44 protein-coding genes and 1 pseudogene (1 of these 45 only partly in view) are annotated in these 57,671 nt (G+C 59.7%); 20 read left to right on the forward strand and 25 right to left on the reverse strand.

The features are described from left to right. The first annotated feature begins 446 nt into the window (after positions 1-446). Positions 447-5,924, forward strand: coding sequence for a S8 family serine peptidase (locus FYJ43_RS12510; RefSeq protein ID WP_407643711.1), 5,478 nt, complete (start codon positions 447-449; stop codon positions 5,922-5,924). Positions 5,925-6,136: 212 nt separating this feature from the next. Here FYJ43_RS12510 and FYJ43_RS00290 read toward each other — a convergent pair whose 3' ends face one another. The 9 genes from FYJ43_RS00290 to FYJ43_RS00330 all read right to left on the reverse strand — a co-directional run bounded on the left by FYJ43_RS00290 (position 6,137) and on the right by FYJ43_RS00330 (position 17,934). Beyond that, positions 6,137-6,520 (reverse strand): rhodanese-like domain-containing protein, encoded by a 384-nt coding sequence (locus FYJ43_RS00290; RefSeq protein ID WP_154560969.1) that lies wholly within the window; start codon positions 6,518-6,520, stop codon positions 6,137-6,139. A gap of 184 nt (positions 6,521-6,704) precedes the next feature. Continuing rightward, a complete protein-coding gene (locus tag FYJ43_RS00295; RefSeq protein WP_154560971.1) occupies positions 6,705-7,166 on the reverse strand; it encodes a PTS sugar transporter subunit IIA in 462 nt (153 codons plus the stop codon). A gap of 23 nt (positions 7,167-7,189) precedes the next feature. Beyond that, positions 7,190-8,665, reverse strand: coding sequence for a PTS fructose transporter subunit IIC (locus FYJ43_RS00300; protein ID WP_154560973.1), 1,476 nt, complete (start codon positions 8,663-8,665; stop codon positions 7,190-7,192). A gap of 431 nt (positions 8,666-9,096) precedes the next feature. Beyond that, the gene (locus FYJ43_RS00305) at positions 9,097-10,200 is read right to left on the reverse strand and encodes an ROK family protein (protein ID WP_154560975.1); all 1,104 of its coding nucleotides are present in this window, start codon (positions 10,198-10,200) and stop codon (positions 9,097-9,099) included. Between the two features lie 110 nt (positions 10,201-10,310). Next, a complete protein-coding gene (locus FYJ43_RS00310) occupies positions 10,311-11,849 on the reverse strand; it encodes a sulfatase-like hydrolase/transferase (RefSeq protein ID WP_154560977.1) in 1,539 nt (512 codons plus the stop codon). 42 nt (positions 11,850-11,891) lie between these two features. Continuing rightward, entirely contained in the window at positions 11,892-13,352 is a 1,461-nt protein-coding gene (locus FYJ43_RS00315) for a sugar porter family MFS transporter (protein WP_154560979.1), read from the reverse strand. Between the two features lie 398 nt (positions 13,353-13,750). Then, positions 13,751-15,043 (reverse strand): anaerobic sulfatase maturase, encoded by a 1,293-nt coding sequence (locus FYJ43_RS00320; RefSeq protein ID WP_229771540.1) that lies wholly within the window; start codon positions 15,041-15,043, stop codon positions 13,751-13,753. Positions 15,044-15,135: 92 nt separating this feature from the next. Continuing rightward, positions 15,136-17,070, reverse strand: coding sequence for an AMP-dependent synthetase/ligase (locus tag FYJ43_RS00325; RefSeq protein WP_154560981.1), 1,935 nt, complete (start codon positions 17,068-17,070; stop codon positions 15,136-15,138). A gap of 72 nt (positions 17,071-17,142) precedes the next feature. Next, on the reverse strand, positions 17,143-17,934 hold the full coding sequence (locus FYJ43_RS00330; protein WP_154560983.1) for a deoxyribonuclease IV: 792 nt from the start codon (positions 17,932-17,934) through the stop codon (positions 17,143-17,145). Between the two features lie 137 nt (positions 17,935-18,071). On the opposite strand from FYJ43_RS00330, the gene FYJ43_RS00335 reads away from it, so the two are divergent. The 3 genes from FYJ43_RS00335 to FYJ43_RS00345 are packed head-to-tail and all read left to right on the forward strand — an operon-like array spanning position 18,072 to position 20,192. After that, complete coding sequence (locus FYJ43_RS00335; RefSeq protein WP_154560985.1) at positions 18,072-18,881, forward strand: SDR family NAD(P)-dependent oxidoreductase; 810 nt, start codon at positions 18,072-18,074, stop codon at positions 18,879-18,881. Position 18,882: 1 nt separating this feature from the next. After that, positions 18,883-19,722 (forward strand): lysophospholipid acyltransferase family protein, encoded by an 840-nt coding sequence (locus FYJ43_RS00340; protein WP_154560987.1) that lies wholly within the window; start codon positions 18,883-18,885, stop codon positions 19,720-19,722. After that, positions 19,722-20,192, forward strand: coding sequence for a GyrI-like domain-containing protein (locus FYJ43_RS00345; RefSeq protein WP_154562011.1), 471 nt, complete (start codon positions 19,722-19,724; stop codon positions 20,190-20,192). The genes FYJ43_RS00340 and FYJ43_RS00345 overlap by 1 nt, the downstream gene beginning before the upstream one ends. An 86-nt stretch (positions 20,193-20,278) precedes the next feature. Here FYJ43_RS00345 and FYJ43_RS00350 read toward each other — a convergent pair whose 3' ends face one another. The 4 genes from FYJ43_RS00350 to FYJ43_RS12395 all read right to left on the reverse strand — a co-directional run bounded on the left by FYJ43_RS00350 (position 20,279) and on the right by FYJ43_RS12395 (position 24,964). Next, on the reverse strand, positions 20,279-21,481 hold the full coding sequence (locus FYJ43_RS00350) for a septal ring lytic transglycosylase RlpA family protein (protein ID WP_154560989.1): 1,203 nt from the start codon (positions 21,479-21,481) through the stop codon (positions 20,279-20,281). Between the two features lie 279 nt (positions 21,482-21,760). Further along, the gene (locus tag FYJ43_RS00355) at positions 21,761-24,019 is read right to left on the reverse strand and encodes a heavy metal translocating P-type ATPase (protein WP_154560991.1); all 2,259 of its coding nucleotides are present in this window, start codon (positions 24,017-24,019) and stop codon (positions 21,761-21,763) included. 151 nt (positions 24,020-24,170) lie between these two features. Continuing rightward, on the reverse strand, positions 24,171-24,560 hold the full coding sequence (locus tag FYJ43_RS00360; RefSeq protein WP_154560993.1) for a heavy-metal-associated domain-containing protein: 390 nt from the start codon (positions 24,558-24,560) through the stop codon (positions 24,171-24,173). A 23-nt stretch (positions 24,561-24,583) separates the two neighbouring features. Beyond that, complete coding sequence (locus FYJ43_RS12395) at positions 24,584-24,964, reverse strand: metal-sensitive transcriptional regulator (RefSeq protein WP_456064340.1); 381 nt, start codon at positions 24,962-24,964, stop codon at positions 24,584-24,586. A gap of 602 nt (positions 24,965-25,566) precedes the next feature. On the opposite strand from FYJ43_RS12395, the gene dnaB reads away from it, so the two are divergent. The 4 genes from dnaB to FYJ43_RS00385 are packed head-to-tail and all read left to right on the forward strand — an operon-like array spanning position 25,567 to position 28,904. Beyond that, entirely contained in the window at positions 25,567-26,913 is a 1,347-nt protein-coding gene (dnaB, locus tag FYJ43_RS00370; RefSeq protein ID WP_154560995.1) for a replicative DNA helicase, read from the forward strand. A 41-nt stretch (positions 26,914-26,954) separates the two neighbouring features. Then, the gene (locus tag FYJ43_RS00375) at positions 26,955-27,965 is read left to right on the forward strand and encodes a zinc-binding alcohol dehydrogenase family protein (protein WP_154560997.1); all 1,011 of its coding nucleotides are present in this window, start codon (positions 26,955-26,957) and stop codon (positions 27,963-27,965) included. 25 nt (positions 27,966-27,990) lie between these two features. Continuing rightward, complete coding sequence (locus FYJ43_RS00380; protein WP_154560999.1) at positions 27,991-28,308, forward strand: hypothetical protein; 318 nt, start codon at positions 27,991-27,993, stop codon at positions 28,306-28,308. Next, positions 28,305-28,904, forward strand: a complete 600-nt coding sequence (locus FYJ43_RS00385) for a DNA-3-methyladenine glycosylase (protein ID WP_154561001.1) — start codon at positions 28,305-28,307, stop codon at positions 28,902-28,904. Before FYJ43_RS00380 ends, FYJ43_RS00385 begins: the two co-directional genes overlap by 4 nt. Before the next feature lie 332 nt (positions 28,905-29,236). On the opposite strand, the gene FYJ43_RS00390 is transcribed toward FYJ43_RS00385, so the two are convergent. The 4 genes from FYJ43_RS00390 to FYJ43_RS00405 all read right to left on the reverse strand — a co-directional run bounded on the left by FYJ43_RS00390 (position 29,237) and on the right by FYJ43_RS00405 (position 34,845). Continuing rightward, positions 29,237-30,487, reverse strand: a complete 1,251-nt coding sequence (locus FYJ43_RS00390) for an anaerobic glycerol-3-phosphate dehydrogenase subunit C (protein ID WP_154561003.1) — start codon at positions 30,485-30,487, stop codon at positions 29,237-29,239. A 2-nt stretch (positions 30,488-30,489) separates the two neighbouring features. Beyond that, a complete protein-coding gene (glpB, locus tag FYJ43_RS00395; protein WP_326833201.1) occupies positions 30,490-31,833 on the reverse strand; it encodes a glycerol-3-phosphate dehydrogenase subunit GlpB in 1,344 nt (447 codons plus the stop codon). Beyond that, on the reverse strand, positions 31,830-33,464 hold the full coding sequence (gene glpA / locus FYJ43_RS00400) for an anaerobic glycerol-3-phosphate dehydrogenase subunit GlpA (protein WP_154561005.1): 1,635 nt from the start codon (positions 33,462-33,464) through the stop codon (positions 31,830-31,832). Before glpA ends, glpB begins: the two co-directional genes overlap by 4 nt. Before the next feature lie 415 nt (positions 33,465-33,879). Continuing rightward, entirely contained in the window at positions 33,880-34,845 is a 966-nt protein-coding gene (locus tag FYJ43_RS00405; protein ID WP_154561007.1) for a 2-hydroxyacid dehydrogenase, read from the reverse strand. 75 nt (positions 34,846-34,920) lie between these two features. On the opposite strand from FYJ43_RS00405, the gene FYJ43_RS00410 reads away from it, so the two are divergent. Continuing rightward, the gene (locus FYJ43_RS00410) at positions 34,921-35,427 is read left to right on the forward strand and encodes a MarR family winged helix-turn-helix transcriptional regulator (protein ID WP_326833202.1); all 507 of its coding nucleotides are present in this window, start codon (positions 34,921-34,923) and stop codon (positions 35,425-35,427) included. Beyond that, positions 35,424-37,100, forward strand: coding sequence for a chloride channel protein (locus FYJ43_RS00415; RefSeq protein ID WP_154561011.1), 1,677 nt, complete (start codon positions 35,424-35,426; stop codon positions 37,098-37,100). The genes FYJ43_RS00410 and FYJ43_RS00415 overlap by 4 nt, the downstream gene beginning before the upstream one ends. A gap of 2 nt (positions 37,101-37,102) precedes the next feature. Here FYJ43_RS00415 and FYJ43_RS00420 read toward each other — a convergent pair whose 3' ends face one another. Further along, positions 37,103-38,509: an amino acid permease gene (locus FYJ43_RS00420; RefSeq protein WP_154561013.1), complete on the reverse strand. Its 1,407-nt coding sequence runs from the start codon at positions 38,507-38,509 to the stop codon at positions 37,103-37,105. 92 nt (positions 38,510-38,601) lie between these two features. After that, entirely contained in the window at positions 38,602-39,093 is a 492-nt protein-coding gene (locus tag FYJ43_RS00425) for a MarR family winged helix-turn-helix transcriptional regulator (RefSeq protein WP_407643712.1), read from the reverse strand. A 139-nt stretch (positions 39,094-39,232) separates the two neighbouring features. Between FYJ43_RS00425 and FYJ43_RS00430 the strand changes: the two genes are divergently transcribed. From FYJ43_RS00430 to FYJ43_RS00440, 3 genes are all read left to right on the forward strand, one after another. After that, positions 39,233-39,778 (forward strand): YceI family protein, encoded by a 546-nt coding sequence (locus FYJ43_RS00430; RefSeq protein ID WP_154561017.1) that lies wholly within the window; start codon positions 39,233-39,235, stop codon positions 39,776-39,778. 88 nt (positions 39,779-39,866) lie between these two features. Continuing rightward, positions 39,867-41,048, forward strand: coding sequence for a metallophosphoesterase family protein (locus tag FYJ43_RS00435; protein ID WP_154561019.1), 1,182 nt, complete (start codon positions 39,867-39,869; stop codon positions 41,046-41,048). After that, positions 41,045-43,651: an AAA family ATPase gene (locus tag FYJ43_RS00440; protein ID WP_154561021.1), complete on the forward strand. Its 2,607-nt coding sequence runs from the start codon at positions 41,045-41,047 to the stop codon at positions 43,649-43,651. The genes FYJ43_RS00435 and FYJ43_RS00440 overlap by 4 nt, the downstream gene beginning before the upstream one ends. Positions 43,652-43,700: 49 nt before the next feature. Here FYJ43_RS00440 and FYJ43_RS00445 read toward each other — a convergent pair whose 3' ends face one another. Then, positions 43,701-45,023, reverse strand: a complete 1,323-nt coding sequence (locus FYJ43_RS00445) for an MATE family efflux transporter (protein WP_154561023.1) — start codon at positions 45,021-45,023, stop codon at positions 43,701-43,703. Continuing rightward, on the reverse strand, positions 45,023-45,670 hold the full coding sequence (locus tag FYJ43_RS00450; protein ID WP_154561025.1) for a TetR/AcrR family transcriptional regulator: 648 nt from the start codon (positions 45,668-45,670) through the stop codon (positions 45,023-45,025). Before FYJ43_RS00450 ends, FYJ43_RS00445 begins: the two co-directional genes overlap by 1 nt. Positions 45,671-45,809: 139 nt before the next feature. Between FYJ43_RS00450 and FYJ43_RS00455 the strand changes: the two genes are divergently transcribed. Further along, positions 45,810-46,688: an aminodeoxychorismate lyase gene (locus tag FYJ43_RS00455; protein ID WP_154561027.1), complete on the forward strand. Its 879-nt coding sequence runs from the start codon at positions 45,810-45,812 to the stop codon at positions 46,686-46,688. Beyond that, positions 46,675-47,163, forward strand: a complete 489-nt coding sequence (gene ybaK, locus FYJ43_RS00460) for a Cys-tRNA(Pro) deacylase (protein WP_154561029.1) — start codon at positions 46,675-46,677, stop codon at positions 47,161-47,163. Before FYJ43_RS00455 ends, ybaK begins: the two co-directional genes overlap by 14 nt. A gap of 12 nt (positions 47,164-47,175) precedes the next feature. On the opposite strand, the gene FYJ43_RS00465 is transcribed toward ybaK, so the two are convergent. Genes FYJ43_RS00465 through FYJ43_RS12515 form a run of 3 tightly spaced genes read right to left on the reverse strand, consistent with a single transcriptional unit; the run spans position 47,176 to position 48,922 of the window. After that, entirely contained in the window at positions 47,176-47,571 is a 396-nt protein-coding gene (locus FYJ43_RS00465) for a hypothetical protein (RefSeq protein WP_154561031.1), read from the reverse strand. A 35-nt stretch (positions 47,572-47,606) separates the two neighbouring features. Continuing rightward, the gene (locus tag FYJ43_RS00470; RefSeq protein ID WP_326833203.1) at positions 47,607-48,140 is read right to left on the reverse strand and encodes a hypothetical protein; all 534 of its coding nucleotides are present in this window, start codon (positions 48,138-48,140) and stop codon (positions 47,607-47,609) included. After that, positions 48,137-48,922 (reverse strand): L,D-transpeptidase, encoded by a 786-nt coding sequence (locus FYJ43_RS12515; protein ID WP_407643713.1) that lies wholly within the window; start codon positions 48,920-48,922, stop codon positions 48,137-48,139. Before FYJ43_RS12515 ends, FYJ43_RS00470 begins: the two co-directional genes overlap by 4 nt. 102 nt (positions 48,923-49,024) lie before the next feature. Between FYJ43_RS12515 and FYJ43_RS00480 the strand changes: the two genes are divergently transcribed. The 3 genes from FYJ43_RS00480 (at position 49,025) to FYJ43_RS00490 (ending at position 54,424) form a co-directional block, all read left to right on the forward strand. After that, positions 49,025-49,930: a carbohydrate kinase family protein gene (locus FYJ43_RS00480; protein WP_154561033.1), complete on the forward strand. Its 906-nt coding sequence runs from the start codon at positions 49,025-49,027 to the stop codon at positions 49,928-49,930. Positions 49,931-49,970: 40 nt separating this feature from the next. Then, entirely contained in the window at positions 49,971-52,040 is a 2,070-nt protein-coding gene (locus FYJ43_RS00485; protein WP_154561035.1) for an NAD(+) synthase, read from the forward strand. Positions 52,041-52,177: 137 nt separating this feature from the next. Next, entirely contained in the window at positions 52,178-54,424 is a 2,247-nt protein-coding gene (locus FYJ43_RS00490; RefSeq protein ID WP_326833294.1) for a 6-phosphofructokinase, read from the forward strand. 65 nt (positions 54,425-54,489) lie between these two features. Here the strand turns inward: FYJ43_RS00490 and ald are convergent, their stop codons facing one another. Beyond that, positions 54,490-55,602: an alanine dehydrogenase gene (gene ald, locus FYJ43_RS00495; protein WP_154561039.1), complete on the reverse strand. Its 1,113-nt coding sequence runs from the start codon at positions 55,600-55,602 to the stop codon at positions 54,490-54,492. A 274-nt stretch (positions 55,603-55,876) separates the two neighbouring features. On the opposite strand from ald, the gene FYJ43_RS00500 reads away from it, so the two are divergent. Together FYJ43_RS00500 and FYJ43_RS00505 are read left to right on the forward strand one after the other, a co-directional pair. Continuing rightward, positions 55,877-57,379 (forward strand): amino acid permease, encoded by a 1,503-nt coding sequence (locus tag FYJ43_RS00500; RefSeq protein ID WP_154561041.1) that lies wholly within the window; start codon positions 55,877-55,879, stop codon positions 57,377-57,379. 43 nt (positions 57,380-57,422) lie between these two features. Continuing rightward, positions 57,423-57,671: pseudogene (locus tag FYJ43_RS00505) on the forward strand (SOS response-associated peptidase) (it continues 401 nt past the right edge of the window).

Consider the following 57,671-nt stretch of genomic DNA (forward strand, 5'->3'; position numbering starts at 1 on the left):
GGTCAAGATCTTCCCGACCGGCCAGCCACCATGACAGGCAGCCAATTGAGTACAATACCGGGCGATCGGCCGTTCTCCGAATTCAGCTGATGCGCACACGGTTATGACGGTATAGCCACACCACCCAATCAGCTAGCGCTCAATCGTCTAGCATCATTTGACTGCGGTCGCGCCTGGAGGCTGTGAGCCACAGGAGCCATACACAGTGCTACGAGGCGCTTAGGCCACCCTAAGTCATTAGTAACAGTTTCATCACGTTTTTGCCACAGGGACTCGCGCACACGCCCACTTATCCGACAGAGTTCTCCCCAAAGTGGCATAACTGCATCCGTCGATCCGGTATGTGAACACCGCTTATTCCGTGCCGGATCTTTGGACAATCTGTGTGCTACCTATGCGAGCCCGGGAGGTCCGGCCGCAGTGTCAAGGAAAGACGGTCACAAAGTATGCACGCATTTCGAGGAGGGGGGCTACTCGCAGGAATCGTTGCGCTGGCGCTAACAGCTACCCCAGCCGCGATGGCCGCGCCGAGCCCCACCCCACCGACTCCCTCTCCCACCCCTGTGACACACAAGCAGTCCGCGAAGGTCAAGGTCATGGTGCTTCTGACCGGCCAGCCGTCGGGACGCGGAGCTGAAAAAACTAATCTCGCCGAGCTGAGCCGCACTATTAGTGCTATTCAATCCAAAGTTCCGATCAAGGTCGATCGCCGCTTCGGCATGCTCCTCAAGGGCTTTTCGGCCTGGGTCGAGACTGCCGATATTCCCACACTCCGAGCCCAGCCAGGCGTCGCATCCGTCAAGCCAGTGCGCGCTTATCAGCCAGTTGACGACGACACCAACCTCGCTACCGGAGCCACTGCTGTCGGCAAGACAGGTCTCGACGGGCGCGGCACCGTCGTCTCCATCGTTGATACCGGTATCGACATCAAGCACCAAGACATGCGTCTTGACGCCGACGGCACATCCCACGCCAAGCTCAAGGCCGTTAACGGGTTCACCGACAAGGTGCCCTACGGTTACAACTTCGCTGACCGCAACACCAACGTCAAGGACACCACCGACTCCCAGCACGGCATGCACGTGGCCGGCATTGTGGCGGCCAACGGTGGCCCCACTGCCAACGCGGCAACGAACGGGCGCGTCAACGGCGCGGCTCCCAACGCTCAGCTGCTCGCCATGAAGGTGTTCTCCAACGATCCGGAAAAATCCGCGTCTGCCTACACCGACGACATTGTCGCAGCGATTGAAGAATCAGTGCGTCACGGCGCAGACGTCATCAATATGTCGCTTGGCTCGCCCGACGGCGTCGATTCCTCAGATCAAGGCGAGGCCTTAGCCATCGCCAACGCCCAACATGCCGGAGTTCAAGTCCTTGTCGCCGCCGGCAATGAGGGGGTAGCGACGTCCGTCAACGGTGACGAATACGACACCGTCGAACGCCTCGACAACGGGTCATTGGGTAGCCCGGCTACCGCCCCTGCCGCCTGGTCTGTCGCGTCGATTAATAATTCCCACAAGGTGGTTACCGCCGCCAACGCCAGCTGGGATGGCGGCTCCGCCGTCGTCGGCTACCAGCAGCAAGCTGGCCCGGTCGACCTCAACGTCCATAAGCTGATTGTCGCCGGTACAGGTCAGCCCGACCAGGTTCCCGCCGAGGTGAAGGGCAACTGGGCACTCATTGAGCGCGGCGACATTACCTTCGCCGATAAAGTCAAGAACGCCGCCGCCAAGGGCGCGACGGGCGTCATTATCTTTAATAATGCCAATGGCGGAAACGACATTCCCGGTATGGCAGGCATCGAGGCAGCCACTATCCCCGTCTCTGGCATGGGTCACGACGATGGGCAAAAGCTCGTCGACGTCGCAAAGTCCGGCAAGGACGTGTCGATCCAGCTCACGAAGTCCAACCAGCTCGTCGACAATCCCGACCCGCTACTTGCTTCGAGCTTCACCTCATGGGGGGCTACCCCGGACCTCAATTTCAAGCCAGAGATCGCCGGCATCGGCGGATCAGTGTATTCGACGGTTAACGACAACAAGTACGACGTCAAATCTGGCACCTCCATGGCCACCCCCAATGTCGCCGGGCTCACGTCGCTCATGCTGCAATCCCTGCGGAGCAAGGAGCCCGGATTATCGCCCGTTGACGCCGATACTCGGATTCGCACCGCCTTTTCTAACACTGCCGTCAGACCGACGACCTCCGACGGTGTACCTCAGGCGCCCCGCCAAATTGGAGCTGGGCTGGCTCAAGTCGACCGCGCCGTTGCAACCAAGGTGCTTGCCACGGTGAACGGTAGCCCGAACGCAGCTCTCAAGGAGATCACCTCACCGCGGAAGGTCAACGTCACCCTTACCAACATTGGGGATAAACCACAGACGCTCACGACCGGCCAGACCTGCGTTATCAACGAGAGTCATACGCCGGGGCAGCCGCTGACTGAATGCTCAACCACGGAACATGCGACGACTGCGACGAAGACTGTCACCGTCCCGGCCCACGGCACCGTGAACGTCTCGTGGACTGTGACGCCGAATCCTGGCCAGGCCCACTGGTTGGAGGGCTGGCTCACTTTCTCATCTGCCGATCCATCCCAGCCTGACGTGGCCGTTCCTTACCTGGGATTCGTTGGCGACTGGAACGCTGAAAACATCATCGACACCCCGGTCTACGCCAATACCCCGTCGCTGATGTCACAGGTTTTCGGCAAAGACACACCGCACAAGACCGTGCTTGCCAGCGACATACTCGGGTCGACAACTATTGAGCGTGGTGTCGGCGCGAACTACTTCTCCCCCAACGGAGACGGAGTAGTCGACACCATTTTCGCCCGGACGATGCTGCTGCGCTCGGCCCAAGAACTCAAGTTCTCTGTGGCGGATGCCCACGGCAATACCGTCCGCGAACTCGGATCCGACCGCGATCTGCAGCACATTGTGCTGAACAAGCTCCCCGGAGAATTGCGGAACGCCGCTGACGAAGACATCGATCGCTCCTGGGACGGCACGGTGTGGGACGCCAAGAAGGGCACGTTCGTCACAGCTCCTGAAGGCAACTACACCTTTAAAGTACAGGCTCGGCTATCGCCGAACTTCGGCTGGCAGACCGTCACTATGCCGTTCGTCCTCGATGTGACGGCTCCGAAACTTGCTACTTCGGTGCGCAAGAACACTGACGGCACCGCGTCAGTCATCGTCAAGGCCACCGACTCCGGATCAGGCACCGCCCGTGTTGTGGCTCAGGACGGCTCCGGCGCAACGCTGACGGCCGACACGAAATCAATGCCCGGCGCCACAGTCTTCACGGTGGCCGATCCGACCGCGGCCAAGTACGTTCAGGTGACCGGCGTCGACCGGGCCCTCAACACCACTACGTCCATCGTCCTGCTCGAGGACACGGTTCTCACGACTCCCGATCGGCTCTCCACGGGAGCCGTCGTCAACGCTGAGACACCTGATTCCTCAAGCGTGTCCCAGGTCAAGGCCCAGCCCTTCCTACGCGACGACAAGACGCTGCCGATCCGCGGGGTCGCATCTGCTGATGTGGCGAGAGTCCTCGTCAACGGTGTCGAAGCCGTCATCGACGCCGACCATCACTTCACGGCGATGGTCGGATGGGACGAGGGTCACAATACGTATGAGATCGTCGCTCAGGATGCTGCCGGCAAGGTCCTCGGTCGCTCGACGTCATGGGTTGACGTCGATCTTAAGGGGCCCCAGTTGACCGCTGATGCGGCCCGTAGCTCTGCGAACCTTGCCACTATCGCCAAAGACGGCAGCGTTCAACTATCCGGGACGGTTTCCGATGATCAGGCCAAGGTCGGCGACAATCGACGCCCACTCACCGTGACCATCGGTAAGCAAAAAGTCGACGTCAACCCCGATGGGACCTTCAAAGCCACCGTCAAGCCGTCGACGTCAGCTACCCAAATCGTCGTAACGGCCACCGACGGCGTGAATATCACGACCGTCAGCCTGCCGCTGGACCGTCCGGTCAGTGCAGATAACGCACTGGAAATTACGTTCGACGACCCGGCTATAGCCGATACGTACTCCCCGTTCGGGCAGCCAAACGTCTTTCTAGACGCTAAGAATCCCCATGTCGATGCTGGGTCAAACCCTCGCACCTACACGATTTCGGGCACATTCAACCGTGCCCCGAAGTCCTTCACCATCGAAGGCAAAGAGGTCCAGCTTGACTCCGCATTGCACTTCTCCGTGAAGGTGCCGATCAACCAAGGCTTGACGAGAATCGGCTACACCGTCACTGACACGGGTACGGGGGCGCAGACCCTCGAGAGCGCATGGCGAGTGTTCTATGACAGTAAGATCCCCGGAATCCACCTTGACGAGCCACGTATCGACGAAGACGGTGCGATCTACATCACCAAACCGTCTCAGGACGTGACCTTCGCTGGCCAAGTATGGGACAACGCCTTCGGCTACAACCTGGCTGTTAACGGCAACATCATTACCAACTACACCAACATCTGGGATCCAGGGGCGAACATCAACAAGCGCGGATTCTCCGAGGATGTCAAAGCATCCGACGGCGACCGCATCCTCCTAGGCCTATATGACCTCATGGGCAATGGTCTTGAGCAAGTGATCCCTGTTGTCAGTGACACGAAGGATCCCGAGGTCGAAGTTGCTGGGGTCAAGCCCGGCGAGGTGGTTTCCACACCGACGACCATCACCGTCAAGGCTTCAGACGCTCACTTGAGGAATATGAAGGTGACGCTCGATGGCAAGCAGGTCGCTTTCAAGGCCACCACGGTGGTGCCCGCCAAGGGTGCCGAGGTGAGCCTTGACGGTGAACCGGATGACACCGCCATTACCTCTGGGTCGGCGAGCGCTTCGGCACCACCGTCATCGGCCAGTGCATCCGCCTCACCCAGCGCACTAGCCACCGAATCGGCGACGCGAAGCAATGATGCCGCTACTCAAGCAGAGCAGGCTGCCGCCAAGAAGGTTGCCGCTAAAGCCGCTGCAGCTCAAGCAGCCGTCAACAAGGAGGCCGCCGCTCCCACGCCCACGAAGACCGGTGAGGGTTATACCCAGCTAACGGTCAAGCTGCCGACCACCTCACTAGTGGCAGGACCTCATCAGCTGGCTGTGACGGCCACTGACCGTGCTGAGCGCCGTACCGACGTTGCCGTGCCATTCACGGTAGACGCCGCTCCGCGCATCGAGGGGCCGTCCGCAATCACCGTAAACCCCGACGAGAACGTGCTGGATCAGATCCGCGCCGCCTACAAGGTGGTTGATGACCTCGACGCTCACCTCGTAGTTAACGCCAACCTGACTGGCCTCGTCATGGACAAGGCTGTTCCGGTGGTCCTCACTGCGGTCGACTCCGCCGGACACGTCGTTACCAAGACGGTACAGGTCACCCTGCAACGTCCAGAGAGGACCCTCGCTGGTAAGTGCGGGACGATGAAGGGCCGATTTGCGAAGGGGGACTCGATTTCGATCACCTGCCGCACCGACGACAACGGCGACATCATCGTCACCGTGAAGAACGCCGGACCGACTGTCCTTGGAACACTGGCCCTCAATGTGCCGACCGATCGGAAGATCCTCGTCCTTGAGGACGGCAAGGTCGTCGGGACCGCGAAGGCTCGGGTAGTTAACGGCAAGGTCATGCTTGACGTCCCGTCGAAGATCACCCTCGACTTCACGAATGCCGACTCAACACAGTCCCCAGGCAAGGATCAGCCTGGACGCCACGGCTCTAAGCCGGGCAGCGGACACTCCAACGGATCAAACGGTTCCACGGGTTCGCAAGCCCCGCACCGCCACTATCAGTTGCCTTCTACTGGTGGTGACCCCGCAACCGGCGCGACTGGCCTTGTTGGGCTGGCCGGACTCGCAGCAGTCATCGCCATGGCCGCTACAGTCGTCCGCAAAGCGCGCCGTTGAGGCATAGCCACTGACGCATGACGACATGTCTCCCCTTCACCAGTCGGTGAAGGGGAGACATTGTCTGCTGTGCGCCAAGGTCGCATGGCGGAAGGTCTCTGCGCGGGAAACGTTGTTGCTGTGGGGGCATCCGCCCAAACAGCTAGGCGCGGCGTTAAGGCAAGACTGCGTAGCGGACACCGTCAGCTAGGTTTGCAAGGCGACAACAGAATTCAGCGACCGCGCGGCGGCCCGGGAATGAGGATCTCGCCTCCCGCACGCCACGCACGCAACCCCGATGCGAGAAAGTCACAGTTGTAGCCTTTTCCCCGCACCGGACCTACTAAATGACCCGACCGAAACCCCGTGTCACACACCAGGATGAAGTGGGGATCAGGTTCGGCAAGCGGATCATCGCCGTATACGGCAAAGAAGGGGTCCGCGATCAGCTCTTTAGGATTAACCAGCCGTGCCCCGGGAGCGTGCCCAGCTTCATATTCACGGGATGTCCGAACATCTACGAGTACCCCCCCTTTGGCGAGGGCATTGAGGACGTCCGGAAGATCGAGGCCGCCCTCGGCCATCCCATGATTCATCAGCAGGTCGCGCAGTCCCATGCCTGCACATTGTAGGGAACGCCGTCGATCCGTGATTCCCACCGTGTCCAACTGCTCACCCGACTCATCCGATGGAGAAAAATCCCGAATCGGCACCACCTAGGCAACGGTAATGCCCCGTCCCCAGACCAGCTGACAAAATTGGTCAACCTCGTACTGGGCGCCGCCACGCATCGCCGGATCCTCAAGCGCTGATACCGGCCAAGATCTGGCGAACCTCCTGAGGCGTTGTGGCCGCCATAAGGCGGTTGCGGAAGTCTGCCTTCACCAAGGAACGAGCTAGCGAAGCCAGAATCCGCAAGTGCTCGTTACCAGCGGCAGCTTCGGGAACAGCGATAAGGAAGACGAGGTTAGCCAATGAACCGTCTGGGGCTCCCCAGTTCACACCTTCGTCACTACGAGCGAAAGCCAATGCCGGACGGTCGACGCCGTCACATTTACCATGCGGGATAGCGATGCCGTCGCCAAGCCCGGTGGTCCCCGCATCCTCACGAGCGTGAACAGCCTTGATAAGAACGTCGCGATCAATCAAGGCACCACTGGCATCAATGAGGTCGGCCATTCTTTCAATGGCGTCGTCCTTGTTTCCTGCAACAAGGGAGAGATCAATAGATCCTTCGCTGAGTAGATCTGCGATAGTAGCCATGTCGTAACTCCTTTTCATTCGACTCACGCGGTAACCGCGCGGTCTTTTTTGCGGGCGGAAAGTCTTTTGAGGGCCAGGGACATGAAAGCTGTCACCAAAGCCCCAATGAGTATCGCTGAGAAGAATCCGAGCAGGGGCTTGCACGCCCCAAGCACGCCAACAATCGGGCCACCATGCATGACAACGTCATGGACGCCAAACACACCCGCTAACACAGCTGCGACGGCTCCACCCACCATGTTTGAGGGAATCACACGAACCGGGTCAGCAGCAGCAAAAGGAATGGCACCTTCAGTGATGCCGAACAGCCCCATAAACAGCGCTGCGATACCCGCGTCACGCTCCTGCTTGGAGAATAAGCGGCGGTCGAGAAGGGTGGCAAGGCCCATACCGAGCGGAGCGACCGGGATGGCGGCTGCGGCCAGCCCCATAACCTTGCCCTGGTCAACAGCGATCATGCCTCCGGCGAAGAGGAAAGCAACTTTATTGACAGGGCCTCCCATGTCAAAGCTGATCATGAGGCCGATGATGATGGCAAGGATCGCGATCGAGGACGTCGTCATACTGGCCAAGAAACTGGTCAATCCATTAAAAAGCGCAGCTAGCGGACGGCCAAGTACGTAGACGTACAGCAGTGAGACGATTGCAGTACCGAAAATCGGGACGATAAGGATTGGCACAATCGGTTTCACGTACTCGTGCCACGGGATCTTTCTCATCCATTTGGCGACGTAGCCAGCGATGAAGCCGATGACTATGGCACCAATAAATCCGGTGTTGAGACCCGTTTTTGTGCCGTCCGGGGCCGTCGTCGTCAGATAAGGGAACTGTGCGCCACTATTAGCAATAAACCCTGAAACCATGCCGACGACCAGACCAGGACGGTCGGCAATGGCCTGAGCGATAAATCCCGCTAGTACCGGAATCATGAGGGAGAAAGCCAGGGTGCCAATCTGCAAGATGGTCTGCCAAAAGCTGTTTTCAGGCACGGCGACGCCGCCAGCAGTAGGTTTGCCACCGATGCCTAAAGCCAACGCGATCATGATGCCGCCGCAAACTACGAATGGAATCATGTGAGACACGCCCGCCATAAGGGCCGAATAGAAGGTGTGGCCAACAGACTCCTTGCCATCATTACTGATCGCGGTGACCCCCGCTTCAGCGACAGACTCGCCGGAGGGTCCGCCGCCACGTCTCGGAGCAGCCAAGGCTTGCTCCAGTAACTCGGCTGGCCGTGAGATGCCATCCTGAACACCAGTCACTAAGACTCGTTTGCCGTCAAACCGAGACAGATCGATCTCGGTATCGGCAGCGATGATCACGGCATCAGCCTCGCGAATGTCGTCGGCAGTGAGCTCGTTCTCGACACCAATTGATCCTTGAGTCTCAACTTTGATCTGGGCACCGGCCTCTTTGGCGGTTTCTTCCAGTTTCTCGGCAGCCATATACGTATGGGCAATACCGGTCGGACATGCTGTAATTCCGACGTATTTCTTCATTGTTCTCCTTGATGGGGAGCACTCATCGTGCTGTCACCGGACACAGACGTGACGCACTGGAGCGACCTAAGATTTAGGTCCACTTGGTTGACGTGTTGACCGTGTTGTCTTGTTTCCATTATCCCGCGTATTGCCGTGGGCTGAGGTAGCCCAGGCTCTGAGGGCATAGGCGATAAATTCTGGTCCGTTATCCGGCTCACCCGCAGTCGCCCACCACACTCAAGGCACGTCGGGCATACGCTATGCATGTCAGATGCGGCGCCAACCAGGTACACACGATCTCACTCACCCCGCGCAGCACCACATTGACGAAAACTCCCGCGCTAGAGGCCCATTCAGCACTGACGGGCCGCCACTGCTTCCGAGCTGACAAAAGTACCCACCACTTTCTAGGGCTCGACATCACTCAGGTATCGGAGAGGCCGACTGCTTTAACCCTTGGCGTACGTGAGAGCCGCAATGGCAGCTCCCATCGCCCGACCATCGTCGTCAAGAATCGCCGGAACCACTTCGATATCCCACGGCACCCCTGGTATCAGCTCCGCAGTCAATGCCTCTTGAAGGTCGTCAACGATGCGGGGACATGCGTGGGTCAATTCACCCCCAACAACAATTCGCGAAGGGCTCATAAGAAGCACCGCTGCAGCACTGACACACGCAATTGATTCCGCCGCGCTTCGCAAGGCAGAGCGGGCTTTCGATTCCCCTCGTGCCAGGGCCTCAGCCAAAGCATCGAGGTCGTCCACGTCGGCGGCCCGGCATACGGCCGGTATGGAGGCCACTGTCTCAAGACAGCCCGTCTTTCCGCAGTAACAGCGTCGATCCGAGCCAGGCACCCGAGCGTGACCCAGTTCCCCTGCATACCCCGTCGCCCCGTCACGAACATGATCGGCCACAATGACTGATCCGCCAACTCCCCATCCAAGATGGACGTAGAACTGTTCCGCGGCCCCGCCACCCGCACCGTCTCGCGCCTCCCGGAGGGCTGCCATCCGAATGGTGTTATCGACGATAACTGGCGCGTTCCACCACCGTTTCGTCAGTGAGACGACCTTTGACGCATAGGCATCGCCGCGCCCAACCGGCACCGGCAATCCCACACCAATAGCCGTGACGTAATCGGTCTCGAGCCCACAATGCACCATTTCTGTAGCGAGCGACTCACCCAGACTGGCTAGGTCTTCCTCCCATTGACCTGCTGCATCGCGGTTGCGAGACACCTGAGCGACACAGCAACCCTGATGGTCGAGAGCCACCGCAAGGGCCTGAGAACGCGAGATATCGAGGCCGAGGACAGCTACCACCCCCGGCCTCAAAGCCAATTTCTCAACCGGACGACCACGGCCATGCGGGTGGGGATCAGGCAGGTAATCAACGACCGCCTGGGCCCGCAACGCGTCGAGGGCCCGCCCAAGAACCGGACGGGAAACGTCGAGAACGTCGCACAACTCCGCCCGGGTATATGACCCCGTCGATAGCGCCCCAATGATCCGCTGCTCCAACGACTCGGCCTGAGGGCGAGTGAGGTACTCCATTGCCGCCTCCCTTCCACCGACCTTTCTCACATGCTCTCAGTGTGTCACAAAATGCGCGTTTGCCCGCCTGAGTATTGACTCTCAGGCGGGCAAAAATGTAGTCGCAGCAATCAGTCCGAGATGACCTCGTCGAGGTCAGATCTGGCGGTATTCACTAGCGGCACGTCAAAGTCGACCATCGCTGCCATCCATTTGGCGAAAGAGTGGTCCCCCCTTTCCCGCAACTGGCGGTACAGCTCCTTAGCTAATTCACGCCGAATCTCGTCATAGACCGGAACCGTGTAGACGTTATTCATCTCGGCTGGGTCAACACGTAGATCGTAAAGCTCGTTAACTGACTCGTGGTTCATGACCAGTTTGAACTCGCGGGTGCGCAGCATACGTTGCTGCAGCGGGAAATGGTGGCCGTGGAACTCGCAGACGATATTCTCCCTCCACCCCGGCACCTCGTCGCCGCGCGTGAGATCGACGATGGAGCGGCCGTCAGGTACTAGAGCCGGGTCGAGGCCGGCGATGTCCATGACGGTGGCGGTGAGGTCAATAAGGGACACGAAAGCGTCAGAACGCCCCACTGTTGAGACTCCCGGAATGTGAGCAATGAATGGGACATTGTAAATGTCGTCATACATAGCCGGTCCCTTGTCATTCATCCGGTGTGACCCCGTGAATTCACCGTGATCTGCGGTGAAAAACACTGCGGTGTCGTCGAGCACCCCGAGTTCCCGCGCGGCATCCATGATCCGGCCAATTTCGAAGTCGATCATGGCTACATAACCCCAGTACACCGCTATAAGCTTGCGCCACTGGTCGTTGCTAAAACTCGACGTTGACCAGTAGGTCGCGTAATTTTGCTGAACCGGGGGCTTGCCGATAAGGGAATCGCCAAAGTTCTCTGGGAGAGTGACGTCATCGGGATCAATGAGGTCAAACCACTCGTCAGGCAGGAAGTACGGCAAGTGGGGCCCAAAGAAGTGGACGTCAAGGGAGAACGGTTTGCCACTGTCTTTCCAATCCTTGGCGTAGTGGCGCAGGCGCCCGATAGCCCGATCCGCCAGGAATCGCTCGAAAGTGGCCTCCTCAGGCTGGTCTAGTCGAGCTGCAATGATGTGACCGGGGCGCTTACCGGGCAATTCCCCACGCCACAAGTCATGGGCCTTAACCGGCGGAAGGTTATTCTCCTTGAGCCACGCAACATATTTCTCGTTGCCGACTGGATTCTCAGCACCCCAGTAGGTGTCGTCATCAGCCCCGAACGCTGACGGCAGGTTGGCACCACAGTGATACTTGCCTACGATTCCGACGTTATAGCCGTTGTCGTGGAGTTCCTGAGTGTATGTCCACGCGTCAAGGGGGATATCAGTCTGGTACGCGATATTCCACTCTGGATTCGCCAGTACTTGGTGCTTGATCGGCAGGCGTCCGGTCATGAGGGATGCACGGGCCGGGGTACAGATTGCGGTCGGGGTGAAGCAGTGAGTGAAGGCAAAGCCGTTGTTGCCCATCTCGTCGAGGACAGGCGTGTGGGCATGCGGATTCCCCAAACAACCAATGGTGTCGACGCGATGCTGGTCAGTCATGATGACCAGAACGTTGCGGACGTTATCGGGAATATCGCGCTCACGGGTCTTCCCGGTGACGTTCTCAGTCATGATCCGTTCCTTTCTGTGATGAATGTACGTGCCCTACGCCGCTCAGGCGCCCATTTCTTCGAGCTCTTTACCAGCCGTCTCATGGAGGTAACGGGCAGTAAAGATAACGGCGAGAATGCCGAAGCCGCAGTAGAGCCAGTAGGTGCCGGCGGGAGACCAAGAGACGAGGAACGGGAAGAGCAGGACCACCAGGAAGTTGACGAAGAAGTCAGCACCAGAGGCCATGGACATTGCCGCACCACGGATCTGGTTGGGGAACATCTCGCCCATGACGATCGAGAAGATCGGCCCCCAGGATGAGGTGAATCCGAGTAGGAAGCAGCACAAGGCGGCGACGGCAAGGAATCCCAGGAACGGGTTGGAGGCGACGTCCGGCCCGTTCTCTCCCATAGGCGCAATCGTGAAGACGAGGGCGACGACGCCCAGCGATATGAAGATGAGAGTACCGCCCCAGATGAGCATCCGCTTGCGACCAATGCGATCCACCAGAAGGATTCCGGAAACGACGCCGACAACCTTGAAGCAGGTGATGAGGAGGGTTTGTTGTAGAGCCATGTCCTCAGAGAAACCAACCGCTTCGAATAGCGTGTTGGAGTAGAAAAAGACGCCGTTAGTACCGGTGAGTTGCTGGAATGCTGCGATGGCCATGCCGACGAAAACGAGTCCCTTCCACTGCGAATTCATGACGGCACGCACACCCAAGGTTCGCTCCTCGGCACCCAATGTCTGACGAATCGCCTCGACGCGATCTTGAGCCTCATCGGCGGTGTCGCCGGTGACCTTGGACAGAACCGTGGCGGCCTCGTCACCACGGCCTGCAGCGACGAGCCACCTCGGGGATTCGGGAATCCGGGCCGTCATGATGGCGTAGAAAATCGCAGGAATGAGCAAGCATAGGAACATCCACTGCCACGCTTTGAGGCCGAGGGCGAGAGTCGCCGCAGTGCCGCCGGCGCTACGGGAGACGATGATATTGATTGTGCCGGCAAAGAAGAGGCCCAAGATGATTGCGAGCTGACGGAAAGCGATGAGTCTGCCGCGAATGTCGGCGGGCGCGATCTCGGCGACATAGCCGGGAGCGACTGTGGTGGCCGCGCCGAAGCCGATACCTCCAACAATCCGGCACAGCAAGAGGAAGGCGTATCCACCCAGCCAGGGAGATAAAGCCCCCAGCACAGCCTCGAATAGGAGGAATGGTGCAACCCATAGCAATGTGGTACGCCGCCCGATGCGGTCGGAAACGCGTCCGGCGAAAATAGCGCCGATGAGGCCGCCAATGATACCAGCGGAACCGGCAACACCCTGCGCAAAGGCGCCCAGATGGAACTCGGATCCCACGGCCTTAATTGCGCCGTTGAGGACCATACCTTCAAACCCGTAGAAGAACGGTCCGAGGGTGGCGATGACCGCTAGTGAGGTGGCGTAGCGCCGGGCGGCGGCGCGACGCGGTTCGAGAGGTGCGCCTCTCTTTCCTGTGGCGACGGAATTAGTCGAGGTGGACATCCACTCGCTCCTTTTGGTGCTCGATCTGATCGCAGATCGGGCGACACCGACGTCGCCCGGCGATGCATGGACGATAGGAGCGGGGGATTTTTGACCGCAGCCGCGGGCATCAAGAAGGCGCCATCTGAGAGAAATAACACATATCTAGATGCACCCCGTATCGAAAAACACCGCCACAGCAACGTCACGGGTACTGCAGTGACCGTTCCCAGGCGCAACCGATCTTTTTCGACAGTGGGAACGCAGCGACCCTGCGTAGTTTGCCACCAGCTCCGAGGGCGGGGCCACGCTGAGAGCCGACGTCAGAGATATAAGTAACGCGACCTGTAGTCACAGTACGCACGCGCACACCCGGGGTCCGGGAGCGTAGGCGGGCCTGTTGGTCACAGCGCCCGGCGTCACCGAGCCGAGGGACGCAAGCTGCGTCGCACCTGAGGATCGAGGATCTCCGCCGGTGCTCGGTTCGCGCGCACCAGTCGTGCCATGGCGACCATGTCAGGCCGGATTGACGAGTAGAAGTGGTCATACCCAGGGCACAGATAATTCTGTCCCGCTTCACCATCAACCGAGGTAGTGAAACGGTCCTTAGGGCATCCACCCTGACACATCCTCAAGTGCGGGCAGCGGCGACATTGCTGAGTCAGTTGAAGATTCTTTTTCTTTGAAAACTCACGCATAACATCGGTTGACACCAGCTCTGGGAATGTTTTCTCCCGAATTGATCCGAGACGCCAGTCTGGTTCAACCCAGTGATCACAGGCATAGACATCACCATTGAATTCCATGGCGACGTTATTTCCGCACTGTGGCGCATGAACACACACCGGGTGTATCCCAAACATGGCCGACAGTGCGGCATCAAAATCCTGGACGAACACCGTGCCAACGTCGTGGCGGACCCATTCCTCAAAAATCTCAGCAAGGAATCGCCCGTATGCCATAGGATCGACGCTCCGCGACGTCACGGCAGCACCTTCTTGACGGTAAAGAAGACGCTGGCCTGATGCCGTCCGCCACCCTGCTTCAGCTACCGCAAGGTCCTCGTCGTTAACTCTCTCGACGATGGGGATGAACTGGAGGTAGCGAGCTCCCAAATTGTCACGAAAATGCCGATAGACCTCCACTCCATGATCTTGGTTAGCAGCATTAACAGTGCACAGAATGTTAGTTCGAACCCCTGCTTTTTGAAGAAGATGATACCCGCGAAGAACCATGTCATACGTCCCGCGCCCACCGCGATTTTTTCGGTATGCGTCATGCATATCCCTAGGGCCATCAATGGATACGCCCACCAAAAAGTCGTGCTCTGCCAAGAACGTCGACCAGTCGTCATCGATAAGAGTGGCATTCGTCTGAATTGCGTGAGTAACCTTCTGACGTGGGCGTCGGTATTCTTCAGCGAGCTCAACAACCCGTCGGAAGAATGGCAAACCCCGAAGTGTCGGCTCACCACCTTGCCACAGCATCATGACCTCACCGTCATTGCTGGCAGCTAAGAATTCCGCAATGTAGCGACGCAGGGTGTCATCATCCATCCGCTGACGTGGTGCGTCATAGAGCAACTCCTTAGACAGAAAGAAGCAGTACTCGCAGTCCAGGTTGCACGCCGCACCAGTCGGCTTTGCCACTACTGACAGTGGTAAACGCTTACGCATAAGCGGCCCAGAACTCATGTCCGTCGGGGAAGCCATAATCCCTTCCGCCACCTTATTACTCGTGATAATTCTTCAGAAGAAACCTGTACCGATGCTCACGCCAATGTAACAAGCATCATCAACTGAGTTCAGCTCTTTGAGCTCCCCCTACTAGATTTCCGACGCATCGCAATCCGTGTGTACATGTCTTCCACGATTTCGGTGAATCTCTTTTCCACCTCGCGTCGGCGCACTTTGAGAGTCGGCGTGAGCAGACCATTGTCTGTGGTGAACTCGTCCCACAACACTCGCAAGTCACGAATTTGCTCCTGATGAGGCAGTTTTTCAGTGATCTCAGCGACCCGACGACGAATTTCCTCCGCCAGCTCCTCAGAACGCAGCATCTCAGAAGCCGTCATCGAGGTGATATGTAATCTCTCAGCCAACTCCTCCACCTGCGGCAATGACGGTTTGACGAGCAGAGTCAGACACGGACGATTATCACCCAGCAGCACCGCGTGTTCAAAGAGCGGATCCTTCATCAGTGAATTCTCAATCGGTTGAGGAGAGATGTTCTTGCCATTGAGGGTGACAATAATATCCTTCAGACGATCAGTGATGACAAGGAAACCATCGTCGTCTATATGACCAATGTCGCCAGTGTGCAACCAACCATCTTCAATCGCCGCTGCAGTCGCCTCAGGAGCTTTCCAATATCCCTTCATCACGTTAGGGCCGCGATAGAGAATTTCCCCTTCTTCGGTCGTAGCCATCTGACTACCGACCAACGGCTTTCCGGCCGTGCCGAATTTACACCCGCCCGGAGAGTTGAAACTTACAAGCGGCGAGGCCTCCGTCAACCCATACCCTTGGCATACCAGCAGCCCACATGCAGCGAAGAACTCCTCGACCTCCTTGCGCAGCGGCGCGCCACCAGCCGCCAACACTGTCTTCGGTCCACCGAGGGCGTCGCGAATCGCTTTGAGGACGAGCCGATCGGCGACCTCGTGACGCGCCTGCAGGGATACGCTGGGGCGCCGTCCCTCCTTGTGGGTTTGCCACCATTCACGGCCAACGTCGAGCGACCATTCAAAAATCTTGAGCTTGACCGGAGAATCGGAAACCTTCTCACGGGCCACATTCATGACCTGCTCATACAGCTTCGGCACACAGACGAAAAGGGTCGGACGAACGTCAGCCAGCATCGTCGAGATTGTCTTGGGGTTAGGCACAAAGGTATTGAGGCAGCCGTGCCGGATCACCACCATCGACCATCCCCACTCCAAGGCATGCGACAGCGGAAGGAAACTCAAGGAATGATCAGCCGGGCTGAAATCGAAGAAAGCGTCGAGGGCCTGGAGCTCGGCCAACGCGCCCCGATGGCTAATCATGACCCCCTTGGGTTCACCCGTCGTTCCTGAGGTGTAGATCAAAGCGGCGACATCGTCAGCACTTGACTGTCCCATGCGCTCGTCAACGACTGCCTGCATCTTGTCAGAAACCCCGGCCTGGCGCACCTGTTCCAGCGAGAGCACCGTCAAACCGTCATGCTCACCAACCCCATCAGCCGGGTCTATGAGAATCACCGTCTCCAAACTGGGCATTTTGTCGCGAGCCTCAAGGATACGGTTAAGCTCCTTGCGGCCAGCCGTCACGATGACGCGAACCCCAGCGTCAGTGACGATGTGAACAATCTGATCAGGAGTCGACGTCGGATAAATCGGCACCGGGACAACGCCTATCGTCATGCCCGCAAGGTCAGCCTCGATCCACTCCGGACAATTACCGGCAAACAGCGACATACGGTCCCCGCGCTGCAGACCGTCTTCGGTAAGCAACCCAGGAGTAACAAACGCCCGGGCGAGCCCGGCAACGCGGCGCCCAGTCTCGGCATACGTACGGATAATCCACTGATCGCCCTGACGGACTCGAGTCGCGGGCCTAAAACCATGCGTGGCAACCGTGGCACGGAACATGTGGGCGAGGTGACTCTCAGCGAGGTCCTCCCCAGGGACAGGTTGGCCGAGAAGCTCCCCGGCCGGGTCAAGTTCAGCCCTGCGGGACTGACGTGGGCTCATTGTCATGACCGTTCTCCCTTGCCGGTGTGGACTCGATCCCCATCGTAGTGTCCCGCGATCACCCCGTGCAGGCGCCGATCACAACCGCTCACGCAACCAGGCAATATCGCGAGCCTGACCTTCAGCGCCTCCTGGAGTCTCCACGACCACGGGTGCCTGCGCAGCACGGATGACGTCGATGAGACCGTGGCACTGCCCTTCACCGAGATTGGCGTGACGGTCCCGCCCCGATCCGGCGCCACCCTGTGAATCATTAGCATGGACAAGGTCGATCCGGCCGGTGATGGCACGGACATCGTCGACCACGCTGGTCATGTCCAAACCAGCAGCGTATGCATGGCACGTATCCAGGCAGAACCCCACGTTTTCATGACCCGACGCGGCACCAATGGCCTGCCACGTGCCCGACAACCGATCGAGGAACCGCGCCATCGCATTGTTGCCACCGGCGGTGTTTTCTACCAGCAGCGGCACCGGCATTTCGAGCCCGTCAACAGCTTTGCGCCAGTTGTCCTGTCCCTTCTCAATCGACTCTCCGTCACGCACATGGCCACCGTGGACGACAACCCCCATCGCACCGACGTCGGCAGCAGCGTCAAGGGTTTGCTGCAACAATTTGCGGCTGGGAATACGAATACGGTTATTGAGGGAAGCGACGTTAATAACGAACGCGGCATGCACGACTAACGTCAATCCAGCCTCCCCTGCCGCCTCCCGCAATGCCTGCGAGCCGCCTGGGTAGTCGCAGACCGGCTTCTTCCACGACTTTGGGTCTCCCAAACTAATCTGAGCGACGTTGGCCTGACGTGCCGCCGCCTGTGCCACGGCGTCGGCGGCGTCGACATGACCGCCAATAGTCCACTTGGTCATGCCCACACTGTGCCATCAAACGATGCACGCTCAAAGCTCCGGCGGTGGTTGCTGACTGGTCGCGCGTTATCGCGGAACGCTGACGAAAGTCGCTCCGATGATGGTGACTATCCTCGCAGTGCCGTAGATTGGGCAGTATGGCAACGAGCATGGTCACGGGCGGAACATCAGGTATTGGCCGCGAATTCGTCACCCAACTGGCTGCCCGCGGCGACGACATCGTCATCGTCGCCCGCGATTCCGAGCGGATGGCCGCGATTAAGGCCGACATTGAAGCCCGTTACGGCGTTTCCGTCGAGACCATTGCGGCAGACCTGTCACGTCGCGAGGACGTCGACCGGATCGCCGCCCGAGTGGAAGATCCCAACCACCCCATTGACCTGCTGGTCAACAACGCCGGGTTCGCGGTGCATGCGAAGATTCTTGACCCTGACGCCCTCGAATTGCAGGACCGTGCCTTCGAGGTCATGATGCGGGCAGTTTTGGTGCTCTCGGCAGCCGCCGGACGCGCGATGAAGGCCCGCGGTCATGGGGGCATTCTCAACCTGTCGTCGTCAAGCGCGTGGATCAACACCGGCAACTACTCGGCCGTGAAAGCGTGGGTACTTACCTTTACCGAAGGGCTGTCTAACGAACTAGCCGGCACCGGCGTCACGGCGATGGCGCTGTGTCCCGGATGGGTCCACACCGAATTCCATTCCCGCGCCAACGTCACAGCCAACCATCTGCCGGACTTCTTCTGGATCGACGTCAAGCTCCTCGTCCGAGAGGCCCTCAATGACCTTGATCATGGCAAAGTAGTGTCCATTCCCACTCCGCTCTGGAAGTTCTTCATCGCAGTAGCCACGCACACCCCACGTTCCGCTATGAGATTCTTGTCGCGAACCCTGTCCTCGTCACGAGACAAAGACGATCATCCTCGACACACTCCGGGAGGCGAGGCCTGAGATGGCCAGCGTCAAACCCAATAAGGACCGAGGCCGGTACACCAATGACCTGTCCGCCGTGACACGGCAAGCGGCGAATATGCTGCTGCTACGCCCTTTGGTGTGGAGGGTCGTCAAAGTTAGCGTCCACGGTGTCGACAACCTCGACGGGCTCGACGGCGCATACGTCGCCGTCGCCAACCATTCCTCTCACCTCGACGCCCCGCTCGTTTTCGGGGCACTGCCCAAGCGGCTGTCCAAGTACCTAGCCACAGGCGCCGCCGCAGACTATTTCTTCACCACATGGTGGAAAGCCATAACTCCGGTTCTCTTCTTCAACGCTTTCCCGGTTGATCGGGGGAAAGGTAAAAGTAAACAGGGCGCGCGTAGTCCCCGTTCTCACCGCGGCATGGCTGGGTCCCTATTGACAGACGGCGTCCCCCTACTCATCTTCCCAGAAGGCACCCGGTCCCGCACCGGTGCCATGGGAACCTTCAAGCCGGGCGCTGCCGCGCTAGCTATCTCGCGCGGTGTTCCGGTTATTCCCATTGCGTTGGTTGGGGCATGGGCGGCCATGCCGTCGGAGCAAGCCGGATTGCCAAAGGGACGGCCACCAGTCCACGTAGCTATTGGGCATCCTATGGACCCCGTTCCCGGTGAGATCGCCCACGAGTTTTCCGAACGGATTCGTCGCCAAGTCATCGAGCTGCACGACCAAACCGCCCGCGCCTACGGTATGCCAACCCTTGACGAGTACGGACGCCACCGCGCATTGAGCCAGTCCTCTGAAACCAGCCGCACAGCGTCTACCGGCAAAAAATCGACGCCCACCAACCCTCATAGGCCGAGCGGAGGCTCATGATGGATCGCCCGGTCAACATCAGGCAGGTCGAAGCCTGCCCCGTCGTCTCGATGACTCGGGTGGTGTCCATCGACGTCCTCGCCTCCTTTGTAGAAGAGGCCTTCGAGACCCTAGAACGCCTTGCATCCGGCAACCTCGGCAGCGCTCACCCGTTCGTCATTTATCACAATGGTCTCACCGCCGATCACGACGGCACCGTCGAAGTATGCCAACCCATCGAGGGCACTCTCGATGACGTGCCCCACGACGTCGCTATCCGCACCGTTGAGGCCCACCGAGAAGCTTGGATCACGGTGACCAAGGCCGAACTGGAGTACCCCGACATCGACGATCTCTACGACGATTTTGACGCCTGGCTTGAAGACGCCGGCCTCATGCGCAATGGCGCACCACGTGAGGTTTACTGGGCCGACTGGGACACCACCGGCATGGAGGAACCGGTCTGCGACGTGTGCTTCCCCATCGCATGAGCCGTCGACGCTACCGCCTCAAGATCCAAGCATAGCGGCCCGGGCATAGCCAGACGCCGGCACGACCGGCACCCACTCGGGCTGAATCAGCTGTAGCGGACGGTCACTAGACCCTCTCCGGGAGCGATGGCATTCATCGCAGCCGTCGACAGGTCAAGGCACCGACCCCCGACGTAGGGGCCGCGATCGTTAATCCGCACGGTCACCGTCCGGCCATTGTTGACGTTCGTGACGCGGATGGTCGATCCGAGCGGAAGAGTCCTCGACGCAGCGGTAAACGCCGATGGGTTGAAGGTCTCACCGGAGGCAGTGGGGCCACCCGCAGTACCGTCACCCTCGCCATAAGTCGACGCTACACAGGTGGTGCCACTGGTCACCGGATTCGAGGAGGAAGCCTGAGAGGCTGATGATCCCGAACTCGATCGCCTCGAGGAGGATGACGTCGAACTCGATGGATCAGACGTCCTCGTACCAACTTTGACGACCTGGGCCACAGGGGCCTTAACGACCTTGCTCGAGACTTTCTTCTCGGACACCTTCTTGCCGTCTTTGAAGACGGCAGTCCACGTCTCCTCGTTAATGCCGTTGACACCCTTAACGGTGATCTCGGTCTCGCCCTTAGCCAGGGCGGAATCCTTGACCTTCTTCGTTGCGAACGGCACAGAGACGCGACGCTTCTGCGTCTTCTGGTCGACCATCGTCAGGCTGATTTTCATGCCGTCGGCAAGTGGGGTACCAAAACCGGGGTTGACGATATCGTTGGAGTCAACATCAACCTTGGCTGCCTTGAAGGCATCGGCAACAGTTCCGACCGCGGTCACCGTCTGAGTCTTGCCAGCGACGGTGACCGTAACATGCTTGGCCGTCTGCATGGAGAACGACAGCCCGGCCCGCGAGATATCTAGCGAGCGCGACACCGATACAAGGTTGTCAGGATCCGACTGGTTTAGCTGCTCCAAGACTTCGGACACGTTTTTGGCTGTCGTCCAACGGACAACCTTTTTGCCATCGATAGTGACCACGACGCGGCGGCCGTAGTTGACGGTGATGACCTGCCCATCGTGAATCTCAGAGTCCAGCGAGGGCTGCACGTCGTCGTGAGGGCCAACTGTAATCCCCTGCTGAGCGAGGGCCTGCTTAACCGTGCCCGGCTTGACCTTTGCCTGCTGGGAGACCCCATCCACAGAGAAGGTCACGGTGTCCCGATCAAGCGCCTGAACCATCGTCAGACCGCCAGCCGAGGTGAGGCTGAGGGCCCCAGCAATCGCGGAAGCTACAACTTTCGACATTCGACCACTTCAGTATCGGGGGCTCGGAGCCCGGACGGGGATCGGCGTCAGCCACGCTGGCACGCGCCAATGCGCCTCCGGTGGGAAGCACGGCCAATACCATAGAACAGATCATCCAGAGAATCCAAAGATTTGCTGAGAAACTTAAGATTCGCTCGTCTCTGACGTATGGATAGCGGAGGCCACACCGACGCTAACGAAGCCGCCAATCGGGATCAAAACCGCGCCGTAGCGCCATTTTTGACGGTTTTCCGCCCCCGGCCACGTCGCCCCGCGCCCTCAGCGTGGATCACTCGTCTCAGGACTCCACCTCACGAGCCTCATCGAGTTTGTAACAACAAAGATCGAGCTGAAAGCCATCGCCGCGGCAGCGATCACCGGGCTCAGCAACCCCACCGCAGCAACCGGAATTGCAACCACGTTGTAGGCAAATGCCCAAAACAAGTTCTGGCGAATCGTGCGGTCCGTGGCATGAGCGAGGGACAATGCATCAACCGCCAACCGTGGATCTCCCCGGGTACAGATGATGTCGCTAGCGGCGATAGCGACGTCAGTGCCAGTACCCATGGCTATGCCCAAATCTGCCGCTTGCAGGGCAGCAGCGTCATTAACCCCATCCCCCATCATCGCGACGCGGGTGCCGTCACCGCGCAGCCTCGTGACAACGTCAACCTTGTCGGCAGGCATGACATCGCTCATCACCTCGGCGATGCCCAATTCTGACGCCACCCGGGACGCAGCGCCAGAATTATCACCAGTTACCAGAACCGGGCGCACACCCGCTTGGAGCATCCGCCGCACTGCAACACCAGCCTCCGGTTTAATTTCGTCGCTTACCGCGATGGCACCGAGAATTTCGTCACCTCGCGCCACTACGAGCACCGTGCGGCCCTCAGCCTGGGCTTGCTCGACATTTTTCGACAACGCGTCGGGGATCGCATCAAAAAGTGACACCCGCCCAGCCTTGGCTGGCAGCCCATCCACGACCCCACTCACCCCGAGACCAGGCAGGGCCTGGAAATTCTCGGCGGGGGCTACACCCGGGCACGCCTCAACGACAGCCCGCGAAATGGGATGCTCCGACCCAGCCTCAAGCGCTGCAGTGACGGCGAGTGCGGGTGAGCTGTCAGAAATGTTCACCGCACGTCCAGACTCATCCCACACCGCGACGACAGCCATCCGTCCGGTGGTGAGGGTACCGGTCTTATCCATCGCCATGACGCCGATGCCCCGAGCCCTCTCGAGAGACCCCGCACCCTTAATCACGACTCCTAGCCGGGCACCGCGCCCCGTACCGGCAAGCAGGGCCATGGGGGTTGCCAGGCCCAGCGCGCAGGGGCAAGCAATAATGAGCACCGCCACGCCAGCTGTGAAGGCCGCCGTAACACCCTGGCCCAATGCTGCCCACACGATCATCGTCAGAGCCGAAATGATCAAAACTGTCGGCACAAAAATGGACGAGACCTTGTCGGCGAGATCTTGCGTCTTAGAGCGACTCGTCTGAGCAGCCTCAACAAGGGAAGCGATGCGAGACAGCTCAGTATCTGAACCGACAGCAGTCGCCTCTACCACAAGCCTTCCAGAGGTGTTCACGGTGGCACCGACGACCTCGTCGCCGATTGTCACCTCGACCGGCAATGATTCGCCGGTAACGAGGGAGGCGTCAATCGCCGAATTCCCCTCAACCACCCGGCCATCGGTGGCAACTTTCTCCCCAGGACGCACCACAAAGCGGTCCCCTACTGTCAGGGCCTCGATCGGGAGGGTGATCTCGTGACCATCGCGGATGACGCGCACCGACTTGGCGCCCATCCGTAACAGCGCCTGTAGGGCAGATCCGGCCTCGGCACGATTGCGGGCCTCAATCCATCGCCCAATGAGAATGAACGTGATGACGCCGACCGATGCCTCTAGATATAGGGAGGACGATGGATCTGTGCGCTCTAAAGCCCACGTCATGCGGTGGCGCATGCCGATATGTCCGGCATTGCCCCACACCAGCGCCCACACAGACCACCCCAGCGAGACCAAAGATCCGAGGCTAATAAGGGTGTCCATTGAGGTTGCGCCATGCCGAAGGTTCGTCCAGGCGGCGCGATGGAATCCTTCCCCGCACCACAAAACAACCGGGAGGCTAAGGGCCAGAGCCAACCACTGCCAGCCGTCGAACTGTAGAGCGGGAATCATCGAGAGCAGCATCACCGGCACCGCGAGAATGACGGCGACGATGAGTCTGGTGCGAATTTTCGCCGCGTGGTCCTCGGCGGGTGCGGCCGGCGTGGGGATACTCGCCCCGTAGCCAGCCGCCTCGACTACCCCAATGAGATCATCGACCTTAATCGGCCTGGTAGTGAGGACATGGGCCTTGTTGGTGGCGTAATTGACGGTTGCCTGGACTCCATCAACTTTGTTGAGCTTCTTAGCGATGCGAGCAGCGCACGATGCGCAACTCATGCCCGTGATGTCGAGGTCGACGGCGGTAGGTTCCGTCGCATCCTTCAGCTCAGATGGGGCATTGTGATGAGTAAGGGTGGACATATATTTCCTTCCTGGACGACCCATCGGAGTCCGTAGCACCGGGGCTACCGGCAGCTTCAGCCAGCCCGGAGGCCGGTGGGCTGTAGGGAAAGCTAACGTCGGGGGTCGGGTTCTGACGGCGCTATGCGGTCAGAACCCGAGCCCCATTGACTCAGGCGTGGTGTCCGCCGCAGCCGCAACCACCCTGGCCGGCATGGGCAGCATGCTTAGCGGCGGCGTCGGAGTGATGGTGACCCCCACAGCCGCAGCCACAGCCCTCAGCCTTCTTCTCAGCGTGGCCATGACCACCACAACCACACTGACCACCCGGGTGCCCCGCAGTGTCGAGGGAGGCAGCTTCGGCGACGGTGTACTCACCAGCCTCGTCAACGGCATCGGCGACTTTGCCAAAGGGAATCTCCTCAGCCGAGTCGATCGTCATGGAACCGGATTCCAGGGACACCGTGACGTTATCGACGCCGTCAAGGGCCGAAACTTCTTCGGTAATAGCCTTGACGCAGTGCTCACAGGTCATGCCATTGATGGTGTATGTCTTGTTCATTTTTCCTCCATGTGTGCTTGTCGTCAGGCTTTAACGAGGCGAGCAATGGCCTGATTGGCCTCGGCAATCTTGTCTTCGGCTTCCTGCCCGCCCGCTTGTGCCGCACGAGCGACACAATGGCTCATATGCTCAGCGAGCAGTTCCAAGGAGACCGATTTGAGAGCCGAGGTGACTGCCGAGATCTGGGTCAAAATGTCGATGCAGTACTTCTCCTCATCGACCATCCGTTCCAGTCCACGCACCTGCCCCTCGATCCGTTTGAGTCGGCGCAGGTGCACGTCCTTATGCCCTAGATATCCATGCTGGGGGTGGCTACAACCACACGCCTTGCAGGTCTCACCAGACACCGAGGCGTCCTGGTCCATACGATCAGGGGCACAGCAGCCGTCATCCGAGTTGGTCATGCATCCTCCTCTGCGTCACAACATACCCCGAGGGGGTATCCCACGCAAGGGTATGACGCGCCATAGATTCAGGCCACGTCCGCCCGCCTACAACCAGTCTCGCGAACCATCTGCCCTACCCCGGACGTCATCACCCTTATCCACACCCCCTGTGGATAAGACGTTGTTGGATGGTGCCTTCATCATGCTCGAGCTCAACTTGTACACATCCACGGTGAGTACCGCCGCTGCTACGACACGCCAGAAAACTTCGTCCAATATCTCACACCGCAGTTATCATACCTAGTCATACTGCATTTACTGGATAGTATTCCACGGTATATCCCCCGATCTACCGAGTTATCCACACGTTGTCCCCAAACAGTCCACACCCAACTCAGCATTACCCACAGGCCCTGTGGATAACCCGTCTGCAAAGAGTTGGAAAACGTGGCACACTCCCGCCCGGAAGAGTGTCGGGCCCACGTGGCGTCATAGACATCGTGATGCCATGCGACTGCCCGCCGCCTCGGATTGTCAGATCCGCGTGGGAACGTGGACGCCACCCTGGTGACGAACACCCCGACACATGAACCACGCCCGTCAGCCGTGAAGGAGACGCTATGTCTAGCGCACCCGCCGAACCCGGCCCTTCCTTGGACCGTAACCCTCCTCAGGACATCGACGCCGAGAAGTCCGTACTGGGTGCCATGCTGTCCTCCAAGGACGCCATCGCTGACGTCGTCGAAGAGATTAGGGGTGTCGATTTTTATCGCCCTGCCCACGAACTCATCTTCAACACCATTACCGACCTCTACGGCCGTGGTGATCCTGCCGACACCGTCACCACTGCCGATGAACTGGATCGCCGCGGCGAGCTCGAGCGAGCTGGCGGACGCCTGTACCTGGCCGAGCTGCTCACAAATGTCACCGTCACCGCGAATGCGGCCTACTACGCGAAAATTGTTGCCGATAAAGCTGTTCTCCGCCGTCTCGTCGAAGCATCGATTCGCATCGCCCAGATGGGTTATCAAGGACAAGGAGAAGTCGCCGACATCGTCGATGCTGCTCAACAGACCCTCTACGACGTCTCTACACGCAAAACCAGCGAAGAATACCATCCACTGTCGGAATTATTCGAGAGTGCTTTTGATGAGCTTGAGGCTATTGAGGCTCGCGGTGACGCGATGGCCGGTATTCCTACTGGATTTACCGATCTCGACGAACTCACCAATGGATTCATGCCCGGTCAGATGATTATCGTCGCCGCCCGTCCGGCCATGGGAAAATCTACTCTCGCTCTCGACTTTGCCCGCGCCGCAGCAATCAAGAACCATCTCGCGGCTGCCATCTTCAGCCTAGAGATGGGACGCAACGAGATCGTTATGAGATTACTATCTGCCGAAGCCGGGATCGAGCTGTCACGGATGCGCGCGGGACGCCTGTCCGAAGAAGATTGGCAACGGATGGTCGATAAAACAACGCAGATCTCGTCGGCGCCATTATTCATTGATGACTCTCCCAACCTAACGATGATGGAAATTCGCGCCAAAGCCCGCAGAATGAAGCAGAAATTCGACCTCAAGCTCGTCGTCATCGACTATATGCAGCTCATGACGTCTGGGAAGAAAGTAGAGTCACGCCAGTTAGAGGTTTCGGAATTCTCCCGCCAGATCAAATTGCTGGCTAAAGAGCTTGAAATCCCCGTTGTAGCCCTTTCCCAGCTCAACCGTGGCCCCGAGCAGCGCAACGACAAGAAACCCATGATGAGCGACCTACGCGAATCCGGCTCCCTGGAACAGGACGCCGACGTCGTTATTCTGCTGCACCGAGAAGACGTCTACGACAAGGAGTCGCCCCGGGCAGGCGAGGCCGACATCATCGTCGCCAAGCACCGCAATGGGCCGACGCGGACCGTGCCGGTAGTCTTCCAAGGCCACTACTCGCGCTTCGTCGACATGCAGCGCTGATAGCTGTACCCAATTAACCCAGTCGGCACTACCGTGGGGTCATGGAAAGCATGCATGCCGTCGCCATCACCGGCCCCCTCCCGGTTTCTGATCCTGAGTGCTTCGTTGACATTGACCTGCCGATCCCCGAGCCGGGTCCGCACGACCTCCTGGTAGAAGTCCAGGCCGTGTCGATCAACCCCATCGACATCAAATTGCGCAAGGGTGCTGGGACGCTCTCGCATCCGCGCGTGCTGGGGTTTGACGCCGCCTCCATCGTGCGTGCCGTCGGATCAGAAGTCAGTGACTTCAGAATCGGTGACCAGGTGTGGCACTCCGGGAACCGCGATCGCCCCGGCACCTATTCTCAATTCACCCTGGTTGATTCACGGATCGTCTCAAAGCGCCCGCCGTCATTGTCCATCGCCGAGGCCGCATCTCTACCGCTCACTGGCCTGACGGCGTGGCAAGCCCTTATCGACCACATCCGTCTGGGCACCCCCACGAAGCGAAGTGACAAGGCCTTCCTCATGATTGGCGGGGCAGGCGGCGTCGGATCGGCAGCCATCCAGCTAGCTCGCGCTATCACCAGGGGACCGGTCGTGGCGACCTCCTCGCGCCCAGAAAGCGCACAGTGGTGCCAGGATATGGGAGCTACCGGGATTATTGACCACCGCGAACCCCTCGCCCCGCAGATGCAAGAGCTCGGTATTGCTGGATTTGACGGCGTCCTCTCGGCCTACACACCACCGGCATCAACCTTGGCTGACGTCATCGCGCCGTTCGGGCATCTGGTCATGATCGACGGGACGGACTCCTTCGATCTCATGGCTTTCAAGCTGAAGTCGTTGACGGTGACCAGCGAGTCGATGTTTAGCCGCCCGCAATTCGCGACACCTGACATCGCCGAACAAGGAAGGGCACTCGCCAGCATCGCCGACCTCGTCGAGAGGGGGCAGATCCGTCCGACGATGACCCGCCATATCGAGGGTCTGACAGCCCAGCATGTGCGTGAAGCCACCGAGGCCGTCGAGTCTGGGGCCATGATCGGAAAGGTTGTCATCACGGTGTGACGCAATACTCTCGTAGACTCGGATCATGAAGCTCAACCAGGCAGAAGACGTCAATACCGCCGAAGTCGTCGGCATCGGGCTCGTCGGGGGATGGCTCACCGCCCGCACCACCGGAATCCGGCCGCTGGGTGGAGCTGTCCTTGCGGCTGCTGGCTGCTGGGCTGGCCGAACATGGCTCGCGAAAAGCGGTCCTACAGTCGCCGGCCTGCTCGGTGCTACCTATCTCGCGGCCTTCGGCGCTTCCCACGGATTAGCGAAGAAAATTGGCGCGTGGCCAGCCGTCATCACCGTGACCGCCGCTACCTGTACTGCCTGCCATTTTTTGTGCGACACCAAAGAATGATCGACCTCTCGGCTCCCGCCACCGAGGTCGCGCCGCTCTTGCTCGGAGCGACAATCTGGCGCGGCCCAGTCGGGATTCGCCTTACCGAGGTCGAGGCGTATATGGGGCTAGATGACCCTGCCTCCCACGCATTCCGCGGGCCTACTCCGAGGGCCCGCGTCATGTTTGGGCCACCCGGCCATATATATGTGTACTTGTCCTATGGCATACACCGCTGTGTCAACCTCGTGTGCTCTCCTGAGGGAGAGGCATCTGCCGTACTGCTACGGGCCGGGCGCGTCGTAGCCGGGAAAGATGACGTACGCCTCCGACGTGGGAATGTTGCTGAGAACCGCTATGCCTGCGGCCCCGGAAATATGGGGTCAGCTCTGGGTACCGACCTCACAGAGTCCGGTGAGTCGGTGAGCATAATCACGGGGCTGACACGTGCAAGCCAGCCCCTCGAGGCAGGCATCAGTAGTCGATGGCGGTTGGAGCTCGCAACGCAGGTTGCCGAATTCCGTCAGGGGCCGCGGATTGGAATCAGCCGCAACACCGATGCGCCGTGGCGGTGGTGGATTCCCGGGGACCCCACGGTGTCGGGCCCGCGAAAATAGGATTGCTACCGGGCGCTTCCCTCAACGCGTGCAGTATCACCCCACAGTGGCCTCACCCCTCGGCTCACATCTTCAGTGACGAATAACCCCGACTGGCAGGGGGTCGCGCCATTCCAGTGCTCGGCCACACCCCGAACCGGGATTTTTTGAACACCAACACCACCACACACCCAACCGCTGCGACCCCAACGGCCAGAGCCAGCACGAGCGCAGGCACGTGAAAAGGCCGGGACCCGCCCCCACAGCAGGTCCCGGCCAGCTCCGGATCACAGGAGGTCCGGCGAAGCTAAGCCCCACACCATCGAAAAGCGGTAGGGCTCAGCAGGTTTCGATCAATCAAGCAGATTGTCCGACAGCCCGAGCGCGTGATGCAGCAACCACACCGGATGCACAATTTTGACGCCTGAGGACTTGGAGATCTGCCAACGGCACGTTTCGGTATCACACACTCCAACGCCCTCGTTGTGGTCCTGCATGTGCTTGAACACGCCCGCACCAATCTTCTGGGCAACCTCGTAGCGTTCAGCTTTCAGGCCATAGGTGCCAGCAATGCCACAACACGGCTCGTTAGATTCGAGCACCTTGACACCCGGGATGAGCTCCATGAGCTGAACCGCAGGGAATCCCATGCCCTGGCTCTTAACCTGGCACGGCTGGTGGTAAGGAACCGTGATGTCAATCGGACGGAACTGAGAGGCGTCGAGCTCACCGTTTCGGTACTCGTCCATGAGGAACTCAGAAAAATCCCGAGAGCGCACCGACACGTCGTGTAGCCGAGGATCGTCAACACCCATAATCTCGTGGGCTTCGTGCTTAATCATGCCGACACACGAACCGGACGAGGACACGACCGTCAGGCCCTTACCGAGGCTGATGATCTTGTCACACAGGCTGAGGATGTCCTTGGTAGCACCCTCAAATAGGCCGTTCGACTGCTTCGCCAGGCCACAGCAACCTTGCTTCGGGACGAGCACTTCATAGCCCAGGTGCTCAAGCACCTCGATGGACTTTTTGGAGGTCTCGGTCTCGAAATAGCCGCCAGCGCAACCTTGGAAGAAGATGATGGGGCCCTTAGTGGCTGGCTTAGCCGGCTTATGGTGACGCATCCACTTGCTGAGAGTCTCAGTCTGAGCAGTCGGCATTGGGGCGTCACGATGGACCTTAATGATCTTTTCAACGGCAATGCGAATCGGCTTCTGCTTAAGGCCCCAGTTGGCCAGCGGAGCGATCGGGGACAACACCCGCCCCTCAAGGGTGGTCAGCGGGATGAGGCGGTCACGCAGCGGAACACCGTTTTGGTGCTTCATTTTTGCAGCGGCCTGCTCATTGAGCTCGGCGATCTTTACGCCCTGAGGACAATGCAGCGTGCAGATGCCGCAAAAGTTACACCACTCTAGGGAGTGGTCGACGGAAGCTCCGTCGCGATAACGCTCGCCCTGCGGGCCGTTGTACTTCGGCCCGGTGTAGAGCGGGGTGGCCTTGGCAACCGGGCACATCGTCTCGCAGATAGTGCATTTGACGCAGGCGTCGAGCGACTGGCGCGAGACCTCGTGTCCGGCAAATGTCTCCTCGATAACACCCATGATCAGTTCCTTTCCTTGGTCGCGGCTCCAGCCCCGACCGACGACAGGATGGCATCGGCGGCCTTGATGGCCGAGCCGAGAGCGATGCCCTCGCCCGACTTCTCCTGCCACCTGGTGGCACCGGCGATCACGCCGCCGGCGGCGTAGACATTGGAATGGACAGGCTTGCCCTGGTACGTCACGAGCATGTTCTCGTCGACCTCAACACCACACTGGAAGAGCGGCTGTGGGGATCCCCAATAGTCACCGTGAACGAGGTCCTCCTCCGTCAGACCTTCCGGCATGGTGACCGGCAGGTCGAGGATGGTCTCATGGAGATGACCATGGGAGTCAAGCTTGACGGCGCCGGACTCGAAACCGCCACCCGCGAGGACGACGGCGTCAGCCTTAATCTCCTTACCGGCCCCGGCAGTTCCGACCGTCACGGAGACGACCTTGCCGTCAGCTACCTTGCAGCCGGTGACCTTTGAACCGAGCACGTAGTCAACACGCTCATTCTTAGCGGTCACAACGAGCTTGTTGTTGAGGCGCATACCAGGCACGCAGGGCGGCAGGGATGCGATCTCGAAAACCTCGGCACCAAGGATCCTCTTAAAGTCGGCGAGGACTTCGCTGTGGTTATCGATGCCGAGAACAGCCGGCACAGCGACGATCTCACCGGGATTGACGAATCCCTTGAGTCCCTCAGCCAGCACCCGACGGGTACGGGCATCGTCGAGGGACCGAGCGATCGCCAAACCAGTAGCGTCGTACTCACCTTCGCGGGGCTCAAAGTCGACCACAACGGCGCGAGCGGAAGCATGACCACCGCTGGGCAACGTGGTACGCGCGATGTTCTGAGCGATAAGACCGGCGTGGAAGTCCTTGTACTGGGCCAGCCCGATGACGACGACCTTGTCACCGTCTTTGAGATTGCCGTGAATCATCGACGGAGGAACCAAAGCAGTGGGACGAATCGCACCTACGGCAGTCGGCAAGTTGATCGTCGTCTCCCCGTCACCGAGCAGGTAGGACTCCCCGGCAACCTCGCGCAGGAAGTCGATGCCCTCCTTGACGGCCTCAACACCAATCTTGGCGTAAGGATGCTCGGGGTGCTTGGACGAGAATTCCTTGACAGCCTCGTAGGGTTTCTCGACGCGATCCGGGGTGTAACCCAGGATGTCGACGGTGCCCTGACCCAGCTGCAGGCCACCGACACCCTTGGTGACGAGAGTCACCCGGGCGCCACCGCGGCGCAGGCGTAGAGCGGCGGTCAGGCCAGCCAGACCTGATCCAATGACGACGACGTGCTGAGCGTTGAAACGGTCGGCAGTGGTCGACGTAGTGGGAACGGTTGCGGTGCTCACAGCTCGACCTCCTGCTGCGGGGTGGGAAGGTGCTCAACGTCGAAGGTGCCTTGGAAGATCCAGTCATCAAGGGCGGTCTGACGAACCTGCTCGCCGTAGAGAATCGGCCATAGACCGATCCAGCGATTCTTGAGGAATAGACGCAGCAGACCAGTGGCACGCTCAGCGTCAATGGTGCCCTCCTCGACGGCAACACCGGTGGCGCGCATCGAGCAGAAACCTCCCTGACAGGGGCCCATGCCCAAACGCAGCTGGCGACGCAGGTCGTCGAACGTGGCATCGGGCTGCTCGGCCAACAGATCGGTGAACATTTTGCGGCTCATGAGCTCGCACTCACAGATGATCTGGTTGTCGATCTTTGACGACGACGGCACGGACTTCGGGTCGCCGCCACGGACCAGGCCCGTCCCGGCTCGACGCTCCTCATTCTCACCCAGACGGTGAGTGATGAGGTAATTCTTGCCGACGGTCGATCCGGGCACAGCCTCTTCTGCGGTGCGGCAAGGGCGGTCCTCACCAAGCTGCTCACACATGACGTCGACGACGTTCTTAGCCATCAGACGGTAGGTGGTGAGTTTGCCGCCAATAATGGAGACAATGCCGTTGACGCCGTCGCGAGAGCCGTGGTCGAGGATGCTCATACCACGGGACATATGGCGGGTGTCGGTGGAGGAGACTCGCTTGTCCTTGAACAGCGGGCGGGCACCGGCCCAGGCGTGCACCGCACGAGCGTCGCGGAATCCTGGCACGAGAGCCTCGCCGGAATCGAGCATCTGCTGCACCTCATTGCGAGGAATTGCTAGACGCTCCGGGTCATCAGCCTTAACGTCAGTGGTGCCGATAATCGACACAGTATGCACTGGCACCAGAATATCACCATCGGCGGGGTAGATACAGCGGTTGACTACCGTATTCACCAGGCGGTGGTTCATGGCGATCATGATGCCGCGGCCTGCGACGACGTCGACGTCATGGCAGCCAACAAGCTCAGCGATTCGTCCAGCCCACGGGCCAGCGGTGTTGATGACGAACTTGCAGTCGATACGGATCTGCTCGTCATGCTTCAGGTCGTGAGCGACGACAGCGGTGATCTGGTCGCCGTCGCGAATGATCTCGGTAACGGCAGTGTAGGTCATGACCTTGGCGCCATACTCCATGGCGGAATGAGCAGCACCCCACACCATCTGCCAGCCGTCAACCGAGCCATCCTGAACAGCGAAGGCACGCTTAATGCCGGGGTTCAGTCGAGGCTCGCGGCGTAGAGCCTCCGCAGTGGAGATTTCTTCGAAGGGCACCTTCGATTTCTTGGCTCCCTCAATCCACTGATCGGAAAACTCCAAGTCATCCTCGGGGGTCACCACGAAAAGGCCGCCGGTCTTCTCGACAGCATCAGCGTGAATCCGGGTGACGATCGCGTTTTCCTCAGCGCACTCGGTCGCCGATCCAGGATCCGAGACGACATACCGCCCACCGGAGTGGAGCAGGCCGTGATAACGACCGGTGGTTCCTTGGCCGAGGTCGGCCTTGTCCAACAGAACGGCGCGGTATCCACGCATCGCGACGTCCCGCACGACGCCCGCACCGGTGGCACCGCCACCGATGACGACGACGTCTGCGTCCATGGTCCTCATTGAATGCTCCCTTCGAAACCATCCGGCGTGTGGGGGGTGGCTTATGGGATCGTGATGCCCCGCCACCGTTGCCAGGTACTCGTCAAGAGTAGGGAAAACAATGTGCAACAACCACCGAAAACGGCTTATGTGCATGTTCGTGCACAACCCCCAGAACAGACGTGCAAACCGCGTTATGACGCGATTTTTTCGCCATATCTGGCCTCCACAGAGACGTAATTTAAGCAAGCAGTTTATTGCTTAAATATAAAAGCGAGCTCGTCAAAATAGGTACGGCAAGGGCCTTTCAGACAATTGCGACCGCGCCATTGCGTACTCTCCTCCACACCACCGAACACAACTAGGCCCAGCTCCCCCTGACGACGGCACGTCAAGGAGAACCAGGCCTATGGCATCGACGCTGTGAGCGAACGGATCACCCCACCGGGGTCTCAGCCGGCTTCCCATCAAGGACCTTCGCGATATTGCGGGCAGCTAGTCGACTCATCGCTTCGCGAGTCGGTAGCGCAGCCGATCCAATGTGAGGCAACACGACAACGTTCTCCATCGTCAGCAAGTCCGCATTGATCGTCGGCTCGTCCTCGAAAACGTCCAGGCCAGCACCGGCAATCTCACCCGATGCGAGAGCGCTCACCAGAGCAGCCTCGTCAACACAGGCACCGCGGGCGGTATTGACGAGGTAGGCGGTTTTCTTCATGGCAGCGAGGGCATCAGCGTCAACAAGGTGGTGAGTCTTGTCGGTGAGGGGGCAGTGCAAGGAGACGACGTCGGACGTTGCGAAGAGCTCACTGAGTTCAACGCGCCGAGTGGGCTGAGTATTGGGATTAACGGCGTCAATTGCCGTGACGTCCTTGTCATGACGGGCGTTGTAGATCACGTTCATGCCGAATGCTGCGGCGCGTCGAGCCATCGCCTCGCCGATCTGCCCCAGGCCGACAATGCCGAGAGTCGCGCCCTGCAAACCCGCACCCAACATGAAGGTGTGGTCGTAGCGCCAGGCCTTGCCCGCACGCACCCAACGCTCAGCCTCGCTGGTACGACGAGTGACCTCCAATAGCAGAGTGAACGCGAGATCAGCGGTGGCCTCATGAAGGACGCCCGGGGTCGACGTGACGGTAATCCCCGCCTGCTTAGCGGCGTCAAGATCAATGTTGTTGAAGCCGGCGGCACACTGGCCGATGACCTTAAGGTTCTTGCCTCTGCCAATCATCTCGGCGTCGAGGGGATCAGACAGGCTCGTGAGCAGAGCGTCGGCGTCAACGATCTGATCGGATAGCTCCTGACGATCCATGAAGTGGTCGCCGCCCACGACCTCGTGGCCGGGAAGTTCCCCGTTGACGACGGACATGAGCTGCGGTGCGGTGACAATGATGCGGGCCATGTCCTTACTGTAGGCGACCACACCACCTACACGCAGAGCGTCGCCGAAATCAGTGCAGTGTGCAACAATTCCACTGTGCAGATGTCGCAGGATGCAACAAATAGGCTGATCCCCAACCACGCCGATGTTGAAACGGCTCTGCACGCATCATGGGCACTCGTCGATGTGGCAGCTCGCTCCCTCGCCGAACTTGCCGAGGACGTCAGCGCACCGCAATACCGGCTCCTCGTCCTCATCGACGCCGGTGTGACGCGCGGGGTCGACCTAGCTCGTGACCTCGATGTTCACTCATCAACGATCGCCCGCATGGTCGAGCGTCTCGTCGCCAGAGGACTCGTTGACCGCTCACCCGACCCAGGTGATCGTCGCGCCAATGTGCTGTCCCTCACGAAGCGCGGCACGACACTCGTCCAAGACGTCAACGAGCATCGTCGCCGTCAACTCGTCGACTTACTCAGCCATCTCGAACCCGACGAGATCGACACCGTCGTCACCGGATTGACCTTATTTACCCGAGCAGCCGAGGCCAGCGGTCACGGCACTCCTAACCGCTCCTGCGCAGAGGATTCCAGCCAGCAATGACCGAAACTGCCGTCCATCCTGACGCCCGGGCCGCATGGGCAAAGAGGCTCCGGCGTCTGCGCCGCGCCTTGGTCCCGCACCGGCCAAAAGCCTTCCGAGACTCCCTCAACCGCTGGCTGCTCATGGGCACAGTCATCGGGATTGTTTCGGGTGTCGGTGCCATCATCTTTTTCTTCTGCCTAGAAACTGGCACCCACTGGCTGCTCGAAACGTTGGGCGGCTACACCCCACCAGGCACCTTAGGAGAAGGCGGTGGCACCACCGGGACCGGACTGACCCGCCCCTGGGCTATCCCGCTCGTCGTTACCGGCGGCGCTCTCGTCTCGGGAATTCTGGTGTACTTCGTCGCACCTACCGCCAAAGGGCACGGCACTGACAACGCTATTCATGCCGTCCATCACGATCCGACAGCCCTCAAGGGCAAGGTGGCAGCGGTCAAGATCATTGCGTCTTCTCTGGTCATAGGTTCTGGCGGATCGGGTGGACGCGAGGGCCCGACCGCCCAGATCAGTGCCACCGTCATCTCCTCACTGTGCAAGAGACTCAAGATCGCCACCCCGGACGCCCGGATTGCGGTCTCGGCAGCCACCGCCTCAGGCATCGGTGCGATCTTCCGTGCCCCGCTGGGCGGTGCTCTGCTCGGCGCGGAGCTTCTCTACCGAGACGATATGGAATCCGACGCGATCATGCCCTCGCTGGTATCGTCCATCGTCGCCTTCGCGGTCTTTGGATCGGTGTACGGATTCGAGCCAATCTTCGGATCACTCAACGGCGTGCAATTCTCCCAACCCCTGCAACTCATCTGGTTTGTCGTGCTGGGTCTAACTGCAGGGCTTATGGGCAGGCTGTACGTCAAGGTCTTCTACGGCGGCACGAGGCTTTTTGGCCGTCTCAATACGGTTCCCGGCTGGCTTGTCCCGGCCATAGGTGGTCTGGGAGTAGGACTGCTAGGCCTCGTCATCCCGGCTGCGCTGGGCACCGGTTATGGCTCAGTGCAGCAAGAGATGTTCGCTGACACCCTGACGCGGATGCCGTTACTCATGGTGCTGGCTATTCCGTTCGCCAAGATCCTCTCGACGACCCTGTCTATTGGATCTGGCGGTTCTGGCGGGGTTTTTGGCCCCGGCATGGTCATTGGCGGAGCCACCGGCGCGGCATTGTGGCGCGTCCTCGAGGGCCTGCCAGGCATCCCGTCGTCACCGATGAGTTTCGTCATTGTTGGCATGATCGCGTGCTTCGGCTCGGTCGCCCATGCGCCGCTCGGCATGTTGCTCATGGTTGGCGAGATGACCGGGAACCTGTCAATGCTCGCTCCCGGCATGATCGCCGTAGCCGTCGCTGGTCGAGTCGTCGGGGATACGTCGATCTATACCTCCCAGCTCAAAGACCGCTTGGAGGGCCGACGCGTCCACGCCACGGGGCGCATTACAAAGCCGTCTGAACCCATGCCTCACGACGACACCGCTAGCTCTATCCCCGTTATCGAGAAGCCGTCTGGGCAGGACACCGTGAGGTCGCAATCCCCGTCGGCAACAGCTCCTTCATCAGCGCCCGATAAGCACGACGCCGAATCCCGGATCGTCCCAGAGATCATTCGGGCCGAGGACCGCAAGCGCGACCTGCTCGCTCGATCTCCCACATCGCCGACCGATCCGGGAGCGTCATCGGCCTGAGCTCAGTCCAATGTGGGCTGGAACGGGCTACGTCCGGCGTGACGCGACCAGCCCACCCCAATGAGATAGAGAATGACGACGAGCGCCCCCGTCGACAGCAACTGAGCGCGCACATCGGGGGCAAACATGCCAAGAACGACGATGGCTGCCAACAGAGTCATCGCCGCCCAATTCACCACCGGGAACCCCTTCAGCCGCATCGGTAGCGGGCTGCCCTCCTTCTCAGCCCGGCGGCGCAGCACATACTGAGAGCAGATGGTGAAAAAGTAGGTGACGATGATAGTTGAGCCGACGACGTTGAGCAGAGTTCCGAGTACGGCGTCACCCCATTCGAAGGTAGCTAGCACACAGCAGAACCCAAAAGCCACGCTAGCCAGCACAGCGACCGTCGGCACAGAGCGACCCCTCGTTCGCATGGCGACCCGTGGAGCCATACCGCGTTCAGCCAGCGAGCCAAGCATTCGGGCCGCCCCATAGAGGTTGGCGTTGAGGGAGCTCAGCAAGGCCAGCACAATGACCAGGGTCATGACTTCAGAGGCCGCTGGGATGCCGGCTCGGTCCAGGACGGCCACGAAAGGTGACGTGCTGAGCTTGGGATCGTCCCAGGGCACGGCAATCACCATGACGGCTACGGAACCCATGTAGAAAAGCAGGATCCGCCAGACGATAGTGCGCACAGCCCGGGAGACGTTATGGGCAGGGTCTTCGGTTTCGGCAGCGGCAACCGCCATGATCTCGATGCCGCCGAAGCTGAAGGCAACCAGAAGCAGGGCCGTCGCTACCCCGGACCACCCATTGGGCAGAAAACCGCCGTGGCCGACAAGGTTCGACGTTCCCGCGGCGGGAGCCTTCAGAACTCCACAGATAAGCAGCACCCCGATGACAAGGAAGACCACGACAGCGACCACCTTGAGCAGAGCAAACCAGAACTCAAATTCACCGAATCTGTCGACCCCCAGCAAATTAATCGCCGTGAGAACGACGAGAAAGATGAAAGTGAGCAACCAGACGGGGGCGATTGGCCACATGGCGACAAGGGTCGACGCCGCCGCAATCGCTTCGGCCGCCACGACGATGACCAGCTCAATCCACCAGACCCAGCCCATCGCGAACCCAGCCGCCGAACCCATTGCCCGCGATGTGTAGACCGAAAATGCCCCGGAATCGGGGTGGGTCGCAACCATCTCTGCGAGCATGTACATGATGGCGATAACAAGCAGGCCGGCAACGATATATGCCACTAGGGTTGCTGGCCCGGCGGCAGCCACGCCTTTGCCGGATCCAACGAACAGGCCAGTACCTATGGCCGATCCGAGGCTCATCATCACCAGGTGACGGCCCTTCATTCGGGGCTGATTCGTGGCGGGTTCACCGGATCCTGCCGGGACGCCCGTGGATGCTACTGCCATATGTGCTCCTCATCTGCGTCGGTGGAGCTGATGTTAGGGGTGGTGGGGCCCGGCATGTGTGGACGTTTCCCTGGGTGGGACGCGAAGTGAGCTCAGTCGGTGTCTGTGGAGTTAGTCTTCTCTTCGTTAATGAGGCCTTGACGGATGCGCGTCAGGATGATTTCGAGATCGTCGAGGTGGCCGCAATCAAGCCCCCCAAACACGACACGCCGAACCAGCGCAGCGTGACCAGGGGCCGCCTGCTTCAGAGCTTCCATACCTTGATCGGTGAGGTGAATAATGGCCCCCCGACCGTCAGAGCAGCAGATGCGGCGCTCGACGAGGTGTCGCTTCTCCATGCGCGTAAGGTGATGCGAGAGCCGAGAGCGCTCCCATCCCATGTGCTCTGCCAACGCGACGACTCTCATTTCGCCACCGTCGGTCTCAGATAGGCGCACGAGCACCTCAAAGTCCTGCACTGACAGTTGGGAATCGCGCGATAACTGGCGGTTGAGTACGGCAGGCAGGGTGGTCGTTACTTCCAGCCATAGACGCCACACGCGCTGCTGGTGGTCGTCGAGCCAAACGGTGGAATCCTCGGTCACAGTGCCTCCTTTGTTTGCCGAGTATAGGGGCGGCATCCGCTCCTGGTGCCGTCAGGGGCCTTTCTTGTTGACACGTCCCGCTTTCCGTGACATGGTTGGTGACATATCAACCTACAACTTTGGGAAACCAGGAGATCACATGACCGACATCACCGCCGTCAACGGCACCTTCACCATCGACGCCGCCCATTCCCGCCTCGGGTTCATCACGCGCCACGCAATGGTTACCAAGGTGCGTGGATCCTTCAATGATTTCGCCGGCACCGCTTCGGGGAATGGTTCCAACCCGTCCAGCATCTCTGTTGAGGTGACGGCCCAGGCTGCGTCTTTTTCCACCGGTATCGCCGATCGTGATGCTCACGTGAAGTCCGCTGACTTCCTCGATGCCGACAAGTTCCCGACGATCACCTTCCGTTCCACCTCCGCCGCGATCAGCGGTAACACCCTCGAGCTCACCGGGGACCTCACCATCAAGGGAATTACGAAGTCCCTGACCATCCCCTTTGAATTTGGCGGACAGGCCGTCGATCCGTCCGGAAACACTCGTATTGGCTTTGAGGGCGGAACCAAGATCTCCCGCAAGGAGTTCGGCTTGACGTGGAATGCTGCTCTGGAGACCGGTGGCGTGCTGGTTTCTGACGATGTGACGTTGGAGATTGAGATCAGCGCGATCAAGCAGGACTGAGCCTCACCGAACAGCAGGCTGACTAGCCAGAACATAGGCGGAACACCCGTCGCTGATCAGTGTCCGAGTCATTTCCTATCTTGGTGCCATGACGAGATTTCTTCACACCTCCGATTGGCAATTGGGGATGACTCGGCACTATTTATCCAAACGCGGCGATGATGACCCGCAGGCACGGTTTACTGCCGATCGCATCGAGACGGTCCGCAGGCTGGGCGATGTTGCCCGGCAGGAGGATTGCGAGTTTGTCATCGTCGCCGGGGATGTCTTCGAAACCCACAATGTCTCCACTCAAATCATTGCCCGCGCGTGTGAAGCCATGGCCTCCATTAAACTGCCGGTGTACCTCCTGCCCGGAAATCACGACAGCCTAGAACCGGGTTGCCTCTGGGACAGACCAGAATTCACACAGCACTGCCCCGGTAACGTCCGGGTATTAAAAGACCAGACAGAGATCCAAGTCACTGACGGAAACAGCGTCGTCATCGCGACAATCGTCGCCGCTCCACTGACGACCCGCCACCCGTCGACCGATCCACTGGCTGAGCTTGCGAAAAGCCTGGAGCCCACCCAGACACCACGCATCCTGGTAGGACACGGCCAGCTTGAAGGATTATCAGGCGATACTCGCGATGCCCTCATCTCGCGAGCACCCCTCGAGGATGCGATTACCCGAGGAGCGCTGAATTATGTCGCGTTGGGCGACCGTCACATTGCCTGGCCCCTGAACGATGATCACGCCGCCATTCGGTATAGCGGCACACAAGAGACGACGAGTTTCAACGAGGAGGGTGTCGGCACTGCGGTTATCGTCGACCTCAGTGATCCCCTTACCTGCCAGACGGTTGATGTCGGCACCTGGTTGCATGCCCGGGTGAGCCAGGAGGTAGCCAACGAGGCCGACTTGAACGCTCTGCGCGACACGTTGAACTCCTTCGACCATCGGGATCGCACCATTATTCGCTACGACCTCCACGGTCAGGTCACGATCTCGCAGAAGGCAGAGCTTGACGAGATCATCGCTGATTTTGAGACTGTCTTCGCCAGTATCGAACCGAGCGAAAACCGCCACGATCTCACCGTGATTGGTGACGATGTCAGCTTGGCTGACGCTGATGTGCCCAACTGGGTGCGAGACGCCGCCGACGAACTTTCGGGCATGTGCGCCACCAGTGACGATGCCGTCGCTGCGCTCACGTTGCTGCACCGTCTCGTCAGCGCTGAAGTCGGTGCCGAGCCCGCACCACAGACGACGGGGGTGTCACGATGAAGCTGCATCGCATACACGTCGAGAATTTCAAAGCAATTGACGATCGTACCCTCGAATTGCCCGACTGCGGGATCGTCATTGCAACCGGCCGCAACGAGGTCGGCAAGACCTCCATGGTGGAAGCCCTCGACCTGCTGCTCGATACCGGCACCAAGGCTTCGTCACGGTCCCGCAGGGTCAAGACTGCCCAACCGTACGGCACATCGCTGCAGGTGGTCGTCGAAGCCGAAATGACGATCGGTGATCACCGCTTCATCCACCGCAAGTGCTTCCTCAAGGATAAGGAGTCGTCCCTGAAATTCCTTGCTGGGCCCCGCGCTGGCGAGACCATCACCGGTGATGAGGCCGTCGAGACCATGGAGACTCTGTTATCCGGCACAGATCGGACGCTGTGGGATGCTCTGCGCCTCATGCAGGCGAGTGGCCTGTCCCCCCTACAGCTGAATTCTTCCCAAGCCCTCACTGCGGCCTTGGAACAGGCCGGCGGGCAGCAACCCGACGAGGGATCCGGCGGGGGGCTCATGGAGCGAGCCCGGGTCGAATACGAGAAGTACTTCACGCCTGGGGGGTCGGAACGTCGCAACGTTGCCGCACGTCGCGCCGAGCTCGAAGATGTTCGCAGTAACCTCGCCACAGCGCAAGACAAGCTCGCTGAAGTTGACGAGGTCGTCGATTCCCTCAGCAGAATCAATGAGCAGATCAGTTACGACCGGACCGTCGTAGCCAGCAAGAAAACTGACTGCGACCTAGCGGAGGCTGCTGTAGCAAGCCTCGACCACCTTGAGAAAGAGGTTGAGGCCACGAGACATACCGCCGATGAGGCAGCGCAGCGTCGCGCCGAAGCCCAGACTGCTCACGAGTTGAGAGTCAAACTTATCGACGATCGTGCTCAAGCCCAGAGCGAGCACGAACGCTACCGGAAGGTGGCCTCAGAGCTATCGGCATTAGTACAAGGCGTCGTTGAAGAGCAAGAAGACGCCCAATCGGCTCTCGATGAAACTCAGAAGGCAGTTGCACAAGCTGAGAAAGCGGAAGCCGAGGCTCGGCAAACCCTTGTAGCAGCGCGGGTTGGTGAAAAGTCAGCCAAGGCCCGGCAGCAACTCGACCTGATCAAGGACCTCAAGGAGCGCATCGCAGCTGAACGCCAGCGTCTCGATGCCGAGAAGGTGGACGACCAGGCACTCTCAGCGCTAAGGAAAGCTGTCAAGGCCGATGATCTTGCTCGCGAAAAAGCATCCATGGCTAGCCCACAGCTTGCCGTCGAGCACCTCACCGACGAGGTCCCGCTACGTATCGACGGCGCCGACCTCGACGTCCCGATAGGTCAGACGAGTCAGCGCCGGGTCGATGACGAACTCGTCATGGAGATAGGTGACGCGTGGCGAGTACGGATCTGCCCGACTTCGGAGGTCATGGCCTTGGGACAAGACGCCGAGACGGCTCACCAAGCCGTGGTGTCCCAGCTCGAAAGCTTAGGTGTGACGAGTCTGGAGCAGGCAGAGTCCCGTCTAGCTGAACGCAAGGTCATGGAGACCCGCATCTCCTCCTGGCAAGAACGCCTTAAACAGGCGCAGGGCGAGGCCACCATCAGTGAGCTTGAGGCCATGGCTGAGCGCGACGCCGGCGCCGTCAGCATGACAGTCGAGGAGGCTCAGAGGTCAGAAGAGAACGCTGTCGCCGCAGCGAGTAAAGCACGTACCGCCCAGCGTCAGGCTGACGAGCGACTCAAAGCCGTGCAAGAGCGTTATAGGGAGGCCCACGAGAAGGTTTTCCGGGCACGTGTCGATATGGATAAGTCTGATGAAACGGCCACCAGACTCTCTACGGAACTGACGGCTGCACGCGAGGTTACCAGCGATCAGACCCTCGCCGAGGCTCTCGCCACCACCCAGGAGCAGGATCTCGTTGCGCGGGCCGAAGCCGATCGTGCCCAGGCCGCACTCGCGGAACGCAACCCTGACCAGGTTCACACCGAGGCTGAGGGCGCACGGGTCGCGCTGAAGACAGCGACCGAACGCCTCGAGAACAACATCCGTCGTCAGGCCGAGCTCAGCGGTCAGTTGCAGGGACTCGGGCGCCAGCAGCGGCAGGCCGAGGTCGACGCCCTTACCGTCACGGAGCATCAGCTGGCCCGACAGGTGGCTGGGTTGGAGCAACGGGCGCGGTCAGCCAAGTTGCTGTACGAGACTCTGAAAGCCCACTTGGAACGCGTGCGGCAGTCCTACGTAGCACCCTTCACTACCCAAATCGACCACATTGGGCGCGGGGTTTTCGGTCAGGATCTCCACGTCGAGATCAATTCGGACTTGTCAGTCGTAGCACGTCAGCTCAATGGATCCCGACTGGAATGGGACCAGTTGTCGTCAGGGGCTCGCGAGCAGCTGGGGTTGGTCGTCCGGCTGGCTGTCGCTCGGCTCATTGACCCCGACGATGGCGTGCCGGTGATCCTCGACGACGCCCTAGTGTATTCCGATCCTGTCAGGGTTAGGCACATCCTCAGCGAAGTCGCGCAAGGAGCCCGGACGAGCCAGATCGTGGTGTTCACCAGCGCCCCGGAAAGGTATGACTCCGTACCGGGAGCACAGCGCGTTGACTTTGACTGAGTGACACCGGCACCCCGGCCGACCTAGCTTCTGAGCCTGCGAAACCCGCTCAGGCGCCGGTCCTCATCCAGGCGTCTCCATGTGCACGCCACGTCAGGATCACGCAGCGCACTACCATGAACCCGCTGAAGGCAACCCACAGCCAGACAACGGCAGCGGCAGGGTCTGACGGCGCCCACAGGTGAACGGCCCAGACCATTGGTAGATACACCAGAAACATGACAACCTGCGCACCCGACAGCCACCGCCCGTCGCCAGCCCCAATGAGCACCCCGTCAAGAACGAAGGTCGGCCCGGCAACGATCTGCTGGGCCGCCACCACGAGTAACCCGGCGGCAACCGCGCGGTGGACAGCAGGGTCATCGGTGTACAGCGCAGGAAGTAGCTGATGGAAGGCCAGCAATAGGACACCTACAACGACACCGGCTATGAGCCCCCATCGTGTCATCGTGGCGGTCAGAGACCTGGTGCGGCGAGTGTCGCCAGCTCCGAGGCTCGCCCCGGTCAGGGCTTGGCCGGCAATACCCAAAGCGTCCATGGCCATGAGCAGCAGATTCCATATCGTCATAGTCACCTGATATGACGCCATGGTGATCGCTCCAGATCGGGCCGCAACCCAGGTCGTCACGTAGAGAGCGGCACGCAACGCCAGGGTGCGGATAAGTAACGGGATGCCGTCACGCAGGCTCGATGTAATACCGCGCGGCATTAAGCTCAAGTCAAAACCGCGAGTCCGTACCCGCAACACCGACACCAACGCCACTGCCATGGCGATTTGGCAGACGAGGGTACCAATAGCAGACCCCTGGATGCCCCAGCCAAGGCCGATCACAAACCACACGTTGAGTACCAGGTTCGCACTAAAAGTGACGACAGTCACAACGAGGGGTGTGCGGGTATCTTGGAACCCACGCAGAACACCGGTGACCGCCATCGTCGCGAGCATCGCGGGCACCCCAAAACCGGTGATGCGCAAATATCGTCCTGCCTGTTCAGCGACTGCACCGCTAGCTCCAAACCACCCTGCCACCGTTACCGGAAGAGCCACCAGCATGACCGCCACGAGCACGCCAATAATGACAGACAGCCACAAGCCATCAACACCAGTTTGGGCGGCTCCCCTCTGATCCCCCGCCCCCATCCGACGCGACGATGTTGCCGTCGTCGCGTAGGCGAGAAAAACAAATAGCCCAGTGAACGTCGTCAACGCTGCCGAAGCGACGCCAAGCCCCGCCAACTCCTCCGTGCCCAGATGACCGACCACCGCAGAGTCTGCGACAAGGAACAGCGGCTCTGCGATGAGAGACAAGAAAGCGGGTACCGCCAGATTCAGAATCTGACGGTACCCGGCCGACGGATCTCCTCGGACCATCAGGCTCGGGCTATCGCGCCGCGCAGGGATTCACGAATGACATTGAGAACCCGGTCGGCTCGTTGTGGAGTTTCCTCACCACGCAGAGGACCCGAGGTCGACAGCGACACAAAGCCATGAAGCACAGACCACACCAGGATGACGAGGCCGCCAACATCAACGTGATCGGGAAGCCTCACGTCAGGACCAGAAAGGACGTCCCGGATAACTGAACCAGGCAAATTTGGTGCTTTCGATCGGTCCTTTTTACACGCATCGAGTCCTGCATCCGAGATGCGGAACGCAACATCGAACAGCCCTGGCTCCGCCAAAACGAAATCAAGATATGCACGACAGGCAGCCACGAGCCGGGCAACTGCGACAGTTTCACCGTCAACGGCCTGGGCCTCAGATACTGCTTCACGCATCACGGTGCCGATTTGATCGGCAGCAGCGAACCCCACCTCGTCGAGAAGCGCCTCGCGATTCGCGAAATGACGATAGGCGGCGTTGGGTGATACGCCCGCGCGGCGAGTCGCTTCGCGGAGCACAACGGCCTCGGCGCCACCGCTGCGAGCCATCTCCAACCCCACCTTCACAAGGGCTTCATGAAGATGGCCGTGATGGTAGGCCTGTCGTGGCTGCGACGAGCCATGCGTCTGCGTCATGTAATGATCCCCCGGTCCGTTAGTAGTATGGCGTCAACCTGGCTGGTTGAGTGCTGACGCCCAACCATACGCAACATCTCCGTGGCCTCGGATAACCACTCCTATAACCACCCAACCATTACTCAACTAGGCTGAACGCATGAATTCAAGTGTTCCATATCTGCTAGCCATCCTCGGTGAAGGGGTCGTGCCGCCATCCACCATGGTGTGCCACGCAGACGACCTCGGACTGGTGCGTGGGGACGGCGTCTTTGACACAACCCGTATCGTGACCGCCCAGGATGGAACGTCGCGCATCGACCACCTCGACGAGCATCTCTCACGGTTCGCCCGCTCTATCGCAGGAGTGGATGGCCCCACCCCTGACCTAGATTCCTGGCATCACCTCATCGACGACGCAGCGCGCACCTGGCGTATCCCCGGCGAGGCGGCCCTTAAACTCGTGTACACCAACGGCCGTCAGGTTGTCCCCGGGCCTCCCCGAGGCTTTCTCATCATCTCTCCCCTCTCCGAAACCGCGATCGAGGAACGGGAGGGGATCGATGTCTTGTGCCTCTCGCGCGGGGTCACAAGCGAAGCCTTCGCCGACGCCCCCTGGCTTCTCGGCGGTGTCAAAACCCTGTCTTACGCCGTCAACGTGGCAGCCCTGCGCTATGCCCGATCCCAGGGCTCCGACGACGTCATCTTCACCTCAACTGACGGTTACCTGCTTGAAGGGCCAACCTCCGGGTTAATCATCGAGGCCGCAGATGGATTGTGGACGACCCCCACCGGTGCCACCGGCATCCTGAGCTCTATCACGGTCAGCACTGTCTTCGACGCCGCTGATGAGGAAGGGTTCAAGACCTCTACTCGTCTCATAAAGAGCGCAGAGCTGCTACGCGCCCAGGGAGCGTGGCTGCTGTCGTCGGTGCGTGGCGTCGCGCCCATTCTCAGTGTCGACAGCCATCCACTTGCCCAAGATGAGGACATGACGCGCCGGTTGCGGACCTGGGCGGGATTTGATGCCTGTCACTGACTCCGCATCTGCGGCAACCAAGATCCTCGCCAAGACCAAAATCCCACACGTCCTTCATAGCTATGACCACGATCCGTCCAACCACCATTTCGGCGATGAGGGTGCCACGAAGCTCGGCTTTGACCCGTCAATCGTGCTCAAGACCCTAGTTATCGAACTGGCCCCTTCGGGCACTCTTGCCGTCGCCGTTGTTCCGGTGAGTCGCCAGGTTGATCTCAAAGCCTTCGCCTCAGTCATGGGTGCGAAAAAAGCCGCCATGGCCACCCCAGCGGCAGCAGGATGCGCGACTGGGTACATCGTTGGGGGAATTTCTCCCCTAGGACAGAAAAAGCGGCTGCCCATCTGCATCGACGAATCGGTGCTCGGGCAGCCGCGAGTACTAGTTTCGGGCGGGCGTCGAGGTCTGTCGGTGGAATTGTCACCGTCTGACTTGGTGACGGTCACCGGGGCAGTAACGGCGAAAATCGCCCGCTAACGCCAGTTTTGGTCACTTACTGGAAGCTTTGCTGATCGACTTAGGCAAAACGAACAGTCCCACCATGATGATGACGCCGAGAACGACGTGAATCCACTTGATGGCGCCGCCATCGCTTAACTCGCCGAGAGCGAATTGAACAAGGAGGATCACGGCCATGCCGGCGGCGTGGCCGACAACCGCCGATGGTCCACCGCGACGCTTCCACATCACCGCCAAGATAGCCGCGATGATCGTCGCGAGCACGGTCACAATGCCAAAGGCCATGTGCACGTCACCAAGACCGCGAACCCCTGAAAGCATGAAACAGGCCAAAACAGCCTGGACGATAACGGACCCCACTGCGATCCAGGCGCAGATATGTAAGGCCTTCGGAGCAGAAGGGACAGAGGTGTGCTGCTGTGTCATGACCCACACTCTAGGCTATGACTACGGCTTTAGCGTCATCGCGAGCGGCGCCCCACCATCACCCACGGCCCCCACCAGCATCCCAGCGCGCTGGCTGCCACGAGGGCCGGCCAGGAGATTTCCACCACCGCCGACATATCCGGGATGAGGGCATAAAGACCCGCTGCTCCCAGCACAACAGCCACCGCGCATACGGCCCCACCGGCGATACGTTGGCTACTGCGCCGAACAAGATGCCCACCCAGTAGAGCCGCCATGAGCACGACCGGGATGAGGAGAATCACCGTTACTCCCATCGCGTAAAGCAGCCCAACCAGGAGGCTTCCGAGCCAGCCACGCGTCGGCATGCTCGTCCTAGTGCCATCGATACCTGGACCTGTCGCCCAGATTGCCAGCGTCAGCCCCCACACCAGTCCAGAGATGGCCATAGCAACGATAAAGGCGCCAGCGGATCTACTCACCCGTGCCGACTCCGTGGTGGCATCCAAAACGTGCGAACCACCCTGATCCACGTGGCCCAGGCGCGCTCTGACGTCGAGGATGTTCTCCTCGCTGGATCGACGATTCACCGCACCTTCACTTTCGTGCCTTCATGGGCAAATCTGTAGAGAGCCTCGGAATCCTTGGGCGCCAGCCGGGCACAGCCATGACTGGAATACCCGGGCAGTCCCAGGGTATCCACCGGCTGAGCAGGCTTCTTCGTCTTGTCATCCCAAGGAATCTGATGGAAACCGATAGTTCCCTTCGCCCCGGGGCGTTGGTAGAAGGACAAGAAATTAGGGATATACCAGTGGATGCCGTCCTCAGTCGACGCCGCGTGACGCACCTTATATTCGACTTCGTAGTTCCCCACGGGAGTCTTCCACGGCTCAGCGGTGGTGAGCATGGCCCGCTTCACGACCCCGTTCTCGACGAGGTACACGCGATTTTCTGCCTTCATCCACAAGACGTAGGTGCCTGCTCCAGCCGAGGACTTTGCACCAACGGTGAGGGACGCGCGTGGCGGCGTCGGGCTAGGGGTCGCCGCAGGTGACCTATCGGCCTTCGGAGCCGCAGAGTTCCTCGATTCACCGTCGCCGTCATAGTCAGAGGGTCGGGCTGTAACCGGTCGGGTACGTGAAGCGTGAGCAGTCGGACCTAAGGACGCGCAGGTCACCGGGCGTTGGTGCCGGGTGCGCAAGTCGCCCGCACCGGGCACGGAGTTGATGCACGGCGCCGAGACAGGCATCGACGATCCACAGCCAGAGACCAGCAAAACCATTGCCACTAGCACGCCAGTAACACCGCCGCGACGCCACAGGCGTGAGTCGACGCGCGATTCCCGGTTCGAGATGTTTCCGGAGGCATGCACAGGTCAAGTTTAGAGGCGTCGCATCGACCTACAACGTTGATGCCATCGCATAGTCCCCCATGCCGGGGGCAGACTTGAAGGAGTCGGCAGAAAGAGAAGGCTATGGCGAAGGCGCTTGTCATTGGGGAGTCATTGATTGATGTTGTCAACGATGGGAGCGGGGTGAGTGAGCATCCTGGCGGCTCCCCCATGAATGTCGCGGTCGGGCTGGCACGGCTGGGCCGTGACGTCGAGCTAGCCACCTGGATTGGTGACGACACCCGCGGCCACACCATCACCGACTACATCGGCGCTGACAAGGTTAATCTGGCCCCCGCATCGCGGGGTGCCTCCCATACCTCAACCGCAACTGCCACCCTGGCCAATGGGCAAGCCAGCTACCACTTCAATCTGGAGTGGGCGTTACCAGCCATCCAGATTCCACAACACTGTCTGGCCGTGCATACCGGGTCGCTGGCCTGCGTCATTGATCCGGGATGCCGCGTCGTAGCCCAAGCGATGGCCACCGCACGGGAAACCTCAACGATCACCTTCGACCCCAATGTTCGCCCGAGCCTGTTAGGCGATCCACGTGCCGTGCGCGAGGATCTGGAACATTTCGTGCAGCTAGCTGACGTCGTTAAGGCCTCTGACGAAGACCTGACGTGGCTGGGTCAGGGTGCTGACCCGATTGAGGTGCTGGCCGGATGGATGGCAATGGGGCCGCGATTAGGCATCGTAACGATGGGTGAACGCGGAGTCGTGGCGATGACGGCCCACGGCCTGGAAGTAAGGGTTCCCGCTGAGCAGGTCAACGTCGTCGACACCGTCGGCGCTGGGGACTCATTCATGTCAGCGACCATTGACGGGCTGTGGACGGCCGGATTATTGGGCGTTGACCATCGCGCAGATCTTGGTCGGATAGAGCCCGGAGTGCTACGTCACATAGTGCAAAGGGCAGCTCACATCGCAGCGATAACCGTCTCCCGCGCTGGTGCCAACCCGCCGCGTACCGCTGAATTGGGATGACCGAAGGCTCCCCCACACCGGTGTCTGCGAGACTGGCCCCATGAAGGGGAACTTTCACTCGACGTATGACCAGGGCTTTGCGCGAATCGCCGCCTGTACCACCACGGTGCACATTGGTGACCCCGCCTCGAATGTTTCGGGAATTCTTGACACCTGCCGGGAACTCAATTCCCGGAGCGTCGCTGTCGCTGTGTTCCCTGAGTTGTGCCTGACGGGCTACGCCATCGACGACCTACTGCTTCAAGACGTGGTGCTCGATGCCGTCCTCGACGCCATCGAAACGTTGCGCCAGGCCTCACGCAGGCTCTTCCCAGTCATCATCGTCGGAGCGCCGCTACAGCGTGGCAACCGGCTCTACAACTGCGCAGTCGTGATCCACCGGGGGCAGGTCCTCGGTGTGGTGCCGAAGAGTCATCCTCCCAACTATCGAGAGTTTTACGAAAAACGTCACTTCGCGGCCGGTGCCGGCACTACCGGGATGATCGACCTGTCGGGCCGACAAAAATCTCACGTAGCCTCTACCGAAGTTCCCTTCGGACCCGACCAGCTCTTCCGTGCCGCCGACCTGCCCGATCTCATTTTCCATGTGGAAGTGTGCGAGGACCTCTGGGTGCCGGTCCCACCGTCTTCCCGGGCCGCTCTCGCCGGGGCCGTCATTGAGGTCAATCTTTCGGGATCTCCCATTACTGTCGGAAAATCCCGTCAACGCCACGAGTTATGCAAAGTGACGTCCGCACGCAACCTACAAGCCTACGTTTATGCGGCCGCCGGTCCTGGAGAATCCAGCACAGATCTGTCATGGGACGGCCAAACAATGATTTACGAAAACGGCTCCCTCCTTGCCGCCACCGACAGGTTCTCCACCGAACCAGGTTTTTGCTTGGCTGACATCGACCTCGACCTGTTGCGGCAGGAGAGGCTGCGTCAGGGCTCTTTCAATGACAACGCACTTGCCCAACCCACCGAAGTCCCATGGCGCACCACCGCTTTCACCCTTGACCCGCCCCACGACGATATCGGCCTAGAACGCCCCATAAACCGCTTTCCCTTCGTCCCCAATGACCCTGACCAGCTCGCCCGCGATTGTTATGAGGCCTACAACATTCAGGTCTATGGGCTACGTCGTCGCCTCGAGTCGATTGGGTCGCCAAAAATCGTCATTGGGGTTTCCGGCGGGCTCGACTCCACCCACGCCCTACTCGTCGCCGCCAAAGCGATGGACCAGATGAATCGACCGCGCACCGACATCCTTGCTTTCACGATGCCGGGATTCGCCACGACTGACCACACCAAGAACAACGCCATAGATCTGTGCCAGGCACTCGCAATCCCATGTGACGTGTTGGACATTCGCCCAGCTGCCACTCAGATGCTCAGGGGAATGGGGCACCCTGCTGGAGATGGTGCCGACGTGTATGACGTCACCTTCGAAAACGTTCAGGCTGGACTGCGCTACGACTACCTCTTTCGGATAGCCAACCAGCGCGGCGGCATCGTGCTGGGCACCGGTGATTTGTCAGAGTTGGCACTGGGATGGTGCACCTTCGGAGTCGGCGATCAGATGAGCCACTACGGGGTCAATGCTGGGGTGCCCAAGACCCTTATCCAGCACCTCATCAGGTGGTGCATTTCGTCAGGCCAGTTCAACGAAGCTACTAACGTGGTGCTCGAGTCGGTGCTGGGAACAGAAATCTCTCCCGAGCTCGTCCCTGCTCGCCCGGGTGAGAAAATTCAGTCCACCCAGGCGAAGATTGGCCCCTACGAGCTGCAGGATTTCACCTTGTATCACCTGCTGCGCCACGGGATGCGCCCTAGCCGGATCGTTTTCATGTCTCACCACGCCTGGCGGGATGCGTCAGCGGGCTCGTGGCCGCCCGGGTTCCATGACGAGGACCGACACTCCTATAGCCTGCCCGCGATTAAAGACTGGACGCGACTGTTCCTACGCCGGTTCGTCGGAAATCAGTTCAAGAGGTCGACCCTTCCGAATGGCCCCAAAGTCGTCGCCGGAGGTTCACTGAGCCCGCGCGGTGACTGGCGGATGCCCTCAGATGCCGTCGCCCGTGCCTGGCTCGACGACCTCGAGACGGTCCCCGATGAACGAGCCTGAACAGTCGCCGAGAGATATCTCAGCGCACCGTATCGTTCCCCTGTGACGAAAAATCCCGGCAGCAGGAACTAACGGTCACTGTTCACCCGTTGTCCACCCTCACGCGGCAATATTGGACTGTGCGTGTTGATGACGAGATAAGGCTCACTCCCGTTCTCCCCGACGGCCATGGCCTGCGCATTGGCATCTTGACCAGCGGCGGCGACGCCCAGGGCATGAATGCAGCAGTACGGGCTGTGGTGCGCTCTGCACTGAGCGTAGGAGCCGAGGTCTATGCGATCTACGAGGGCTATCAGGGGATGATCGACGGCGGCGACGGCATCCGGGAATTCGGGTGGGCCGATGTGGGCTCGATCCTCAACCGTGGCGGCACCGTCATCGGAACTTTCCGATGCAAAGAGATGCGCGAACGCTCAGGACGCTTGAAGGCTGTTAAAAATCTCCTCGAGCATGGAATCGATCGCCTTGTAGTGATCGGTGGTGACGGTTCGCTCACCGGCCTAGACGTGCTGCGCGCCGAGTGGACCGACCTGATCGCTGAACTCGTCAACACCGGTCACGTGAGCGCCGAAGTGGCCCGCGAACATCCCGCCCTCATGATCGCTGGACTCGTCGGATCCATCGACAACGATCTCGTCGGATCTGATATGACCATCGGCGCCGACACTGCTCTGCATCGCATCGTCGATGCCATTGACGACCTTGCTTCTACCGCAGCCAGCCATCAGCGCTCCTTCGTCGTCGAGGTGATGGGCCGCCACTGTGGCTACCTCGCCCTCATGGCAGCAGTGGCCGGCGGTGCTGACTACGTCCTTATCCCAGAACGGCCACCCGAGGACGGCTGGGAGGAACACATGTGCGCTGAGCTAAAGCGTGGTCGTCAGGCAGGTCGACGCGACTCGATCGTCATCGTCGCAGAGGGGGCCACTGACCGCGCAGGCAACCGAATCTCGTCGGAGTACGTCCGTCAGGTGCTTGAGGACAAGCTCGGCGAGGACGCCCGGGTAACCATTCTGGGTCACGTCCAGCGCGGCGGGCGACCGTCAGCTTACGACCGCTGGGCGTCGACCTGGCTGGGGTATCACGCAGTTCACGAAGTACTCTCGACGACTCCGGAGGCCGAGGGACGCGTCATTGGTACCGGAGCTAATCGCATCCGTCGCCTCCCGCTGGTCGACGCTGTTGCTGATACGAAGTCGGTGCCCGGTCTCATTGCGGCAGGTCGGTACAACGAGGCGATGCGAATGCGAGGACGTTCCTTCACCGAAATGAACGCCATCTTCACCGAGCTCAGCGAACCGGCTCGCACCACATCCGACACCGCTGGCGACGTTGACCGAAAGCGCATCGCGATCATGCATGCTGGGGGCCCGGCTCCGGGCATGAATACCGCCGCCCGTGCGGCAGTGCGCCTGGCTATTTCCCGCGGTCACACCGTAGTTGGGATCCATAACGGTTTTGTCGGGCTCGCAACTGGGGATATGTCGGAATTAGCTTGGAGTGACGTCGAAGGCTGGGCCGGGGACGGCGGTGCCGAACTAGGTACCCGCCGCGAGACTCCCAGCACTCGCAACCTCTATGCTGTCAGCCGCGCTCTAGAGGACCATCACATTGACGCGCTTCTCGTCATCGGCGGCTATTCCGCTTACGAAGGTATTCACATGATGACGACCGAGCGGGATCGATACCCGGCCTTCCGCATTCCGACAGTGTGCATCCCGGCCTCAATCGACAACAATCTTCCTGGTTCTGAACTATCTATCGGCGCGGATACTGCCCTTAACGTGATCGTCGAAACAATGGACAAGATCAAGGAATCTGGTATCGCTTCCAGGCGCTGTTTCGTCGTCGAAACAATGGGACGTGACTGCGGGTATCTTGCGCTGATGTCGGGTATCGCCGCTGGCGCCGAGCGGATTTATACCAATGAGGACGGTATTTCACTGGATGATCTTGCTAATGACGTTCATTGGCTGCGGGAATCGTTCGCCCACGGGCGGCGGCTCTTTCTTGCTGTCCGTAACGAGAATGCCTCGCACAATTACACCACCGATTTCATCGCAAGACTGCTGGAAGAGGAATCCCACGGCATGTATGACGTACGCCAGGTGGTGCTGGGACATATGCAACAGGGCGGCTCACCCTCACCGTTCGATCGCTTGCTCGCCAACCGGCTCGCCTATCGCGCCCTCAACCTCATTGACGACGAGCTAGCGGCGCATCGAGACGGCTCGTGGTTCATCGGCGTCAACGAGTCGGGCACGCGAACCAGTCCGATGGAGACGATGCCTACGCTCGTCGACGCCGCTCACCGCCGTCCCCGTGAGCAATGGTGGCTGCAACTGAGGACTATTGCCCGGACGGTTTCAGATGAGGTGAGGTGAGTCGGGTCACCCTCCCGAGGGCTTCGGGGTGGTGGTGGGGTGGTGGTGCCCCACCACCACTAACCTCACAACACCTCAGCAGGAGACACCGTCGGCATACCCAACGCCTCACCCACCGGCGCACTCAACAACGCACCATCATGAGTCGCCAACCCACGCCTCAACTCACCCCGAGCCCGACACGCACCACGCCAACCCTCATCAGCCAACAACACCGCATACCGCATCGTCGCATTCGTCAACGCATACGTCGACGTATGCGGCACCGCACCCGGCATATTCGCCACACAATAAAACACCGAATCATGCACCCTAAACGTCGGATCAACATGCGTCGTCGGATGAGACCCCTCAAAACACCCACCCTGATCAATCGCAATATCCACCAACACCGACCCCGGCCTCATCTGCGACACCACCTCATCATCAACCAAATGAGGCGTCCGCGCACCCGGCACCAACACCGACCCAATCACCACATCAGACTCACGACACACCTGCCCCACAGCCAACCCACTCGAAAACAACGTCCGAATACGCCCACCACTCACCTCATCGATATACCGCATCCGCGCCACATCCACATCACACACCGTCACATCAGCACCCATACCCACAGCCACACGAGCCGCACACAACCCAGCAACACCACCACCAAGAACCGTCACACGACCCGGACGCACACCCGAACCACCACCCAACAACACACCACTACCCCCAGCAGACTGCAACAAACAATTCGCACCCACCTGAGCAGCCAACCGACCCGCAATCTCCGACATCGGAGACAACAACGGCAACGAATGATCCTCCAACTCCACCGTCTCATACGCAATCGACGTCACCCGACGCCCCACCAACTCACGCGTCAACGCCTCATCCGCAGCCAAATGCAAATACGTAAACAACACCAACCCCTCATGCAACCTCCCATACTCCTCCTCCACAGGCTCCTTCACCTTCAACACCACATCAGCGTCATCCCACACCGACCCCACATCACCCACAATCCGCCCACCAGCAGCCACAAACTCCTCATCCGAAATACCCGAACCCACACCAGCACCAGACTGAACCAACACCTCATGACCATGACCCACCAACGCATGAACACCCTCAGGCGTCACAGCCACACGAAACTCACTATTCTTCACCTCAGTAGGAACACCAACACGCATACTTCCTGCTCCTTTGCAGTCATCACCGAGTCGTCCTCGGCGGGGCCGGCATCGGTGCCGATCCATAAGTGATCTTACGCGTCGGCTTATGGCATTGCGTCAGCGCCACCATAGGTATCTCATGTCGTTCTTTTACCCGCGCGATACCTGCTACGTCTGGACACTTTTTATCAATTATCGACCCGCGTGAACCTATGTAGCGTCTAAAGTTGAGCCGGTTCCCTGTTCGGCAACGACGCTGGCGGGGAGCACCGTCGATACCGGGAGTATGCAGATGAGTCACATAGATAGCGCCACCCAGGCAACAGCTCAAGCTGGGAAACCAACTGATGGCGAGCCCCAGCTTCAGCGTGGCCTCAAGAACCGACATCTTCAGCTCATCGCCATTGGTGGCGCCATTGGAACAGGCCTTTTTCTCGGATCAGGAAAGACAATTTCGCTCGCAGGACCGTCCATCTTGCTGGTTTACCTCATCATTGGAGCAGTGCTCTTCTTTGTCATGCGGGCCATGGGGGAATTACTGCTGTCGAACCTGGCCTATAAGTCTTTTGCCGACTTTGCAACAGACCTCATTGGCCCTGGAGCCGGATTCTACATGGGGTGGACATACTGGATGTGTTGGGTCGTTATAGGTAACGCCGACACAATCGCGATGTGTGGATATCTGTCCGCCTGGTTCCCTAATCTCGACAAATGGATACCCGCAACATGTATCGTCTTGCTATTGACCTGCCTTAACATGGTAGCGGTAAAACTCTTTGGCGAGATGGAATTTTGGTTCGCCATGATTAAGATCGTCACCATCGTCGCATTAATCCTCATCGGCGGATACCTCGCGATCACCGGCTTCCAGCCCCCTCGCAGCGGAGTGCCGGCCGCGTCATTTTCTCACCTATGGGACCGCGGAGGATTCTTTCCAACCGGGTTCATGGGATTCATAGCCGGTTTCCAGATCGCCATTTTCTCTTTCCAGGGTATCGAGATGGCGGGAACCGCGGCAGCCGAGACAGCTGACCCCGAACATAATCTTCCTAAGGCCATCAATTCAATTCCGGCTCGCGTCCTTATCTTCTACGTGTTAGCCCTCGGCGTTATCATGGCTGTGCAGCCATGGGACCTTATCAATCCACAGGCGAGCCCTTTCGTCGAAATGTTTAGCTTTATTGGAGTCCTTATTGCCTTCCATATCGTTAACTTCGTGGTGCTTACTTCGGCCGCATCATCAGCAAACTCAGGGGTTTTCTCGACATCCCGTATCCTCTACGGACTAGCACGGGAGAAGGATGCCCCTCCCGTCTTTGCGAAATTGTCGAATCGGCATATTCCTCGCAATGCTCTGATCCTCACCGCAATATGTATTTCTCCGGCTATCATCCTCGTAACCCTTGAGGACTCAGTTATGGACGCATTCTCCCTCGTGGCAGGGGTCTCTTCGGTGCTCTATCTGTCAGTGTGGGGGCTCATCTTGGTTTGTTACCTCAAGTATTTGCGTAAGCATCCCGAACGCCATGTTGAGTCCGCCTTCAAGATGCCAGCCGGTCGCGTCATGTCGTGGGTAGGCATCATCTTCTTCATTACCATTCTCATCGTTCTAGGTTTTTCAGCAGATTCCCGTCAAGCTCTCATCGCCGCCCCTATCTGGGTGATATTTATGGCGGTGTTATATCGCCTACTGGCTTCTACCCGCGCTGATCACACTCGTATCGATTTTGACGCCGAACGAATCCGCGCACTCGAGGAGCTCCACCCCATGCAAGGCGACGAGCACCAGGCCTGACAGTGGCAATGTGGTCCACATGTGTGGACGATTTAGCCTGAGCATGGATGGCAACGAGATCGCGAACTTCTACCACGGCAGTCTCACGGCGCCATGGCAACCGAGGTACTCCATCGCTCCCTCGCAGATCGTGTTGGCTCTTCACCAGGAAGTCGGGCGAGTTCTTTCTCCGGTGAGGTGGGGTTTCCAGCCCCGTTGGGCAAAGGAATCTGGGCCGCGTCCCATTAACGCTCGGCTCGAGACCGTCGCCACGAATGGGATGTTCCGGGAGGCCATGGCCTCCCAGCGGTGC

The organism is Cutibacterium porci (genome assembly GCF_009696315.1).
Taxonomy (GTDB): Bacteria; Actinomycetota; Actinomycetes; order Propionibacteriales; family Propionibacteriaceae; genus Cutibacterium; species Cutibacterium porci.

Coding starts and splice junctions, on each gene's coding strand:
- FYJ43_RS12510 (WP_407643711.1), top strand. CDS start 447: ATGCACGCATTTCGAGGAGGGGGGCTACTCGCAGGAATCGTTGCGCTG.
- FYJ43_RS00290 (WP_154560969.1), bottom strand. CDS start 6,520: ATGGGACTGCGCGACCTGCTGATGAATCATGGGATGGCCGAGGGCGGC.
- FYJ43_RS00295 (WP_154560971.1), bottom strand. CDS start 7,166: ATGGCTACTATCGCAGATCTACTCAGCGAAGGATCTATTGATCTCTCC.
- FYJ43_RS00300 (WP_154560973.1), bottom strand. CDS start 8,665: ATGAAGAAATACGTCGGAATTACAGCATGTCCGACCGGTATTGCCCAT.
- FYJ43_RS00305 (WP_154560975.1), bottom strand. CDS start 10,200: ATGGAGTACCTCACTCGCCCTCAGGCCGAGTCGTTGGAGCAGCGGATC.
- FYJ43_RS00310 (WP_154560977.1), bottom strand. CDS start 11,849: ATGACTGAGAACGTCACCGGGAAGACCCGTGAGCGCGATATTCCCGAT.
- FYJ43_RS00315 (WP_154560979.1), bottom strand. CDS start 13,352: ATGTCCACCTCGACTAATTCCGTCGCCACAGGAAAGAGAGGCGCACCT.
- FYJ43_RS00320 (WP_229771540.1), bottom strand. CDS start 15,043: ATGGCTTCCCCGACGGACATGAGTTCTGGGCCGCTTATGCGTAAGCGT.
- FYJ43_RS00325 (WP_154560981.1), bottom strand. CDS start 17,070: ATGACAATGAGCCCACGTCAGTCCCGCAGGGCTGAACTTGACCCGGCC.
- FYJ43_RS00330 (WP_154560983.1), bottom strand. CDS start 17,934: ATGACCAAGTGGACTATTGGCGGTCATGTCGACGCCGCCGACGCCGTG.
- FYJ43_RS00335 (WP_154560985.1), top strand. CDS start 18,072: ATGGCAACGAGCATGGTCACGGGCGGAACATCAGGTATTGGCCGCGAA.
- FYJ43_RS00340 (WP_154560987.1), top strand. CDS start 18,883: ATGGCCAGCGTCAAACCCAATAAGGACCGAGGCCGGTACACCAATGAC.
- FYJ43_RS00345 (WP_154562011.1), top strand. CDS start 19,722: ATGGATCGCCCGGTCAACATCAGGCAGGTCGAAGCCTGCCCCGTCGTC.
- FYJ43_RS00350 (WP_154560989.1), bottom strand. CDS start 21,481: ATGTCGAAAGTTGTAGCTTCCGCGATTGCTGGGGCCCTCAGCCTCACC.
- FYJ43_RS00355 (WP_154560991.1), bottom strand. CDS start 24,019: ATGTCCACCCTTACTCATCACAATGCCCCATCTGAGCTGAAGGATGCG.
- FYJ43_RS00360 (WP_154560993.1), bottom strand. CDS start 24,560: ATGAACAAGACATACACCATCAATGGCATGACCTGTGAGCACTGCGTC.
- FYJ43_RS12395 (WP_456064340.1), bottom strand. CDS start 24,964: ATGACCAACTCGGATGACGGCTGCTGTGCCCCTGATCGTATGGACCAG.
- dnaB (WP_154560995.1), top strand. CDS start 25,567: ATGTCTAGCGCACCCGCCGAACCCGGCCCTTCCTTGGACCGTAACCCT.
- FYJ43_RS00375 (WP_154560997.1), top strand. CDS start 26,955: ATGGAAAGCATGCATGCCGTCGCCATCACCGGCCCCCTCCCGGTTTCT.
- FYJ43_RS00380 (WP_154560999.1), top strand. CDS start 27,991: ATGAAGCTCAACCAGGCAGAAGACGTCAATACCGCCGAAGTCGTCGGC.
- FYJ43_RS00385 (WP_154561001.1), top strand. CDS start 28,305: ATGATCGACCTCTCGGCTCCCGCCACCGAGGTCGCGCCGCTCTTGCTC.
- FYJ43_RS00390 (WP_154561003.1), bottom strand. CDS start 30,487: ATGGGTGTTATCGAGGAGACATTTGCCGGACACGAGGTCTCGCGCCAG.
- glpA (WP_154561005.1), bottom strand. CDS start 33,464: ATGAGGACCATGGACGCAGACGTCGTCGTCATCGGTGGCGGTGCCACC.
- FYJ43_RS00405 (WP_154561007.1), bottom strand. CDS start 34,845: ATGGCCCGCATCATTGTCACCGCACCGCAGCTCATGTCCGTCGTCAAC.
- FYJ43_RS00415 (WP_154561011.1), top strand. CDS start 35,424: ATGACCGAAACTGCCGTCCATCCTGACGCCCGGGCCGCATGGGCAAAG.
- FYJ43_RS00420 (WP_154561013.1), bottom strand. CDS start 38,509: ATGGCAGTAGCATCCACGGGCGTCCCGGCAGGATCCGGTGAACCCGCC.
- FYJ43_RS00430 (WP_154561017.1), top strand. CDS start 39,233: ATGACCGACATCACCGCCGTCAACGGCACCTTCACCATCGACGCCGCC.
- FYJ43_RS00435 (WP_154561019.1), top strand. CDS start 39,867: ATGACGAGATTTCTTCACACCTCCGATTGGCAATTGGGGATGACTCGG.
- FYJ43_RS00440 (WP_154561021.1), top strand. CDS start 41,045: ATGAAGCTGCATCGCATACACGTCGAGAATTTCAAAGCAATTGACGAT.
- FYJ43_RS00445 (WP_154561023.1), bottom strand. CDS start 45,023: ATGGTCCGAGGAGATCCGTCGGCCGGGTACCGTCAGATTCTGAATCTG.
- FYJ43_RS00450 (WP_154561025.1), bottom strand. CDS start 45,670: ATGACGCAGACGCATGGCTCGTCGCAGCCACGACAGGCCTACCATCAC.
- FYJ43_RS00455 (WP_154561027.1), top strand. CDS start 45,810: ATGAATTCAAGTGTTCCATATCTGCTAGCCATCCTCGGTGAAGGGGTC.
- ybaK (WP_154561029.1), top strand. CDS start 46,675: ATGCCTGTCACTGACTCCGCATCTGCGGCAACCAAGATCCTCGCCAAG.
- FYJ43_RS00465 (WP_154561031.1), bottom strand. CDS start 47,571: ATGACACAGCAGCACACCTCTGTCCCTTCTGCTCCGAAGGCCTTACAT.
- FYJ43_RS00480 (WP_154561033.1), top strand. CDS start 49,025: ATGGCGAAGGCGCTTGTCATTGGGGAGTCATTGATTGATGTTGTCAAC.
- FYJ43_RS00485 (WP_154561035.1), top strand. CDS start 49,971: ATGAAGGGGAACTTTCACTCGACGTATGACCAGGGCTTTGCGCGAATC.
- ald (WP_154561039.1), bottom strand. CDS start 55,602: ATGCGTGTTGGTGTTCCTACTGAGGTGAAGAATAGTGAGTTTCGTGTG.
- FYJ43_RS00500 (WP_154561041.1), top strand. CDS start 55,877: ATGAGTCACATAGATAGCGCCACCCAGGCAACAGCTCAAGCTGGGAAA.